Genomic DNA, 57,671 nt, shown 5'->3' with positions numbered 1-57,671 from the left:
TTCTTTGCTTGGTTCAAAAAGGAGAATGGCGGCCAAAATGATATCGATCCGATACCTTCGGATTTTCAGACTGTAGAATAATTGTACGATAAAAGACTTGTCTTGGGGCGGACAAGTCTTTTATCCGACTTTGCCTGATTTTGATTTAAACCAAATAGCCAGTGATTTGACTTGCCTATTCTATAAAAGTGAGCATTCTGTTAATAATCCTTGATTTTATTGAATTTTATGATTGCCTCTTATAAAATGGTAGTTGATTAATAAATATAGAGAGGACTACATTTCATATGTCTTTACCAATCCTTCCAACGATAAGTACAGCCTTCATTGTATTAAGTGCCATCACTGTTGCAATAGGCTGGTATCAAATTAAACAACGCAAAATCGAGACCCATAAAAAAACCATGATGGCAGCTGCGGTTTTTGCAGTAATCTTTTTCACTATATATCTTTCCCGGACGGTCTTCATCGGTAGTACGTCATTTGGCGGACCCGCTGACATTAAAATTTATTATACGATTTTTTTGATTTTCCATATAACGCTTGCAACAACTGGAGCTGTTTTGGGGATCATCATGCTTACCACTGGGTTTAAAGGTAAATTCGCCATTCATAAAAAAATTGGGCCTGCGACAAGCATCATTTGGTTTTTCACTGGGATTACTGGAGTAGCTGTTTACATCCTGCTTTATGTCATTTATCATGGCGGCGAAACAACATCTTTAATAAAGGCGATCCTAGGATTTTAAAATAACGAAAAAAGCCTGGTGCAAAATAAGCATCAGGCTTTTGTAATGGATATAAAAAAGAGAGAGCATCACACACTAACGGCTTTTACAGGCCGTTGAATTGTGTAAGTTCTTCTTTGATTTGAGCGAGGATTTTTTCACTTTGTTTAACTAGTGATGCAGGGAAATCCTCTCCTTCACCATATTCAACTCCGTGTGGATAATAATGTTTTCCTAATAGAGGAACCATTAGTTTGATGACGGCCCTGTGAGCGCCTACATCGCCCTCTGTAGCATAGCCAAGTATTCTCAGGTAAAACGTGCCTTCTTTTAAGTCGAACCTACGATCGTAACTGACTCTTTCGTAATCCCATTGTTCTGCACGTATTAACCCATATTGCGGCATTAGGTCATCTAATCGGTTTAAGTCGGCTGTGATGTTTTCGATTCCAAAGCTTTCAAATTTCACGAGTAGTACCTCCTATGTTTACTATTGAGAATTAAAATGACATACCGGGAAAATATTATGTACATGAATATATTAAAAATCTCCAAGTATGTTTATAATATACCATTTTATCCTATATTTTATAATAGTACGAAATGGTGGAAGTTGCAATGAACTCAACCATGGTATTTTAATCATTCGCAAAAGTTCCATTTTTTAAATAAATTTAATGAAGGGACAGTCTATCGTAAATTAGAAAATTATGATTGAACAGTGATATAATCAGGTAAGAAAGGTTTTTGCATTGGATACATAAATTAGATAGAGAGAGGGAGTGTTCCTCTGCGCGGTTTAGGTAAGGTGTTGGTGTTAATTATTATTTTTTTCGTAATAGGTATTTATCTTAATATCGGCGATGAAGATGAAGGAAACCCTCTTATTGATGGTAACAAAGGTGTTAACCCCAATGGACATATAAATGAAAAAAGCACTTCCCCTGAAAAGGAAGGGGTTACTGAAGTGACAGAAGGTCTGGCGGTAACGATCGGGAAAAATGCAAAAGAGATAGAAAAGGAATATGGTAAGCCAGATCGAATTGATATGTCCGCCTATGGATATGAATGGTGGGTTTATAAAAAGGACTATGATAATTATTTCCAATTAGCCGTTGAAAATGAAAAAGTGGTATCTGCTTATGGAATCGGTGATGAGGTTAATGTCGCTCCTTTTAAAATTGGACAATCGATTGATGCCATCTATTCCAGCTTATATGTGGAACCCACTGTTGATATTGAAGTTGGTCACAGTTCCTATCGTTTTGAATTGTCGGAGGAAGATATGAATATGAGGCCGTTGATTGATTTAGGGAATATTAATGTTCAGCTATATTTGGATAAATTCACCGGGACTGTTTCAAGCATCCGATTTTTGAATGATTCCGCTTTATTGAAACAACAGCCGTATGAGTTGACCTATCATGGTGAACTTGTGTCAGTTAAGGACCTTTCTGATGAAGACTTGGCGAAAGTGGAAGAGGGCAATGAGCAGCAAATATTCGATATTACGAATATAATGCGCAGCAGGTTTGATTTGAAGCCTTTAGAATGGGATGCGCCAACTGCAGAGGTTGCTTACCTTCATAGCCGGGAAATGACGGACGCACCTGAAGGAACCCATGTTTCTGAAACAAAGGGGGATTTGGAAAAGCGTCTCGATGCAGGCCATGTAAAATACAGGGCAGCAGGTGAAAATATAGCGGCTAATTATGTTGACGCAGCTGCAGTCATGGAAGGTTGGCTAAATAGCAAAGGGCATCGGGATGCGATGCTGAACGAGGAATTTACAGGTCTGGGCGTCGGGGTATATAAAAAGTACTACACCCAGAATTTCATAAAGAGATAAAAAAACGGATCCGATTTGGGTCCGTTTTCTTGTTCTGGATTATATTTTGAAAATGAAAAAGGTCCCTGTCTTTGTAGCGCAAGTTCCCCATCATCACGGTTGACCTTTCCCTTGATGATCGTATGCCTATGTATTAATTTGCACGGAATCGATCGCCAATAGAGGGGTTTACATAACGAACTTGGTTATCCGCAGTCACGCCAACATACCCTTTTGGAACTTTAAGGGTACTCATCCCCAAATCATCAAATTGCATTTTAAAAGGAATGTTATGCACTTTTTATTTACCTTTAGCATATGGTGCAATAGGCGATGTCTAAGTGTGAGGTGAGAGTAATGGCAAAAAGAAAGCGGCCCTCCGTGGATGGATTTCGGGAGTTTGTAAAGGAACATCCTCATTTAGTGAATGAAGTGAGAAGCAAACAAGCAACATGGCAGGAACTTTTTGAAGAGTGGTATTTACTCGGAGAAGATCATCCACGCTGGCAGGCTGACGGCAGTGTGGGCGAGTCCAAAGTGAATACAGGATCCCCATCACCGCCGGTAGAAAAGGGAGACCAAAGCACTGAGTTGATTGGTTCGTTAATGAGTGCAGTTAAAAGTATGGATATGGGGCAGATTCAACAATATATTACGAATGCCAATCAGGCCATCGGTGCAATCCAAGGAGTGCTATCTGCTTTCCAAGGGAATAAATCAGGTGATACCAGTCCTCCCCCAAAAGAAAAAGAGCAGAGAGCTAACCCTTTTTTATTCAACAAAGATTAAGGAGGGTTTTTCATGCGTCAGAATATATATGAATTCATTCAAACAAACGAAGATATGCGTAATTACTTGAGGATTCAGCCTGCATGGTACAAAAGGTTAATGCGTAATCCCCATGAAGTGGATGTGTTTGAAACCGAAGCGAAATATTATTTTGAGAAGTCGATTCCACATCGGGTCTCTAAATTTTCGGAAAGCGTTCAGGTTGCCTCAATGATGCTTCATATGTTTCAAGCGATGAATGCTTCAAGTGAATGAAGAAAATAAGAGTAAATTACTCCTTTTGGCGAACAATAAAGGCAAAAGGGGGACGATGGAATGAGAAAGTTGATTTTGGCTCTCACAGTGTTGATGGCAGCGTCGGGTTGTGGAAAGAAAATACCGGAACCTGAAAATTCAGGAGTAGCCATGTCTACACATAAAGCTGCCACCACTGTATCGAGCATCCGAAACTCAGATGAGGACTTTCGGGTAAAAACTTTTGTAAAAGGCAACTCTGTCTATGTCGAGTGCTACTTGAAAAACTATGGTTTTTCTGAATCAAATCCTGAACAATTGGCAACTGTGTCCGTATTTATTGATAATCAAAAGAAAGTCGATATGAAAACGGCAGCATTTATCTTAAAGGAAGTCCCGAATGGCATGCATAAAATTAAGCTGGAAGTCTTGAATGGTTCAGGTGAAAAAACAGGGTTGCAAAAAGAGATTGAGGTACATATCACTTCCTCGATTTAATCAAACCATTAGCATCTCAAAGGGAGAAATGGTAAAATGGTTGTGGAGGTGAGCTTGTTAATGCTTGCTACTATGGAAATCATCGACATTTTACAACAGGCTGATGGATTAGCCGAAATGATCCTTCATTCTGAAATAGGGGAAGAATACCTTCTTAGTTTATATAAATTACAAAGCGACAAAGAGGCACAGCGGAAAATTTCCAAGTTTACTTCGCTAAAGGATCTATTTGAAGATGTTCAAAGGTTCGGTAAATATCATCCGGATTATAAACGCATCAATTTAGAAACCAGGCAAGCTAAACGAGACATGGATATGCATCCTGCCGTAGTAAGGTTTAAGCGGGCGGAGACCGAATTACAATCCGTTCTTGATGAAATAAGCGGGAGAATTGGCCGAGCCGTTTCTGAACAGGTCAAAACCCCAGCGGGGAATCCATTTTTTGTTTCAACAGGTGGATGTTCAACGGGAAGCTGCGGAACCGGCGGAAGTTGTGGATGCTCTGCTTAAAGTAATGGCAAGAATCGTGAACATTCAGGCCGGTATATAAGAACATGCAGCCATCGAAATTCGACATTGCTACGGAGTTCGGTGGCTGTATCATGTAAGGAACCTTCGTCGAGACAGTGGGTCAACCGGATACGTTACAAAGCGATTAACTGCGATATAAGATACAATCCGGACAAAGGTTGCCACAGCAAAACATCTTTTGCTGCGGCACATAAAAACGATGCCGGAATACATATAAATGTTCTTCCTGCCGTACGAAAATGGTTTCACAATGAAGCTGCTTGCCACGCATTGAAAGGCTTGCAGCTTTTTTTATTAAGAAAGAAAGCTTACTATTACCATTTTGTGCCTGATGATAATGGATATATATAAATGGTATACCTGTGAACTTTTTTATCGAAGCTTGGGTAATTTCATCATTATCTAATAGATGATCAATAAATTGACTCCAAATTTGGTTTAAATCCATCGTTGTTTGGCTCCCTTCACAGTGTGTATATTCGTAATAGTGAGATAATTTTGTTTATAATCTTTTTTTCTTGGTTGAAAGTAAAGATTCTGCTATGCTACACTTAGTTAAAACCTTTATAAAAGGGAGTTATTGATATGCTTGGAGCGAGACAGGGAATCATCGTCTATTTACATACATTAAAACAAGCCAAAATGCTTAGGAAATTTGGGAATATCCATTATGTTTCAAAAAAGTTGAAATATGTAGTGCTATATACGAATATGGATGAAGTGGAACCACTAGTGGAAAAGCTGAATAATTATTCGTTCGTTAAAAAAGTGGACCTTTCTTACAAGCCCTTTTTGAAGGTGGAGTTCGAAAACTCCAAACCGGATAAAGCGAAAGAATATGATTATAAAATGGGAATTTGAAAAAAGCTGACTCATGCGGAGTCAGCCTTTTTCAATTCAGGGCATCAACATCAACCCAATGGGGGCAAATATCTATTCATTCGCAAAATGCCGATTAAGTGTTGGTAGTACAACTCGATTTCTGCAAAGAGCACCGAAGGTTTCACGTCGATTTCAATAATTGGTCTATCCAGTTCCTCCGCCAAGTTCTCAAAAAGCTCATAGCGTTTGTTTTTGGTGGCATGAGGGTTCGGTATACCTTCACGGCAAATGTAAAGTGGCTGGAATTTCCCAGGATCCGTGGGCTGCATGACGATAACCAATGATGTTACCTTTTTATCATCAATAGTAGTATGCATGGCCAAAAGCCTTGCAACTCGATGTTTCTGATTGCGGCCTACTTCCAGCAACTCATATATATCGGAATATCCTTGTCCAATTTCAATAAAACGTTGAATCAATTAAACCTCTCCTAACTAACTTATTATTCATTACTTTATCATTATCCCTCATAAAAGAGAAGGACAACTTCTTTGACGAACCATGACAAAGAAAATTAGATATCAGAGGTTTATCAAAAAAAAAAGCCCTGCAAAAATATGCAGGGTCCTTCTATGTCTAACTAAGGACCAGAAGGCAAAGGGAGAGGAGAAACCGGAGGAAGAACTTATGGGGAAACGTAAGCCTTCTCCGCGGTTGGCAACAACACCTAAAAAGGAATGTTGTTATTCACATTATTGCCAAAAACCACTTTATTATTCAATATGTAAAAGATTTATAAAAAGAATGGATATCTTCCTTTCGTGGTCCGAAATGATAAGTCGATTTTCATCTTGGAAGTGAAGCCAAATCGGTTTAAATATTGGCTAGCTTTTTCTAATATGTTAGGATAGGAAAGTAACAGAAATTTGTCATAAAATGTGGTGAGGATAATGAGGGTCGTTTCCGGAATTTGTAAAGGAAGACCACTTAAGGCTGTACCGGGTACAGGAACCCGGCCGACTACTGATAAAGTCAAGGAATCCATTTTCAACATGATTGGTCCTTATTTCGAAGGAGGGCTGGTCCTCGACTTGTTTGCCGGGAGCGGTGGACTGGGAATTGAAGCGTTAAGCAGAGGCATGGATAAAGCCATATTTGTCGACCGGGATTTTAAAGCAAATCAAACGGTTAAGGCCAATTTGGAGCTATGCAAGTTTTCAGACCGTGCAGAAGTTTATAAAAATGATTCAGAGCGTGCACTGAAGGCTTTGGTGAAAAGGGAAATGACTTTTGAATTGATTTTTCTTGATCCACCTTATAAGAAACAAAAGCTTGTCGAGATTCTTGAAGAAATACATAAATACCGATTGCTGAATGATATGGGATACATTGTTTGTGAGCATGGCCATGATGTTACATTGCCAGAAAAAGTTGGTGACTTTACCGTTAAGAGAAAAGAAGTTTATGGCGTCATTGCCGTTACGATTTATCAATGGGGAAACGTACACGAACAGGGGGAACTATGAATGTCCAAAATAGCGATTTGTCCGGGGAGTTTTGATCCAATAACATTTGGTCATCTTGATATCATTCAAAGGGGAGCGAATGTTTTTGATGAGGTATATGTGGTCATCGTGAACAATTCAGCGAAAAATTCACTTTTTACTGTGGAGGAGAGACTGGAATTGATTACTGAAGCGACTGCCCATATGCCGAATGTTAAAGTGGATTTCTATCAGGGATTGACGGTCGACTATGCTGAAAGCGTTTCCGCGAATGCCATCATCAGGGGATTGAGGGCGACTTCCGACTTTGAATATGAAATGCAGGGAACTTCGATGAACCGATTCCTTAACAATAAAATAGAGTCATTCTTTATCATGACGAAAAATCAATATTCTTTCTTGAGTTCCAGTATCGTGAAAGAGGTTGCGAAGTATGGCGGGGATATCTCCGAACTAGTGCCAAGCGTCGTCGAGAAGGCTCTGGCCAAAAAATACGAGGAACTGAAAGGATAGAAAAAAGAGCATTGCAAACGCGCAATGCTCTTTTTTCGGTTTACGAAAGGCCTTTGAATAGCCTTTTGGTAAATATGATGATGTATAGGATCAAAAACACGAGTGTCAGAACGGGTCCGAAATCAAGCATGTTCTGATATAGCGAATTCGCGTGTTCACCTGAACCGCTGACTGGGAATGCATTTATCGGGCTGCCGCTGTACATATTGCCTTTATAGAATGGTTCCCAAAGTAAGACGGTAATAATGGATGCCAGAAGGCCATGTGCTATCCTTGCCAGAAAAAAGGGAGTGAAACGAATGTCTGTTGCGGCAATGATGCTGGCAACTTGCGCTTGAATGCTGAAACCGTTGAAAGCTAAGATGAAACTTGTCATCACAGTTTGCTGAAAGAGTGTCGCATCTTCGACCGTACTGGTTAATTTTGAACCAAGAGTCATTTCAAACATGCCTGATATGAAGGGAAGGCTTAAGGAATCGGGGAAATTGAAAATATGTAAAATTCCTCTGACCCCCGATGCCAGCAATCCGGTAATGTTCATATGAAATAAAAGCTTGTTCACCACCGAAAAGAGAATGATGAATCCCCCGATCATTAATAGGGTTTGAATGGATGAGAGTACCGCATCTCCAAGTAAACTGCCAAATGGTCTTGTTTCTTTTATTCTGGTTCGATGCATTTGGCTAAAGGCTTGTCTTATGGAGGGGAGCTTGGCCATTACATTTGTATGGGATTTTTCTTCTTTCCAACGGTAAAAACGCATGATGATGCCTACACAAAAATTTCCTAGGTAGTGGGAAAGTGCAAGGATGATCCCTAAATGAGGATTGTGGAAAAAACCAACGGCAACCGCAACGAACAGGAACAATGGATTGGATGAATTAGTAAAACAAACGAGTCGCTCAGCTTCGATGCGGGTCAATTGTTCTTCCTGACGAAGCCTTACAGTGAATTTCGCTCCAGCTGGAAACCCTGATGCAAGTCCCATCGCCCAAACGAAACCGCCCACTCCTGGTACACGGAATAAGGGACGCATAAATGGTTCGAGCATGACGCCAATGAACCTGACAACACCAAAACTTATTAATAACTCCGAGAGAATCAAGAAAGGTAGAAGCGAAGGAAAAACAATTGTCCACCAAATATTCAGTCCGCCTTTGGAAGCTTCAAAGGATTCTTGGGGGAAGATGATCAAGCCAACTGCCATCATCGTGACGGAGGTAGCTAACAGTACTGTTTTTGATTTTGATTTTAGCAAAATTCAGCCTCCTCTTGAAGGTTTCTAAATAAGGGCAGTTCGTTTCGTATATAATAAAATATGAACTTCCTTTTCTCGAAAAGTAAGCGCATGATGGAATATGGATTGTACCGACATGTATAAATGAGGATGATCCGCACAAGGGAATTTCAATGAAGACCTCACTTTATTGGCTACATAGGTTATATCCGCCATGCTTGTTTCACTGTCAATATAAATAATATGCTTCTATAAATCCGTTTAAGACCATAACTTTGAATGAGTGTTATTTCAATATTTTGAACGAGTTACAGCGGGAGGGATATCTTTGTCGAAACCAAAGGTCGGGCTTGCACTTGGGTCAGGAGGAGCTAGGGGGTTTGCACATATTGGCGTGATAAAGGTATTAAAGCAAGAAGGCATTCCGATAGATATGATTGCCGGAAGCAGCATGGGGGCTATGGTTGCTGCCTTTTATGGAGCGGGTTCGGATATCGAGAGGCTGTATAAGTTGTCCCGTGCATTTAAGCGAAAGTATTATTTAGACTTCACCATACCTAAAATGGGCTTCATTTCGGGTAAACGGACAAAGGATTTAATCAGGGTATTTACATATGGAAAGAAATTTGAAGAACTTGATATTCCTGTGGCGGTGGTCGCCACTGATATAAAAACGGGGGAAAAAGTCATTTTTCAGGAAGGTCCCATCGCACCGGCTGTAAGGGCAAGCATCTCCATTCCCGGCATTTTCACTCCCGAAAAAATCGGGAACAGACTGCTTGTTGATGGAGGAGTTGTTGACAGGGTTCCTGTTTCAGTCGTGAAGGATATGGGAGCAGACATCATAATTGGTGTGGATGTAGCCCACGTGAAACAGGATATGGAGATAAACTCCATCTATGACGTCATCATGCAAAGCCTCGATATCCTGCAAATGGAGCTGGTTAAAAGCAGGGAGTTTGCTTCAGACGTCATGATACGCCCCAGGGTGGAGAAATACAGCTCGAAATCATTTACAAACGTTCAGGAAATAATTAGTATTGGAGAAGAAGCTGCAAGAGGAAAGATAGATCAAATTAAGCAGAGTATTGTTACTTGGAAGGAGTCCTTTGAAGATGAGCCGTAAAATGTATGTACGCACTTTCCTGGTGGTGGCTATACTTCTCATAGCATCAGCCCTTTATTCCCTACCTTTTTATGTATCAAAACCAGGAATGGCTAAAGAATTGGAGCCAATCATTGAGGTATCCGGAGGAGATGAAGCAAAAGGAAGCTTTATGTTAACCACTGTAAGGATGGGCCGGGCGAATGTATATTCCTACATGCTGGCGAAGTGGAGCAAATATCAGGAACTTTATCCGGAAACCTCCATTCGAAGCGAAGATGAAACAGATGAAGAATATAATATCAGGCAGCTGCACTTAATGGATGGTTCTAAAAATAATGCCATTCAGATCGCATATGAAAAAGCAGGGAAAGAAGTCGAATACGAGTACCTGGGTGTATATGTTTTGGACGTGCTAAAAGGAATGCCGGCAGCTAAAGAGCTGAAAGCGGGCGATCAAATCATTCAGGTCGATGATGTTAAATTCAAGTCTGCACAGGAATTCATGAACTATATTAACGGAAAGAAGGCTGGAGACGAAGTTAAAATAGTGTATAAGCGGGAAGAGACGGAGAAAACGGCCGTTCTTTCTTTGCAGCCTTTTAAAAATGACCCAAATAGGGTAGGAATAGGCATTTCGCTGGATGATAATCGAAAAGTGACCACAAAACCGGCGATTTCCATAGATTCAGAACAAATAGGCGGTCCTTCTGCTGGTTTAATGTTTTCATTGGAAATTTATAATCAATTAACAAAGGGCGATCTTACAAATGGATATGACATAGCGGGGACAGGAACGATGTCCGACGATGGGACAGTCGGTCCAATTGGCGGAATTCAACAGAAAATAGTTGCAGCCGATAAGTCAGGAGCCGAAATATTCTTTGCCCCGAATGAAAACGGAGCAGCAGGTTCGAATTATGAAGATGCACTTATTGCAGCAAAGGATATCGACACGGACATGAAGATTGTGCCGGTGGACAATTTTGATGATGCAATAGACTATTTAACGAAGCTAAAAGGAAAAGAAAAATGAAAAAAAGCGCAGGCAGTCATCTACTGTTTGCGCTTTTTTTGATGATTAATTTTACTCTTAAGGAAGGACGGGCCAAGCTTAAACCATTCTTCATTTGAAAATGATGGGAGATTCATATTCCCGTTTCATCAATGCAGCTTGATATGGTTCCGGCAAGCCCAATGCATACACCTGTGCCGCTCGCAAGTCCGTATCGATGTCCTGTTTCTGATAGGACGAAAGTTTAGAGATGAGCGGGAGGGATAAGCCTTTTTTTACAGTGCGAAGATAATCTTGTCCCCGGCCATTCATGCCAAGAAGTCTGATATAGGCTGGTCGGTCATTGTGAATCACCTGTTCCTTTAATGTATGAGTCAATATATGGACACACATCCGTTGTAGTCGTGTCCATGTGTAGCGTTTTGTCTTCAGGGCTGCCATGAAGACAGAAAAGCTCGAAGATTGTTTGGCCATCTCCTTTATCCGGTGTTCAATGCCTTCCTCAATTTCGTATATCCTTGCCAATTCGGTTAAAGAGGAAGAAAGGATTCGGTATTTCAACATGGGCCAATACATTTCCCAGTCATGCAAGGCATGGTAGTGCGTTAAATATTGCTCAAGACCATCCATCGTCGGTTGAGGAATATAACTGGAAACAGAATTTAACTCCTGGTGTTCATGGATGGCTTTACGTATCCCCGTTGCACTGGCAATAGGGTCTTTGGACAACTTTGTTTCATGGTATCCGGCAGCGACCCTTTGAATCGTATAAGGGCGAATGGAATAGCCGTTTGAAAGTGCAGCACTTACATATTCCTTTCCAAGAATATTATTTGGCTTCGTCAAATCCAATCCGGCATCACCATTGATAATCAATCGATAAGCCTGGGCAGCACTGGCCGGATAACTATTACCGGCATCCATAGCCGATTTAATTGCGGCATCGAATGCAGCGGAATTATCCAATAGAATTCTGTGGGCGGTGATGAATGGTTCAATTCTGCCATCCTCGCTTCCAAAACAAAAGGAGTCACAGCCAAGGGATTCCAAAAGAGAAATAGAACCTTTTGCAAATATTTCCGCCTTCTGTGTCGCGAAAGCATAGGGCAGCTCAATGACAAGATCTATGCCGCCGTTCAAGGCCATTTCAGCACGTGTCCACTTGCTGACGATAGCGGGCTCGCCACGCTGTAAGAAGGGTCCGCTCATAATAGCGACCACAACATCTGCCCCTGTTTTTTCTCTACTTTCTCTTGCATGTAAAACATGTCCATTGTGAAAAGGGTTATATTCGACTACTAAACCGCAAGCTTTCATTCGTTCACCTCAGAGAAAAACTTTGTATTTTATCAACTTAGTGCTAAAATAGTATTTCAAGTAAAATTACTATAAGCAATCGTCCGGATTCTTTGTTTGAAATGATTCTTAAACTTAGACAATCAGTTAGGATGACTACATTATAGTGTAAAGAAAAAATATTGACAAACTTATAATTGAAAGCTATAATTATTTTTGTTGCCTTGAGGTGATTTCATTTGAAATGGACGATTAGTCAACTTCAAAAAATTCGGGACAAAGATTTACGGTTTGATGAACTGGTGGATGTCTTGGACATTAGAGAAAGAGACCCGCAAATTCGCGATGTTTCTCCGATCAGAGTAGCAGGAAGAGCTGATATGAGCTCGACCGAGATTACTTTTCACTTGCATCTTTCAGGTGAATTAACATTACCTTGCTCCCGTACACTGGTAGACGTTAAATATCCGATTGATATTGATACAAAGGAAACCTTTCTTTTAAAGGCAGATGGCGCTGATTTCTACGGAGATGATGTCACTGTTGTGGAAGGTGAAGTTGTAGACCTAATACCGGTAATTAAAGAAAATTTATTGCTAGAAATTCCGATGCAGGTTTTTTGTGAGGATGTCGATTCGAACGAAGCTGCTCCTCAATCCGGAAAAGACTGGGCTGTTATTTCTGAAGAGGAAAATGAGCATAAGGTTGATCCGAGATTTGCAAAGCTTGCCGACTTTTTTGACAACAATAAAGAATCTTGATTGGAACGAAAAATCGTTAATCCGATTTTTCCAGCTTTTTTATATTTTTTAAGGAGGTGGGAATAATGGCTGTACCTTTTAGAAGAACGTCGAAAACTGTAAAAAGAAAACGTCGTACACACTTCAAGCTTCAAGTACCTGGTATGGTAGAATGCCCGAGCTGTGGTGGAATGACTCTTTCACATCACGTTTGTAAAGAATGTGGAACATATAAAGGAAAAGAAGTTGTCGCAAAATAATTTCTTGACCTACTTGAGAGCTTTGCTTTCTTGATGCAACACGCTAATCAAAGCGCAGGGATTTTTCTCTGTGCTTTTTTTATAAATATATTTGGCGGAATATTTTGAATCATCTATGTTTGCCGATGATTTTGGAGAAGGTGTTTACATGGATCAGGTGATTGAAGTTGAAAAGGATAAACGCGGTTTCATGAAGCTCCTATTTAATAGACCGGAGAAAAGGAATGCCGTGAATTATCAATTGATGGACGAACTTGAGTCGATATTGTCAGAAGCTGCATACGATGATGAAGTTAAGTTGCTAGTCCTGACAGGGGCGGGATCTGAGGCATTCTGTTCAGGTGGGGATCTAAGGGAATTTCAGGATTTGCAAACAGAAGAAGAGGCCTTTGCTATGTTATCGAAAATGGGTGAAATTCTGTATAAACTAGCAGTTTTCCCAAAACCAACAATAGCGCTCATCAATGGAAGTGCTTTCGGCGGTGGATGCGAAATAGCGACAGCTTGTGATTTCAGATTAGCAAAGAGCGAAGTCAAGCTAGGGTTTGTGCAAGGTACACTGGGAATAACGACAGGCTGGGGCGGAGCTTCACTTTTACTTGAAAAAATACCAGAGCAAAAGGCGCTAAAGCTATTATTGGATGCAAAAATACATAAAGCTGAGGAAGCAAAGGAATTTGGTTTCGTAGATGAGATAGTCAAAGAAGGTACGGATGGATGGGAAAGGTTCGCAGAAGATTTTCTTCGCCATGAGACAGGGGTATTGATGGCCTATAAACGATTGCTGGTCCATAAATGGCAGGGCAGCGGGCTTAAAGGAAGAATGGATGCGGAAATCCGGGAATGTTCTAAACTGTGGGCGAGTGATGAGCATCATGCTGCAGTCGATCGTTTTTTAAATAAGAAAAAATAAATATTACACGCTCTATATATCTTCTATCTTTCCTAGCATGTGCATATTATGAATTAAAACTTGCTGGGAGGTAGAGAGATGACGATTGCGAGACAAGATGCATGGACTCATGATGAGGATCTGTTGTTGGCTGAAGTGGTACTGAGGCATATACGAGATGGCAGTACACAATTAAAGGCGTTTGAAGAAGTGGGGAAACAGTTATCAAGGACATCTGCTGCTTGTGGGTTCCGTTGGAATTCATTTGTAAGGAAGCAATATAAGTCTGGGATAGAGCTGGCGAAAAAACAAAGGAAAGAACAGGTAGTCAATAATCCTGAAATGGAAAGGGATTCGGTTGCAGTGGCGGAGAATGTCACGATTGAAGAAAAAACGCCCGAGCATGAAGATAAAGAATCTATTACCCTTCAGGAAGTTATATTATATTTAACTAAAATGGATGAATTCTTTCAGCTTGATAATAAGGAAAAAGAACGGATTTCTGAGCGGTCCCTATTTCTTGAACGGGAAAATGCCCGGTTATTGGAAGAGAATGTATTGCTTAAAGAAAACCTGAAAGCTGTTGAGGAAGATTACCGTGCGTTAATGCAGATTATGGAGCGCGCAAGAAAACTTAGTGTACAAGAGGACGAAAAGACTAATCCGAAGGTGAGTTTCCAAATGGATAAGAATGGTAATCTGGAAAGGGTCAATAAATAAAAAATGCGGGTGGGAAAATCCGCCCGCATTTTCTTGATGCTTCCTTATTCTTGTGTATCTAATTCTTTATTATCTTGTATGTCAAATGGGCTCCAAATCAGCGGGTTTTCTCCGAGGTCCCTGTCCAAATCATAGGAAACAGCAGAAAAACCCATCTTTTTCCAGAAGTCTTGTGAATGAACTCTTGGATTGGTTTTGATAGGCGTGTTCAGGCTTTTGGCGAATTCGACCAAAGCTCTTCCATAACCTTTTTTCTGATAGTTAGGCAGGACTTCAAGTTTCCAAAGAACAAGGAAGTCCCTAGACTTGTCAAAATACTGGTCGAATTTAGCACTTCTTTTATACAGGCTCATGCGGGCTACAAGTTTGTCGCCATAAAAGATTCCGTAAAAAGGTGATTGGCTGTCATTTTCGATGATGTTACCCTCTAAATCATCTAGCATTGACAGTTCCTGTATCCCGTATTCTTTGAATTTTTTGAATTCCTCAAGCGTTTTAAAATTTACAAGTAATCGTTCCACCTTGTATTCCATAAAAAAGCTCCCCCTTAATTCTGATAAACCTCTTCGATAGTACCCTTTGAAAGTCATCCCACTGATCTTTACGATGTGGAATTCCAGCTTAAGTCAAATCTAGCATGACATCATCGACTTATCCTAGCTGTCTAAATGCTTATAGCCTTTTATCCCCCGCCCTTTTCCCTTCAATTTCTCGCGGGTTGAGTTTGGAGTTATCTTTTGTTCCTAAAAGTATTCAAAATGGCTAAGCTTTTCGTATCTAATATACCATTAAATTAACGCTTAAAGAAGAAAATATATCTTCAATGGCGTATTAAAAGTTCTTTCCATTGGTATTTTATGACGAGCCTTGTTAATGGAAGTTCATTTCATTCAATCAGATGTGCTGCGTTTTCCAACGATGGGAAAATTGATGCAGGATAAAAAAGATAATGTGATAAAATAGTGAATATATTTCAATAAGTAAGGAAGGGTATTATGAGAATTGGAATCATTGGGGGAGGGGCCATAGGGCTGCTGTTTGCGTCTTATTTAAGTGGAAAACATAGTGTGACACTCTATACTCATACTGCGGATCAGGCGTCCATCATCCAACGTGATGGAATCCGTCTAATTGCGGATGGTGAAAGCAGGCTGCTGACAGGCATCATTTCCAAGGGCCTGGATGATGGGATATCGGATGTGGATTTTCTAATATTGGCCGTCAAGCAATATCACCTGCCGCAAATACTGCCTAGGATAAAAGGTATTAAGGTTCCATTGCTATTCTTGCAGAATGGCTATGGGCATATTTCTTATTTAAAGCAGCTTCAATCCCCGACCATATATGTGGGGGTAGTGGAGCATGGGGCATTGAAACATGACGGGAATACCGTGGAGCATACAGGGCACGGCATTACAAGGATCGCTTCCTTTAAAGGGGAACTTGAGCAACTATCGTTAGTAAATGAAAGGATCGATCATTTTCCTTTTGCGAAGAGTGAGGATTTTCACTCGATGCTGATTGATAAGCTTGTCGTTAATGCAGTGATAAACCCGTTAACGGCGATACTTGATGTGGAAAATGGCGGTTTAATCACTAACTCCTTTTACTACCAATTATTTCAAGATCTTTTTGAAGAAATCTCCGGTATTTTGGAAATTCAAAATAAGGATGAGTCATTTGAACATGTGAAATCCGTTTGTATGGCAACTGCAGAAAATCGATCGTCAATGCTAAAAGATATAGAAAATGGCCGTAAAACGGAAATTGATGCTATTTTGGGTCATATCCTCTCGGAGGCCAAGAGTAAAGGGAAAAGTGATTGCCTGACATCTTCTCTATATATGATGGTCAAAGGAAAAGCGTCTCAGGGGGGATGAGGATGTGCCGTACGTAGTTTCAAGCCTTGCCGCGATATTTATTACCTTGCCTTTCGTAGGGTATTTACTTTTTTTTATAAGTGCCAAACAATTCACTGGAAACCATAGGCGCTCCGTTCAATTTGCAATGGACATGAGTACGCTGCTGTTCATATTGTCCGTCCATTATTTGATCATTACGATTTGGGATAAGCAAATTCTTTGGGTGATCATGCTAATCATGATCATCAACGCATTCGTGGTGGTCCTTGTCCATTACAAGGTAAAAGAAGAAATCATTTTCCATAAGGTATTAAAGGGTTTTTGGAGAGTGAACTTCGCCTTCTTTTTTGTGGCTTACCTTCTATTATTTTCCATCGGAATAATTACAAGTATTACGAAGATATTGACTACATAACATAGAACATCACATCAATTTTCTGCTGCTGGGCAACTTCTTTTGTTTTCTTAAACTGGAATGTTATACTCTAAAAAGAATTGTAGTTGCAGAGAAAGGGAGAACAGAAATGGAGATGAAAGATCTCGCGTTACCATCTTTAAACCGTTTTGCATCGGACTATTTACAAAACCGTCTTGAAACGGAGGATTATTTTCACTATGACTTGTCTAAGCCTGACATTTATCTCAATAGATATAATGAATTGATGAACCGCTCCTTTTTACGTGATGAATTGTCGGATTACATACAACAATACATGTCTCGTTTTTCAATCAGTGAGGCAGTTAAGGGGAATATTGAAAGGTTGCGCAGGGATGATTCCGTGGTGGTGATTGGAGGACAGCAGGCTGGGTTATTATCAGGGCCGCTGTATACCATTCATAAAGTGATTTCGATCATTAAGCTTGCGGAAGAACAGGAAAAAGAACTGGGGCAGCCAGTCATTCCAGTTTTTTGGATTGCTGGAGAAGATCATGATTTGGCTGAAGTCAATCATGTTTATGTTATGAAAAACGGTAAACCCGATAAAAAAACCTATCCTTCTTATCAGCCGTATAAAACAATGGTTTCTGATGTAGAGCTGGAAACGGATAAGGCTGAGAAGTGGCTTGAGGAAATCATTGAAACTTATGGAGAAACGGCCTTTACGAATAAACTCATGATTGATATGAAGGAAACCATTAAGCAATCGAATACTTTCGTTGATTTCTTCGCCAGACTGATTCATGAATGGTTCAAAGAATATGGCCTATTACTAGTCGATGCCGGAGATCCGGAATTAAGGCGAATTGAGAAGGCGTACTTTGGATCGATGGTCAATGAAAGTGGACGAATTGCTGAAGTGGTCGAGGAACAGCAATCATTCATGCATGCGAAAGGGTATGCAAAAATGATTGAAATGGATAATCGGGCAGCTAATTTATTTTATTATGATCCAGAAAAAAAAGATCGATGTTTACTCGAACGTGTAGAAGGCGGTTTCAGCGGAAAAAACGGTGAGGTATCATTCACCGGGGAGGAACTCTTGCAGATAGCCAAGAATCATCCAGAACGATTAAGCAACAATGTCATTACACGCCCGCTCATGCAGGAAATGCTTTTCCCTGTATTAGCTTTCGTTTCTGGACCAGGGGAAATAGCTTATTGGGCAGAATTAAAAAAGGCATTTGAGTTGTTTTCCATGAAGATGCCGCCAATCATTCCTAGGTTAAACATCACGCTGGTAGAGCGCAGTATCCATAGCGACCTTGAAGAAATGGAACTCAGTTTGGAAACTGTTCTGACTGAAGGAACCGCTAATGCTGTAAAAAGTTACCTTGATTCGGTGAAAGATGAGACGATTGACACCCTGTTCGGGACTCTGAAATCACAGCTTGAAGAGAACCATGAAAAGCTATTTGCCCACGCTGTCTCTTTAGATAGAGGACTTGAGCCGATGTTGAACAAAAACATTGAATTCATTCAAAAGCAATTGAATTTCATGTATGGCAAAATCGGTGACCGGACAAAGGAACGGCATTCGGTCACATTGAAAAAATATGCACGGATCGCAAATTCACTTTACCCTCTTGGATCACCCCAGGAGAGGATTTGGAATGTGCTTTATTACTTGAATCAATACGGGCCAGAGTTCGTACGGGATATGATGAAACTGGAATACCGGTTCAATAATCAGCATAAATTGATTTTCATTTAGAAAAACCATCCGTTTTGGGGAAAAGTGGCGGACACATCATTTTGAATAGGGTTGCCACAAACCAATCCTGACGGAGGGATTAAAAAGTGTAAAAAAGACAGGCGCTAAAGCCTGTCTTTTTTTCTGCTTCATGGGCACTTGTCAGGTAGTGCTTCGACAGTAATGGTGGGACTGCGTCTTAGTCTGAGTCCGTTCGAGGGAATTGCACGTTTCTGTGAATAATTTGGCTAAATAAACTTAAGTAGAAAAGAAGGGAATTTTTACTTGGAAGGAGAAAGTAAAAACAAGTGGAGAAAGGTGGGGGAATGTGGTACATTGAGATTAGAATGTGGGGGTAGTGGGTATGTTCATGGGAGAGTACCATCATAACATCGATATAAAGGGCCGTTTGATAGTCCCAGTGAAATTCAGGGAAAATCTCGGGGAGCAATTTGTCCTTACCCGCGGACTTGATCAATGTTTATTTGGTTACCCTATGGAAGAGTGGAAGCTGCTTGAAGAAAAGCTGAAAGCCCTGCCTTTAACAAAAAAAGATGCCCGAGCCTTTACCCGTTTTTTCTTTTCTGCAGCTACAGAATGCGAAATTGATAAACAAGGGCGAATTAATATCCCCACGCCGCTTACTTCATATGGCCAATTGGAAAAAGAATGTGTAATTCTTGGTGTTACCAATCGTATTGAGATTTGGAGCAAATCCCTTTGGGAAAACTATTTTTCAGCTTCTGAGGATTCTTTCGCTGAGATAGCAGAAAATATGATTGGCTTTGATATTTAAGGCTGCCCCCAGAAATAGGGTCACTCAATAACCGATTGGAAGGATGTCTAGCATGTTTCAACATACAACAGTGTTATTAAAAGAGACGGTTGATGGATTGAACATCAAACCTGATGGAATTTATGTGGATTGTACTTTAGGAGGAGCCGGTCACAGCGAATACTTACTTTCACAGCTCTCTGACAAGGGTAGGCTTTATGCTTTTGATCAGGATGAAACGGCGATTCGGAATGCTAAGGAAAAATTGGAAAGCTATGGCGAACGTATTGTTCTTGTTCCTAATAATTTTAAATACTTAAAAGAAGAGTTGAATGCCCGGGGAATCGAGAAAGTGGACGGGATCCTTTATGATTTAGGTGTGTCATCCCCACAATTGGATACACCAGAGCGTGGTTTCAGCTATAACCATGATGCACCTTTGGATATGAGGATGGACCAAAGTGCTGCCATTTCTGCCTATGATGTCGTGAATACTTGGTCATTCCATGATTTGCTGAGAATTTTCTTCCAATATGGCGAAGAAAAGTTTTCGAAACAAATTGCCAGGAAAATTGAAGCGGCACGTGAAATAAAACCGATTGAAACGACGTTCGAGCTTGTGGAGTTAATTAAGGATGGGATACCGGCCCCGGCAAGACGTAAAGGCGGACACCCTGCGAAACGAGTGTTCCAAGCAATAAGAATCGCTGTGAATGACGAACTTGGTGTCTTTGAAGATTCCTTGGAGCAAGCCATATCGCTTTTGGATAAAGCAGGAAGAATATCTGTCATTACATTCCATTCACTAGAAGATAGAATTTGCAAAACGGTATTTAAAAAAGCCAGTAGCATGCCGGACCTTCCTCCTGGACTTCCAGTTATCCCGGATGAATTCAAACCAACTATGAAAATAATTACGAGAAAGCCGATTTTGCCTTCAGAAGAAGAATTGGAAGGGAATAATCGTTCCCGGTCGGCTAAGCTAAGAATCGCCGAAAAGCAATAATCACAGAAAAAAATCAGTAGAGGGGGAACATGAATGAGTTCCATAGCCAAAAAAATACAAGAACAGCAATATGAAGACCAGCAGCAGCAACAGGCGCATCAAACAGTGGTCATCCGTAAAGCGAAGATATCCATTGGTGAAGTTTTCTTACTATGTGCCCTTGCTATCATGGTTACCTTTATGGGAGTGAAAATAGTCTCCAATCAAGCGGCCATCTATGAAACGAATAAAGAAATCCAGATAGTGGAAACGTCGATTGAAGAACAGGGTAAAGTGAATGATGATTTGAAAGTGCAGGTTGCTGAACTTAGTACATACGAAAGAATTTGGAAAAAAGCTGCAGCGCTAGGGTTCAAGTTAAATGAGAATAATGTGAAGGGTGTGCAGTGATAATGCAGAAACAAAAAAATATGAAGCATGGGGCAGCCGGATTATTCTTCTTATTCGGCCTGCTCTTTTTTGTGTTAGTCTGCCGCTTTTTGTATATTCAGGTAACAGGTACAGCAGGTGGAGAGGTACTGGCTTCAAAAATCGACAAGAAATATGAAAAAAAACAGGTCATAGAAGCAAAAAGGGGAAGCATACTCGATACTAAAGGTGAAGTCATCGCCGAGGATACTTCCTCCTATATCTTAAGGGCGGTACTCAGTGAAAAGGAGCCGGAGCATGTCAAGGATCCGGAGATGACCGCGAATAAGCTTGCTAAGTATATCGACATGGATGAACAGGACATCTATGAAAGACTTACGAAAAAAAAGGCATACCAGGTGGAGTTTGGCAGTGCCGGCAAGGATTTGACCCAGGTCGTCAAGCAGAAAATAGAAAAATTGGAACTGCCGGGAATTACATTCGGAAGAACCAATAAACGTTTTTATCCTAATGGAATTTTCGCTTCCCATCTGATTGGCTATGTAGAAAAGGATGAAGAAACGGGAGAAATGGCTGGTAAGTTCGGCATCGAAAGGTACCTCAATAAAGAATTGCAGGAAACGGATGGGAAGCTGACATATGACAGTGACTCATGGGGCTTCCTCTTACCTGATAAGAAGGAAAAGGTTGTTGCTCCGGATAATGGCAATGATGTCATGCTTACCATCGACAAGAAAATACAAACGTTCCTGGAAGATTCGATGAGCAAAGTGCAGGAAAAATACGATCCTGAACAAATCATAGCGATTGTCTCCAATCCGAAAACGGGGGAGATCGTGGCGATGGGGCAAAGGCCTACCTTCCATCCGGCAACGAAAGTCGGGCTTACGGATACTTGGCGTAACCTGGCTATTGAAGAAACCTTCGAACCGGGATCAACCATGAAAACATTCACCCTTGCCGCGGCTGTTGAGGAAGGGGTCTTTAATCCGAATGAAACCTTTGTCGCTGGAACCTACAAAGCCGGATCGGGGCAAATCGGAGATCATAGCGGAATCGAAAGAGGGAAGAGCATGACCTTTCTTGAAGGGGTTCAACGTTCCTCCAACGTCGCTTTTGCTACTCTTGCAATGGATAAGATAGGAGCGGATACTTTCCGTGAGTATTTGACTAAGTTTGGATTTGATGAAAAAACGGGAATTGACCTGCCGAACGAGATAACCGGTAAAATTCAATACAAGTATAAGCTTGAAAAAGTTACTACTTCCTTTGGACAGGGTTCGACCGTTACACCGATTCAACAAATCCAAGCTGCATCCGCAATAGCCAATGACGGAAAAATGATGCGGCCGTACGTGATAAAAAGCATTTCAGATCAAGATACCGGAAAAATTTTGAAAACGACAAAGCCGAAAGTGACAGGGCAACCTATTTCGGAAGAAACTGCAAAACAAGTACGTGATTATTTGGAAACGGTAATTTCCGCGAAAAAAGGAACAGGGAAAAAATATGCCATTGATGGATATGAAGTAGCGGGGAAAACCGGTACTGCACAAATTGCTGGTCCGACAGGTAGATATTTAGAAGGCAAAAATAACTACGTATTCTCCTTTTTAGGCATGGCTCCAAAAGATGATCCGCAGTTGGTCATGTATGTGGCTGTCAAGCAGCCGAAGTTAGGTGTATCTTATGTTGGGGCTGATCCATTGTCAGAGATATTTAATCCTGTCATGCAAAATAGCCTGCAGTATCTAAACATAAAGCCTTCGGAAGTTAAAAAACAAAAAGCAAATAAAATCGTTGACTATGCGAATCAAACCGAGAGTTCAGCTGTCAAAGAACTGAAGGAACTTGGCTATGATGTCAGTACGATCGGAAGTGGGCGTAAGGTGCTCGATCAATCCCCAAAAGCGGGGAGCACACTCTTGCAGGGTGAAAAGATAATCCTGAGGACGGAAGGCGAAATGAAAGTTCCTGACATGAAGGGATGGTCCCTGCGCGATGTTATGAAATTGGCTAAGGTTGCAAAACTGGATCTAAAAACTGAAGGTACTGGATATGTGAGTAAACAAAGTCTTGAGGCCGGGAAAAAAGTAAAGGAAGGAGAGACATTCAATATTGAATTATCCCAGCCTGAAGGGGCTGGTGAAGATATACCGACAAAAGAGAAAACAGAGTGAAGATAAAGAGGGGATCCAAATGGATCCCCTCTTTAATTCTTTCAATGTTTGTAGTCTAGCATCGAGTAGACAAGCATATATTGAAGCATGTATGAAATGGAGGTGCCTGTTTTTGCGTGTTTCGAATGTTACTGTCCGAAAACGGCTGGCAATCGCATTGGCGATCGGTATCGTTGTTTTTTTTATCATTGATATCCGATTGGGAATTGTACAGTTTTATCTAGGGGATAAGTTGACGGGGCTGGCTAAAGATTCCTGGAGCAGGAATATTCCTTTTGAAGCCAAACGAGGAGAAATTCTGGATCGGAATGGTGTTGAGCTGGCAACGAATATATCTGCGCCAACAGTCTATGTCATCCCAAGACAGATTGAGAATCCTGGGGAGACGGCGGAACAGCTTGCTTCAATATTGGATATGACAAAGGAAAAGGCTTATCAATGGTTAACGAAACAGGCGATGAGCGTCAGAATTCCGGAAGGCAGAAAGATATCTCATGAAAAGGCGAAGGAAATTAAAGCATTAGGGATAAAGGGTGTTTATATCGCTGAAGATTCAAAGCGCCATTACCCATTTGGTGAATACCTTTCGCATGTTCTTGGCTTTACAGGCTCTGACAATCAAGGGTTGATGGGTATTGAATTGTCATATGATAAGGAACTAAGCGGGGAAAAAGGATTCGTTAAATTTTACTCCGATGCTAAAGGGAAAAGACTTGAAAATATGGCTGATGACTATAAGCCCCCTGTTGATGGTGATAACTTGAAGCTAACCATCGATAGCAAAATCCAGACAATTGTGGAGAGGGAGCTCGATAATGCGGAGGCGACATATGATCCCGATGGATTAATTGCCATTGCAATGGATCCGAATACAGGGGAAATATTGGCAATGTCAAGCAGGCCAACCTTCGACCCGGCCAATTTTCAAAATGTACCTTCAGAAGTGTATAATCGTAATTTACCAGTTTGGAGTATATATGAACCAGGTTCGACTTTTAAGATCATCACGCTTGCTGCGGCGCTTGAGGAAGGGAAGGTCGACTTACAAAAGGAACATTTTTATGATTCCGGACATGTGGAAGTGTCAGGGTCTACACTGCATTGCTGGAAAAGCGGAGGACATGGGGACCAAACTTTTCTTGAAGTCGTCGAGAACTCATGTAACCCTGGTTTTGTAGAATTAGGGAACCGGCTTGGTAAAGACAAGCTGTTTAAATATATAAATGATTTCGGGTTTGGGCAAAAGACGGGGATTGATTTAACCGGAGAAGGAAAAGGAATCATGTTCAACATGGATCAAGTGGGTCCGGTTGAGCAGGCAACGACAGCGTTTGGACAAGGTGTAGCCGTAACGCCCATTCAGCAGGTGACAGCGGTATCGGCGGCTGTGAATGGCGGAACTTTGTATACACCTTATATCGCGAAGGAACTTGTGAATCCAAAAAATGGGGAAGTGCTGATGCGAAAGACCCCACAGGCGAAGAAAAAAGTGATTTCAGAAGCAACCTCTAAGAAAGTCCGTGAAGCACTTGAATCCGTTGTCGCCCAAGGCAGCGGTAAAGGAGCATTCGTGGAGTCGTACCGAGTCGGCGGGAAAACGGGTACAGCCCAAAAAGCTGAAAATGGCAGATACCTTGAAAATAATTATATTCTCTCATTCATTGGGGTCGCTCCAGCGGATGATCCGCAAATCGTCGTTTATATAGCGGTGGATAATCCGAAAGGAACGGTACAGTTCGGCGGGGTCGTTGCCGCACCGATCGTTGGGAATATCATGGAGGATTCACTTAGGGCCATGGGCGTCAAGCCAAGGAAAAACCAGATTGAGAAGGAAACGCTCTGGACGGATCCGGTCATGGTCGAGGTACCTGACGTTGTGGGTCTCAGCAAAAAAGAGTTGCAAACCCAGCTGATCGACCTTAAGCTGGATATTGCCGGCAATGGGGATAAAGTCATAAATCAAGCCCCGGATCCAGGTGTTAAAGTAAAACAAGGCTCCACAATAAGAATTTATCTTGGCGAAAATACAGAATAAGTATAATATAATATATGAATAGTTAAAGCGGCTGAAGAATCATCAGCCGCTTTGTTTACGGAGTCGGGATAACCCCGTATAATTGAAATTGGTTTCTCGACAAGCCAAGGCTAATCACATATAATGAATCCTCAAATTAAGTTGAGAGGGATGGAAAAATGAAGCTTCACAAATTACTATCTTATTTACACTCCTTATTTACGTATGAAGGAGAAAATCCTGAAATCACCTCCATTGAAAATGATAACCGTAAAGTCATAGACGGAAGTTTATTTGTTTGTATAAAAGGTTATACAGTCGATGGTCATGATTTTGCCCAACTTGCTGTAGAACATGGAGCTGCAGCAGTCATTGCCGAAAGGCCGCTTGACCTCGATGTTCCCGTGATCGTAGTCAGGGATTCGAGCAGGGCGATGGCGGTGCTTGCCGATGCATTCTATGGCCATCCGACTCAAAAGATGCGCTTGATCGGAATTACAGGTACGAATGGAAAGACGACGACCAGTCACTTATTGGAAAAGATTTTCGAGGATCGACAAGAAAAAACAGGCTTGATTGGCACAATGTATACAAAAATTGCCGATACGGTATATGAAACTAAGAATACGACGCCAGATAGCGTTACGCTGCAGAAGGCTTTTCATGAAATGGCTGAAGCATCCGTTACCACTGCCATTATGGAAGTTTCATCACATGCACTTGAGCTTGGACGCGTCCATGGCTGTGATTATGATATTGCCGTCTTTACGAATCTCACACAGGATCATTTGGATTTTCATAAAACCATGGACAGATACAGACAGGCAAAATCCTTATTTTTCTCACAGCTAGGCAATGCTTACATAGAAAATCGTCCTAAATATGCTGTGCTTAATGCTGATGATGAGGCAACAGCTGATTTCATTAAAGCGACTGCTGCTACAGTCATAACATACGGCATAGACAAAGAAGCAGATATCAGGGCCAAGGATATACAAATTGATGCAAATGGCACATCGTTCACCTTGACAGCAGGTAAAGAAGAGCGTTACATTCAGCTGAAGCTAATTGGTAAATTCAGTGTTTATAATGTGCTCTCTGCAATTTCTGCTGCTTTGTGCGCCGGTAACGATCTAGATGAGACAATTAGATCCATCGAGGATATAAAAGGTGTTGCAGGCCGTTTTGAGCTCATTACAGCGAATCAGGACTTCCCTGTCATTGTTGACTATGCCCATACTCCGGACAGTTTAGAAAATGTTCTAAAGACTGTTGGTGAGTTTGCTAGAAAGAAAATTTTCGTGATAGTGGGCTGCGGCGGGGACCGAGACAAGACAAAGCGTCCCATCATGGCCGAAATTGCATGCAGCTTGGCGACTGACCCGATCTTCACTTCGGATAATCCGCGCAGTGAAGATGCTGCCCAGATCCTCCGGGATATGGAAGCTGGTGTAGCAGGCAAAGAATATACGGTTATTGAAGACCGCAGGCAGGCGATAGCTTACGCTGTTTCCAAGGCTGAAGAGGGCGACGTTATATTAATAGCCGGAAAAGGTCATGAAACCTATCAATTGGTCGGTGACGAAGTGCTTCACTTCGATGACCGTGAAGAAGCGGAAAAGGCGATTCAAAGTCGTTTGGGTTCAGTTTGAACAAAGCTGAAATTGCATGCAACAAATAAGAAAAGACATCAAGCAGAATTTTATATTTGAATTGTGTTAGGAATGAGGGAGTAAGGAATGTTGGAACAAGTGATTTTTTATACGATTTTGGTGGCGTTTTTAGTAACCGTTCTTCTTTCGCCGATTTTCATCCCGTTTTTAAGAAGATTGAAATTCGGGCAAAGTATTAGGGAAGAAGGCCCGCAATCGCATCTGAAGAAAACTGGAACACCCACCATGGGCGGTTTGGTCATTTTATTATCTGTCACCATTGCTACACTAGTCATGACTTTGAAATTTTCGGCACCTTCAACCGAAACGTATTTATTATTATTCGTTACTTTAGGTTTTGGTTTATTAGGTTTCCTGGATGATTTCATCAAAGTGGTCATGAAGCGAAACCTAGGATTGACTTCCAAGCAAAAACTGCTCGGACAAATTGTGATTTCTGTCATCTTTTACTTCGTCTTTAAGCAGACAGACCGTTTTAATCCTGAATTGACGATTCCAGGTACTGACTTTGCTTTTGATTTTGGCTGGTTTTATCTGTTTATCGTTATTTTCTGGCTGGTAGGTTTTTCGAATGCCGTCAATTTGACTGATGGACTTGATGGACTTGTCTCAGGAACATCAGCCATTGCCTTTGGTGCTTTTGCCATTTTGGCCTGGAGTCAGTCACAATATGATGTCGCTATTTTTTCTGTGGCGGTTGTCGGTGCAGTACTCGGGTTCTTGGTATTCAATGCACATCCAGCAAAGGTTTTCATGGGGGATACGGGTTCCTTGGCCCTTGGGGGAGCGATCGCAACCATCGCCTTGTTAACGAAGCTTGAAATCCTCCTGGTAATCATTGGCGGAGTCTTCGTGATTGAGACGCTCTCGGTCATCCTGCAGGTAGGATCTTTTAAAACGACTGGTAAACGTATTTTTAAAATGAGTCCGCTTCACCACCATTATGAGCTTTCCGGCTGGTCGGAATGGCGCGTCGTCGTGACTTTCTGGACAGTGGGGCTGCTGTGTGCGGTACTCGGAATCTATTTAGAGGTGTGGATATAATTGAAAGAGACTGCAAAGTATTCAGAGAAAAAGATATTAGTATTGGGTTTGGCAAAAAGCGGAGTGATTGCAGCTTCGCTTCTACATAAATTAGGTGCTTTCGTGACGGTTAATGACATGAAGCCATTATCGGAGAATCCTGAGGCTCAAGGACTTCTTGAACAGGGAATCAAAGTCATCTGCGGCAGTCATCCGATCGAGCTTCTTGATGAGGGTTTTGAGCTGATCGTGAAAAACCCGGGAATCCCCTATCGGAACCCTATTGTAAAAGGGGCATTGGAAAAAGGGATCCCTGTTATCACGGAAGTTGAACTGGCCTATCAGATAAGTGAAGCACCTTTCATAGGGATCACTGGTACAAATGGGAAAACGACCACGACAACATTGATATACGAAATGTTGAAGACGGGTGAAAAATCCCCGCTGGTTGCCGGTAATATCGGGACAGTGGCTTCTGGTGTTGCTGAAAATGCAAAACCCGATGACTCGATCGTCATTGAATTATCATCGTTTCAGTTAATGGGAATAGACGAATTTCGTCCTGAAATCTCTATCGTGACAAATTTGTATGATGCACATTTGGATTATCACAGTTCCAAACAGGAATACGTCGAAGCAAAAGCTGCCATTACGAAAAATCAAATAGCCTCAGATTTCATGATTTATAATGCAGATCAAGATCTAGTTTTGTCCATGGCGAAAAAGACCAAGGCTGAACTTGTTCCTTTTTCAGCTGAAGTGAAGCATGAGAATGGAGCCTATGTGGAAGATGGTGCCGTCAGTTTCCGAGGAGAAAAAATCATTGAAGTATCAGAGATAGCCCTTCCTGGAAAGCATAATTTGGAAAATGTGCTCGCTGCCATCTCAGCGGCCAAACTGAAGGGTGTAGTTAACGAAGCCATTCAGACTGTACTGAAAACATTTTATGGTGTGGAGCACCGTCTGCAGTTTGTAGCGACGATCGATAACCGTAAATTTTATAATGATTCGAAAGCGACGAACATTCTTGCAGCATCCAAAGCGCTAACTTCCTTTACGGAACCTGTCATCTTATTGGCGGGAGGTTTGGATCGCGGAAATGAATTTGATGAGTTGAAACCGGCGATGAAAAATGTCAAAGCCGTGATAACTTTTGGTGAAACGGCAGAAAAAATTGAACGGGTAGCCAAAGAATTAGGAATAGCGAATATAAAACGTGTCGATAATGTAGAAAAGGCCGTGCCGTCTGCATTTGAATTATCAGATGAAGGCGACTGCATTCTTCTCTCCCCGGCTTGTGCAAGCTGGGATCAATATAAAACTTTTGAGCAAAGAGGAGACATGTTTATGGAGGCCGTGCATAAACTTAAGTAAGAGCTTTCGCAGAGAGAAGTGAATTTGCTTCTACGTTGACACCAGGGAAAAAAGCGATAATGAGCCGTTATCGCTTTTTTTTTGGCTAAAGTGCTGACAAGCAATCAGCATTGATGTTTATATTCGCAGGCTCGAAAAACTTCCTAGAGGTGGATGTCCGTGCCATTAAAAAAATCGAATCCCGATCTCATTCTCATTATCGTCACCTTAAGTCTTTTGACTGTTGGATTAATCATGGTTTACAGCGCGAGTGCCATTTGGGCAACATATAAATTTGATGATTCGTTTTATTTTGCTAAAAGGCAGTTGCTGTTTGCCTGCGTTGGTGTCATAGCCATGTTTTTCATCATGAATGTGGATTACTGGACGTGGCGGACATGGGCCAAGATCCTTATCATCATTTGTTTCATTATGTTACTGGCTGTGCTTGTACCAGGTATAGGGATGGCGAGAAATGGTTCGAGGAGCTGGATTGGTGTAGGTGCCTTTTCGGTGCAGCCCTCTGAGTTCATGAAGCTGGCGATGATCGCTTTTTTAGCTAAGTTTTTATCAGAACGGCAAAAGCTGATCACCTCCTTTAAAAAAGGGATGCTTCCATCCTTGGGTTTAGTGTTTTTGGCATTTGGATTGATCATGTTACAGCCGGACCTTGGAACGGGAACGGTGATGGTTGGAACGTGCATCGTTATGATTTTTATATCCGGGGCAAAAATCAGTCATTTTGTCGGCTTGGGGCTAATCGGGGCAGCAGGTTTTATCGGTCTGATTTTGTCAGCGCCCTACCGGATAAAAAGGATCACGTCTTTTCTGGATCCTTGGGAAGACCCTTTGGGCAGTGGATTTCAAATGATTCAATCGTTTTATGCAATCGGACCCGGGGGATTGTTCGGATTGGGACTCGGGCAAAGCCGCCAAAAGTTTTTCTATTTACCAGAACCGCAGACTGATTTCATCTTTGCCATACTTTCCGAAGAGCTTGGCTTCATCGGGGGTTCTCTTGTCATTTTACTATTTGCGCTTATGCTTTGGCGGGGCATTCGGATCGCACTTGGTGCTCCTGATTTATATGGGAGCCTTGTAGCGGTGGGAATCATTGCAATGGTCGCCATTCAAGTGATGATCAATATAGGTGTGGTAACGGGTTTGATGCCAGTAACGGGTATCACCTTGCCCCTCTTAAGTTATGGCGGTTCATCACTGACGCTCATGTTGATGGCGATTGGGGTGCTCCTGAATATTAGCCGTTATTCAAGGTTCTGAAAATAAGTGAAATATATGGTTTTGCAAAAGGGAAGTTCTGTTAAACGCAGGGCTTCCTTTTTTTACGTTGAAAACCCTTGCAGGAAAACGATTTTGGAGGGTGCCTTGCCGAAATTTAGAAATAAATGAAATGCCGCTTAAATATTACCATGTATGAATGTTGAGGAAACCACAATAAATATTGGCAATACGTCTTTGTTTAGACTATAGTATAAGAGGGTTAGGCCGTACTGGGGCTTGCTTCTGTTCATTTTTCTGCTAAAAAGGCGTTATTAAACTTGTAATATAAGTGACCTCATGGAAGAGGAAATGAAAATTATAACCTGGAATTTTTGGAACAACAAGGAGGTTTATCATGGATAATGTGATAAAGCAATTAACTGAAATGAAAATCGGCAAAGTTCTTGAACAGGAACCGCTTGCAAATCATACAACTATGAAAATTGGGGGGCCGGCTGATTTATTCATCGTGCCTTCATCCATTGAGAATATAGAAAAAACAATGAAGGTCATCCAAGAAAATGGGATTCCATGGACGGTGATCGGCAGGGGCTCTAACCTACTTGTCAGTGATGGCGGAATTGAAGGTGCCGTGCTTAAATTGGGTAAAGGACTTGATCATCTCGAGATAAATGGGCCGGAGATAAAAGCAGGAGCTGGGGTATCACTTGTCAGCCTGTCCGTACAAATCAGTAAAAAAGGATATGCAGGATTGGAATTTGCCAGTGGGATTCCTGGTTCCGTCGGCGGAGCAGTCTATATGAACGCTGGTGCACACGGTTCCGATATGAGTGAAATTCTCAAGGAGGCACATGTTCTTTTTGAAGATGGAACCCTAGCTTGGCTTTCGAAAGAAGAAATGGAGTTTTCTTATCGAACTTCTCTGCTTCAGAAGAAAAGACCTGGTATCGTACTGGAAGCAATTTTTCAATTGACAGAGGGTGATAAAATCGAAATCGTTGAAAGAATGCAGAATAACAAGAATTATCGTAAAGATACCCAGCCGTATAATCTTCCATGTGCCGGGAGCATATTTAGGAATCCACTTCCACACCATGCTGGTAAATTGGTCGAGAATGCAAGCCTGAAGGGACATTCTATTGGCGGAGCTCAGATTTCACCGATGCACGGGAACTTTATCGTTAACACAGGTAATGGAAGTGCAGCGGATGTTCAAGCGTTGATACAGCATGTGAAGGATACTGTGTATGATAAATTTGAAGTTGAAATGGAAACAGAAGTGGAAATTATCGGCAGAAAATAATAGGATTCATTATATCCAAATATTGTGATATAATGTGTTACCTTTTAAAGTTAGTTAATAATAAAATATAGAGTTTGTCTTGATTTCGCACCGTCAAGAACCATCCATTTTTTCAGGAAGAGGTGAAGGGGATGGAAAAGGGGAAAATCGTTTCCATTGAGGACCGCATCCCGAAATTAAAACAATTAAGAAAAAGCAAAGCAAACAGGCGGCTTGTTCTTCTGCTTTCCCTTTTCTTCATTCTGGTTGCTTGTGTGCTATATTTCTTATCTCCATTAAGCTATGTGAAATCCGTGCAGGTAGAGGGGAATCGTTATATTACTTCCAAACAGATCATTAAATTGAGTAAGGTGAAGAAGGATCGAAGCATCTGGAAGGTTGATACAGGGGAAGCTGCAGCCAATATCAAAAAAAATCAAGAAATAAAAAGCGTTAAGGTGACACCGATATTTCCTAATTCCATTAAAATTACGGTTTCGGAACATAATAGGATGGCATATCTGTCCAATAATGGGAAGTTTGCACCCATTTTGGAAAACGGGTCCGTTTTAGAGGAGTTGGCAACAGGCGAAATTCCAGTATTTGCCCCTGTTTTAATTGGTTTCAAAGAGGGTAAAGCATTAAAGTTGCTTTTAGAAGAGCTAGACAAGCTTCCTGTCGAGATTCAGAATGCCATTTCAGAAATTCATTACGCTCCGACCAAAACTGATGTCAACCATATCGTCATGTATATGAACGATGGGTTTGAAGTAAGTGCGACAAGCCGGACTTTATACGAGAAAATGATTCACTATCCATCAATTGTCAGCCAGTTGGATCCAAATGTAAAGGGAGTCATCGATCTGGAAGTGGGTTCTTATTTTAAGGCATATGAAGACGCTGATCAAAAGGAAGACACTAATGAGGAAAATTAATGGCAAGCGGGTGGTTTTACCCCTGGTTTGCGTGGTGCTCGGATTCATGATTGCCTTCTCTTACAATCTGACCAAAGAAAGTGAAGGTGCAGCGAAGGACAAAGCCTGGGATCAGGAATATGAGCTCAGGCAGAAGCTGATCGAACAAGAGAAGCAGAACCGGGAACTTCAGAAGGAACTCCTTCAGAAGCAGGAAAATGTATCCCAAATAGAAAAAGACTTAGCGCAGGAAAAGCAGCTTTTTTTCAATTTGGCAAAGGATACGGAAAAATACCGTATGTTTCTCGGGAAAGTGAAAGTGAAAGGCTCAGGCCTGCAGGTGACGCTTGAAGATGGTACGGATATGGATTCAGAAGCCAATGTTAATAATTACCTCGTCCATGAACAGCATGTCTTCAAGGTCGTCAATGAACTATACATATCAGGTGCAGAGGCTGTTGCGGTTAACGGTCAAAGGTTAAATCATGATTCATACATAATCTGTAATGGGCCTGTGATTACAGTCGATGGCCATCAGCATCCTGCTCCCTTCATCATATCTGCGATTGGGGACCCGGATGTCCTGGGTGCTTCACTGGACTTACCCGGTGGCATCAAGGAACAGCTGGTTAATGAGAATATTATCTTTACAGTGGAAAAACAAAAGAATATCATTTTTGACCCAATTATTGGAGGGTGATCAGACCGCCGGATTCGATGAAAGATTGGTGAGAAACTGGAAATGAAAAAAAAGCTTTCTTTTAGTTTGATTACGTTGATTGCTGGCTTCATGCTCGCTATTCAATTCAATTTGGTGAATCAGCCTGTCGTTTCCGATACAAGGGATATGTGGGAGCTAAAAAATGATTTATTGAAAGAACAGCAGACCCAGGCGGATTTAATAGAGGGTATAGGAAAGCTTGAGGGAAAAATAGCATCCTATGAAACAAAGAAAAATGAGAGTAAAGAAGAAGTATTGCGTGACACCCTGACCGAATTAAAGACAGATGCAGGTTTGACCGAAATTAAAGGTAATGGGGTCATCGTATCTATACAGCCTATCAAAGCAGATATCCTTCTTGGTGAGAAGGTCGAGTATATTTCACCTGTTTTGATCATTCGGCTCATCAATGAAATGTATAGGTATGGCGCTGACGAAATTTCCATTTCAGGACAAAGGTATATATCAACATCGGTTATTCGTGATATTAATGGGCAGCCGAAAATGGACGGGTATCCTCTTGTTCATTACCCGGTCGAAATACAGGCAATAACCGTTAATCCAAAGAAACTGAAGCAACGCATTGAAGGTTCCGAACTTATGGATGATTTCTTTATAGATAATTTTGAAGTGCAGATCAATGTGCCTTCCGGTGAGTTGACATTGCCGGCCTACCAAAATGCTATTAATGTGGAACATATGGAACCCATTATGGATGGGGGTGAATCGTAATGTGGCTTCCAGTTTTTGGACTATTGATTGGAATCACCCTTGGTTTTTTGGTGGATTTTGATATTCCCCATGAATATTCAAATTATCTTTCCATTGCCGTGCTTGCTGCTTTTGATACCTTATTTGGGGGCATACGGGCTCATTTGCAAAATCTTTATGATGAAGTTGTATTTGTAACAGGATTCTTCTTTAATATTGTTTTAGCCGCAGGTTTGGCTTTTCTAGGTGTACATCTTGGTGTAGACTTATATTTAGCCGCAATCTTTGTGTTCGGTGTAAGGCTCTTTCAAAATATCGCCCTGATTAGAAGGATCCTAATTGAAAAATGGTCCATTTCCCGGAAAAAGCAGAAAAAAAATCTATAATTTTAAAGGGAATTAAGTTATAAATGACGAATAGTTTATGGCAGTATCTAGTTTATTAAGTATATCAGTCTCGTTGAGAAGCGAACAATAAGCACCATAAAGTGGGAAATCTACGAGTTTTGTTCGGGAAATCCAAAATGAACCGCTTATCAATGAAATTCTCGAGTTGTTGTAATCAGTTCTGTTATTCTATAATGTATAAGTCTTCGATATAAAAATGTTATTCTACTAATACATGTATAAAACTGAAGGAGGTGCCATGGAATGAACAGCAACGAAATATACGTAAGTCTTGACATCGGTACATCCAGTGTAAAAGTTATCATTGGGGAAATGGTCAATGACACATTAAATATAATCGGCGTAGGAAATATTAAATCAGAAGGGCTCAAAAAGGGTTCGATCGTCGGTATAGATGAAACCGTCCAATCCATTCAAAAGGCTATAGAGCAAGCAGAACGGATGATAGGGATGGAGATAAAGAAGGTAATCGTCGGCATAAGCGGAAATCACGTGACGCTTCAGCCGTGTCATGGGGTAGTAGCGGTATCCAGTGATAATAAAGAGATTACCGAGCATGACGTTTTCCGTGTTAGGGAAGCAGCGGAGTTAATAACGATACCATCCGACAGGGAAATCATCGACGTGGTGCCGATTCACTACAAAGTTGATGAACTTGATGAAATCAGTGATCCAAGGGGCATGATAGGTGTCCGGTTGGAAATGAGAGGGATTTTAATCACAGGTCTTCGGACAATTTTACATAACACACTGCGCTGTGTGGAAAGGGCAGGGTTAGAAATAACCGATATCGCCCTTCAGCCGCTAGCCGCAGGTTCTCTTGTTTTATCCAAGGATGAAAAAGAACTTGGTGTGGCGCTTGTCGATATTGGCGGTGGTTCCACGACTCTGGCAATTTTCGAACAAGGGTATTTACAATATACGTCTGTGATACCTATAGGCGGGGAAACACTTACGAAGGACCTTTCCATCGTTCTAAGGACAACGATGGAGGAAGCTGAGAAAATAAAAGTAAAGCATGGACATGCCTTTTATGATGACGCGTCTGAAGATGAAGTATTCCAAATACCGATCATCGGCAGCGATCAGCAGCAGACCTGCAACCAGTTAATGCTTTCGGATATCATCGAAGCGCGGGTGACCGAAATATTCGAGTTGATTCAAGATGATTTGAAGAGACTTGGCTTCCAGGATATACCGGGTGGTTTCGTGTTGACCGGTGGCGTCGTCAAGATGCCGGGAGTCCTGGAGCTAGCTCAATATGTGTTCCAAAACCGGGTAAGGACAGCTGAACCGAATTACATCGGTGTCAGGGAACCCCAATACACGACAGCTGTTGGTTTGATTAAACACGCATGCAAGAAAGAGAGAATGCAAAAAAACACCGCTAATAAAACTCCTGTAGCAGCTGGACAAGCTCAAGAAGATAACGACCAGCGTAGCCAGAAGGTTTCTCAGAAAAACAAAGAGAACACGGCTAAAAAACAAGGTGAAAAAGGTGAATCTAAGTTCAAAAAAATCCTGGGTTACTTTTTTGAATAACAATCATTAAGAATCGGGAATTTCGTCAAAATAGGAGGATTGTCATGTTGGAGTTTGATTCTAATCTAGAACAATTAGCAACGATAAAAGTAATAGGTGTTGGCGGCGGCGGAAACAATGCGGTAAACAGAATGATCGAGCATGGTGTACAGGGTGTTGAGTTTATTTCTGTCAATACTGACGCACAGGCTCTTAATCTATCAAAAGCAGAAATCAAAATGCAAATCGGTGGGAAGCTTACACGCGGTTTGGGAGCAGGTGCCAATCCCGAAGTAGGAAAAAAAGCTGCTGAAGAAAGCAAAGAGCAGATTGAAGAAGCGCTTAAAGGTGCCGATATGGTTTTCGTAACGGCTGGAATGGGCGGCGGTACGGGAACAGGGGCCGCTCCTGTCATAGCGGGCATTGCTAAAGATCTAGGGGCTCTTACAGTGGGTGTAGTTACACGTCCATTTACTTTCGAAGGCCGAAAACGTGCAACACAGGCACAAGGTGGCATTTCATCCATGAAGGAATCGGTTGACACACTGATCGTCATTCCGAACGACCGCCTCCTTGAAATCGTCGATAAAAGCACGCCGATGCTTGAAGCATTCCGTGAAGCCGATAATGTACTTCGCCAAGGTGTACAAGGGATTTCAGATTTAATTGCTGTCCCAGGTCTTATTAACTTGGACTTTGCCGATGTGAAGACAATCATGTCCAACAAAGGTTCCGCACTTATGGGAATCGGGATTTCCTCAGGGGAAAACCGTGCGGCGGAAGCGGCGAAAAAAGCCATTTCCAGTCCGTTGCTTGAAACATCGATTGATGGTGCCCAAGGCGTACTGATGAATATTACAGGTGGCACGAACCTAAGTCTTTTTGAAGTCCAGGAAGCGGCCGATATCGTGGCTACTGCATCCGATCAAGACGTGAACATGATTTTTGGTTCGGTTATCAATGAAAACCTTAAAGATGAAATCGTCGTTACGGTAATTGCAACAGGCTTTAACGAGGTTGAAGCTTCAATACGGCCTACTGGACGTCCAACACTTGGACAACAGCAGCAATCAAGACCTCAGACACAACAAACGCCACAGTCAAACGTGAAGCGTGAAGTGAAGAGAGAAGAAGTCAATGAACAGCCTGCACGTAATGCCAATCAAGGTGATGAGGCCTTGGATATTCCAACCTTCCTCCGTAACCGTAATAGACGCCGTTAATATCGACGTCATATGCCGTTCCCATTTGGGGACGGTTTTTTGTCGTTAATAAAATGAATTCTTAAAAGAAATTGTGTCAATTGACCTTATAATAATGGGGCGTTTCTCGAGCTTTATCACTCGGACCGAAGTGATAAATGAAATCTGCAATATTGGATCCAGGATCTTGTCTGAATGTCCTGTGAGCTAGAAGACGGAATTGTGCTGGATGGAGTGCCTTGGCAGAAGGGAGTCCACATCATTTGCTCACTTTCATTCATTAATGTAAAAAGATGAGAGATCAATAAATTATTAAACTTTTATAACATAAATCGACAGAAGTAAAAGGGAGCAGGATAGTCTCTAAGACAGTATTGAAAATATCAATGGCTGTTTTTCTACAAAAAGGGTAAAAATGACTGAAAAACTCTTAAGTTTTCAGTACAAAAAGTGACACACTTTCTAAGGGCAGGTACGCTATACTTTTTGCTAGTGGAAGGTTTGTTAATAAAAGGAGGGGAGGGTGTTTGACTTTATATTTAGATGTGATCTGGTTGTTGAATTGGTTATTTGACTGCCTCCTTTTATATTGGACCGCAATCATTCTTAAACGAAGGGTAGCTCTATGGCGGGTATGCATCGGCGGGTTGATTGGTTCCTTCATTATCGTATTGGCATTCACTCCTTTTTATGCAATTGCCGACCGAGTGTACATGAAGATTTTAGTATCCCTTGTCATGGTGCTGGCAACCTTTGGGTTTAATAGGTTGAAACTTTTCATGAAATCGGTGGCCACTTTATATTTCGTGACGTTTTTATCGGGAGGAATCCTTCTGGGACTTCACTACTTATTTGAATTCCAAATCGTGTCCAAGGACCCTGGTCAATATGCAGGAATCAACCGTTTTGGCGACCCTGTCAGCTGGATATTCGTAATGATCGGGTTCCCGCTCGCATGGCAATTTTCCAAGCGAACACTTGAAGGGATGGAGATGACCAAGCTTACACATGAACAAATGGTTTCGGTCTCGGTTAAAATTGCTGACTTTGAAGGAAAATTTCATGGATTGGTGGATAGCGGCAATCAACTATATGATCCGATTACACGTTCCCCAGTAATGATCATCTCTCTTTCAGGAGGGGAAGCAGGAATTCCGGACGATATGCTAGAGCTCTTTAAAAACCCAGATAACCTGATTAGTCAGGAAATGCAGCCCGAATATTCATGGACAGGAAGAATGCGTGTCATCCCTTATAAAGTCGTGGGTCATGAACATCAGCTGTTAACCGCAATCAAACCGGATTACATTAAGATCGTTCAAGGAGAAAAAGAATTTCATGTCAAGCAAGGTCTCGTTTCGTTTACCTTTCAGCAACTCTCTCCCGACAATAGCTATCAATCTATCGTTCACCCGAAAATGTTAACCGGGATACCGGTGCAAAATGCCTCCTGAACCATCAATTCACTCTATAATTTGACCCATAATCCGTTTATTAGAAGGGAGAATTATTTTGAAGAAATTCATTCTTCGGCTCACTTATTTTTGGTACAAACTATTGTTCAAGCTCGGATTGAAAACGGACGAAATATTTTATATAGGAGGGAGTGAGGCACTGCCGCCGCCCCTTTCGAAGGAAGAAGAGGCAATACTGATCAATAAATTACCGAATGGCGATGAAGCTGCACGCTCGATCTTGATTGAACGTAATTTAAGGCTGGTGGTTTATATTGCCAGGAAATTCGAAAATACTGGCATCAATATTGAGGATTTAATCAGCATTGGAACCATAGGTTTGATCAAAGCTGTGAATACATTCAATCCTGAGAAGAAAATAAAACTGGCTACATATGCTTCGAGATGCATCGAGAATGAAATATTAATGTATTTACGCAGAAATAACAAAATCCGTTCTGAAGTTTCTTTTGATGAACCTCTGAATATTGATTGGGATGGAAATGAACTTCTGTTATCCGATGTACTTGGAACGGACGATGACATTATCACGAAAGACCTTGAGGCAAACGTTGACCGTAAGCTGCTGACAAAAGCACTTACACAGTTATCCGAACGTGAAAAACAGATAATGGAACTCCGTTTTGGGCTTGCAGGCGGAGAAGAAAAAACCCAAAAGGACGTTGCTGACATGCTGGGGATTTCCCAATCTTACATTTCACGTTTGGAAAAAAGGATTATTAAGAGGCTTCGTAAAGAATTTAATAAAATGGTGTAAAAAAATAAAGTGCTTAAATGTCAATCAAATCAATACTTTGGTAGCTATATTGAAAAATAATGGCGATTTTCTGTTCTAGCCGTGTGCATATTTTTTCCTCCCGCGGAAATACTGTTTTTTGTACAGCGCTCCTGTGAGGAGGGAATAATTTTGTCTCGTAATAAGGTTGAAATCTGCGGTGTGGATACATCAAAATTACCGGTTTTAAAGAATGAAGAAATGAGAAAACTCTTTAAAGAACTGCAAGGTGGCGATATTTCAGCAAGAGAGAAACTGGTAAACGGGAATCTTCGACTCGTTCTAAGCGTCATTCAACGCTTCAACAATCGGGGAGAGTATGTAGATGATCTATTTCAGGTAGGCTGTATAGGGTTGATGAAGTCGATAGATAACTTTGACCTAGGTCAAAATGTTAAGTTTTCAACGTATGCTGTTCCGATGATTATTGGAGAAATCAGAAGATATCTTCGTGACAATAATCCGATTCGGGTATCCCGTTCTTTAAGAGACATCGCTTACAAAGCTTTGCAGGTAAAAGAAAAGCTCATAAGTCAGACCCTTCGTGAGCCGACAGCTGAAGAAATCGCCAAGGTGTTGGAAGTACCTCATGAAGAAATTGTTTTTGCACTAGATGCTATACAAGATCCAGTTTCACTTTTTGAACCGATTTATAATGATGGCGGGGATCCGATTTATGTACTCGACCAACTGAGTGATGAAAAAAATAAAGATAGTACCTGGATTGATGAAATAGCTATAAATGAAGGCATGAGACGGTTGAATGACCGGGAAAAAATGATCCTTCGCAAACGGTTTTTCCAAGGGAAGACGCAAATGGAGGTAGCCGAGGAAATCGGCATTTCACAAGCACAGGTCTCCCGATTGGAAAAAGCGGCAATCAAACAAATGAATAAAAATATCCAACAGTAGAAGCTGAGCATGAGAAAAAGTTAGCTGAAGCGGGTAGGGCAAAAATGTCAATACCCGCTTAACGGCTACTTATCCATAGCGGCTTTTTTATTTTGTTGAAAATCCCTTCCGGAAGGGATCGTGATCGAATGGACGTTTATTTATCGTATTCTTCATCCTTGAGCTCATTATGTCATATACATAGGAATAGGACCTTCATCTATGATGAAATTTTGAGGAGCTGAGTGATGTGACCAGGATTTCCGAATTTCAAATTAAGGATATCGTCAATATAGCGGATGGTAAGAAATTAGGTAATATGTCAGATCTTGAAATCAATACGGCCACGGGGAAAATAGAGGCCATCATCGTTTCAAATGGAACCAGATTAATGGGTTTTTTTGGCAGAGAACAGGATATTGTGATCCCATGGCGTAAAATAAAAAAAATCGGTGCAGATGTCATACTTGTTGAGCATCAGACTGTTTTTCAAGCGGAAGTGAAAGATGAACGGTTTTAAAGGTGCGTGGCGCAAATATATGATACACTAGACTAAAAATAAAGAGGTTTATAGCATGAAAGAGCCATTTGTTTTAATAAAAGACCAATATATGCTCATTGACAGCTGGAGACAAAAAAATCTCCAGCTCGTAGCGGGCTTCACCACAAAAAATGGGGGAGTCAGTACAGGTGATTTTCAAACATTGAATACCGGTTTTCATGTCGGGGATAATCTTGAAGATGTCCAGGGAAACCGCAGGATTATAGCTGATAAGCTGATGTTTCCGCTTAATGAATGGATAGGTGCCGAGCAGACACATGAAACGAAAATCCATAAAGTTACCAGTCGCGATGGCGGGATAGGTGCTACAGATTATGATTCAGCCTTTAAAGCGACTGATGGATTCTATACGAAGGACCCAGATGTACTATTGACCCTTTGCTATGCAGACTGCGTGCCCTTATACTTTCTTGCTCCGGCACATGGTATGATTGGGGTGGCACATGCTGGCTGGAAGGGTACGGTTAATGGAATTGCACGAAAAATGGTTGAGGCATGGCTGAGTGAGGGTATAAAAGCAAGTGAGATATTTGCTGTTATTGGACCGTCGATTTGTTCGAAATGCTATGTAGTTGATGATTATGTGATGGATTTAGCGCATAATTTGCTGGTAGATATTGACGAAAAGCCCTATAATTTAATCAGTGAAGGACAATATCAGTTAGACCTTAAGCAACTTAATGCATTGATTCTTCAAAAATCAGGAATTCCAAAAAGTCAGATCGAAGTTACATCATACTGTACAAGCTGTGATCATGAATTGTTTTTTTCACATCGCCGTGATAAAGGGAAGACAGGCAGATTGATGAGTTTTATCGGTTGGAAGGAGGATTTAGAGTAACAGTGAAAGTAGTGGACAATTTAAAAAACATCGAAGAAAAGATAAATAGAGCATGTGAAAATAGTGGAAGGGACCGTGAAGCGATAAAGTTGATCGCAGTGACGAAATATGTTTCGGTCGAGAGAGCGAATGAAGCATTGGAAGCGGGAATACTTGATTTGGGTGAAAACCGTGACGAAGGGCTTTTGACTAAATATGAAGTGCTGAAGGACAAGCCCAACTGGCATTATATCGGTTCCATGCAAACACGCAAAGTAAAGAATGTCATCGATAAAATTTCGTATATCCATTCATTGGATCGCATTTCTTTGGCAGAAGAAATTCAAAAACGTGCAAATGAACCGATAAACTGTTTAGTGCAGGTGAATGTTTCTGGTGAGGAATCAAAACATGGCCTAAGTCCTGAGGAGACGATGGATTTCATCAAAGGGGTATCTAAGTTTGATAAGGTGAATGTTGCAGGATTGATGACGATGGCTCCACTTACCGATGATGAACAGGTTTTGCGGGAATGCTTCCGAAAACTGAAAGGCATCCAGGTTGAAATACAAAATTTAGAGTTGGAGCATGCCCCCTGTACTGAGTTGTCCATGGGGATGTCCAATGATTTCATGATTGCCATTGAGGAAGGCGCTACAATGATCAGGATTGGTACAGCACTTGTAGGCGAATAATTTTAAGGAGGTACCCTATAGATGTCGTTCGTATCAAAATTTAAATCTTATTTCGCGCTGGATGATGAGTATGAGTATAAGGATGAAGAGATGGAAGAAGAGGAGGCTGAACCAAAAGCCGTGAAATCAGCTAAACAGCATCAGTCCGCTTCTGCAGGGAATCATGCCAATCAGAATATCGTAAGTTTGCAAAGCGTACAGAAATCTTCTAAAGTAGTATTATTGGAGCCTCGTGCTTATGCAGAAGCCCAGGAGGTAGCTGACCATTTGAAAAACAGGCGCGCTGTAGTCGTGAACCTTCAAAGAATCCAGCATGACCAAGGAAAGCGAATCATTGATTTTCTAAGTGGGACTGTTTATGCAATCAGCGGGGATATCCAAAAAATCGGAACAGATATATTCTTATGTACCCCGGACAACGTCGATGTTTCCGGTAATATTACCGGCTTCGCCGCCGAAGAGGAGTACGAAGAAGCGAGGTGGTAATGGTTAATGGGTTTAGTGCTTCAGGGTTTATATTATTTAATTGAAATTTATTCAATGGCATTAATCGGTTACATATTGATGTCATGGTTCCCCAATGCAAGGGAGACATCGATTGGTCAATTTCTGGAAAAGATTTGCGAACCGTATTTAGAACCGTTCAGAAAGTTCATTCCGCCACTTGGCATGATCGATCTTTCACCTCTTGTGGCTTTGCTGGTACTTAATTTTGCCAGCGGTTATGGAATCTATTACTTACAGACTTTAATAGGATGATCAACAACTAACATGACATGATCTTACTACACAGTCGGAAGATTCTCCGCTGTGTAGTAGCAACGCAGAATGAGTTTAATCAATTCCTTATGATCTCCATTAATTTGATAACTAAGGAGCATTTATTCAATCATGAGTATTTATCAGCATTTCAGGCCGGAGGAAAAAGATTTTATTGACCAGGCTGTGAATTGGATCGATCAGGTTAAAAATTCCTACGCTCCGAAACTATCTGATTTTCTTGATCCGCGTCAGCAGGAAATCCTTACTTCTTTATTGGGCAATGATCCGGATGCGAAACTGCAATTCAATGGCGGGTGCGATTTCGTAGAGCGAAAACGCGTGCTCATTTACCCTGATTATTACTCTCCTGAACCATCGGATTTCAATATCTCCTTATACGATATCTCCTATCCAAAAAAGTTTGTTACGCTTGAACATAGGCAAATACTTGGAACCTTGATGTCACTAGGGGTAAAACGTGAAAAATTTGGTGATATAATAGTGACGGAGGAGCATACTCAATTTATTGCTGCCGAGGAGATGGATTCATATCTCACAGGGAATCTGGAGAAAGTAGGTAATGCCTCTGTTTCCATCAGACGGCTTCCAATCGAGGAAATCGTCCAAGTTAAAGAAAAATGGGAAGAGCAAGTAACCACCGTCAGTTCTCTTAGGCTTGACAGTGTGCTTTCGTCCGTCCTGAATATGTCCCGTCAAAAAACGCAGGCCTTGATAACGTCAGGTAAAGTAAAGGTGAATTTCAAGCAAACGGAAAACGTCTCGGAAGAATGCCGTGAAGGTGATACACTTTCCATCAGAGGTTTTGGCAGATGTAAAATAGCTTCAATCGATGGGAAAACCAAGAAGGATAAGTGGAGAATCTCGTTAGGCAGACAAAAATAATTCAATAAAAAGCAGGATTTATAAATTTATTGTCGAATATAGAGTTTTAACATACTAGAGTAGAAACCGTTCTGGAGGTGCCGTAATGCCCTTAACCCCGATAGATATACATAACAAGGAATTTAACAAAGTATTTCGTGGGTATGATGAAGATGAAGTAAATGAATTTCTCGACCAGGTCATTAAAGATTATGAACTGATTTTGAGGGAGAAGAAAGAACTTGAAGATAAACTGAACGAGACTTTTGATCGTTTGGGACATTTTACGACAATTGAGGGTACACTTAACAAGTCGATTATTGTCGCTCAGGAAGCAGCCGAAGAATTAAGGCGCAATGCCCAAAAAGAAGCGAAACTGATCATAAAGGAAGCAGAGAAAAACGCGGACAGGATCGTCAATGAGTCACTCGTGAAAGCAAGGAAAATAGCGATGGATATTGAGGATTTGAAAAAGCAATCCAAAGTATTCCGGACGCGTTTCAAAATGCTTGTCGGTGCACAGCTTGATTTGCTGGACAATGACGATTGGGATCATCTTCTGGATTATGAAGTGGATGCGACTGAAATAGAATTAAATGAGAGAGTGGAAGAGGAAATTTAAACGATTCCTTGACTTTGAACACTTTTTTCGCATATAATTTTTTAACAATACTATTCATTATGAAATTAGACGATGACAGGGAAAGTAAATTCTTCACACACTTATTTTTAGCGAACCGGGGATGGTGAAAGCCCGGAATAAGCGAAGATATTGAAGATCACCCTTGAGTTCTGAGTTGAACCTGCTTTTGCAGTTAGTAAATGAAGCGTTTCATTCACGTTACGAATGCTCGAGAGGATGGATTCACTTTGTGAATCTTTCTAGCCAGGGTGGTACCGCGGGAAGCTAAGCTTTCTCGTCCCTTTTTTAGGGATGAGAGGGCTTTTTATTTTGGCCGGATATCAAGTCATCGGTTCGAATGAATTTATGTAAAGACGGATGGAGGATTTTATGATGGAATACAAAGATACCTTATTGATGCCTAAAACTGAATTTCCAATGCGGGGGAATTTGCCGAAACGTGAACCGGAAATCCAAGAAAAATGGAATGAAATGAACATCTATAAAAAAGTGCAAGAACAAACGGAAGGACGTCCTTTATTCATTTTGCATGATGGACCTCCGTATGCCAACGGCGATATCCATATGGGCCATGCAATGAACAAGGTTTTAAAGGATTTCATTGTCCGATTTAAATCAATGAGCGGTTTTCAAGCACCGTATGTACCTGGCTGGGATACGCATGGGCTTCCGATCGAAACGGCATTGACAAAAAAAGGCGTGAAACGGAAAGAAATGAGCGTTGCCGAATTTAGAAAGCTTTGTGAAGAGTATGCTTATGGTCAGATTAACAATCAACGTGAGCAGTTTAAAAGAATAGGGGTCCGTGGTGATTGGGATAATCCTTATATCACATTAAAGCCTGAATATGAAGCCCAGCAAATCAAGGTATTCGGTGAAATGGCGAAAAAAGGCTATATTTATAAAGGGAAAAAACCTGTTTACTGGTCCCCGTCTAGTGAATCAGCTCTTGCCGAAGCAGAAATTGAATATCAAGACAAACGTTCTGCGTCCATCTATGTTGCTTTTGAAGTCACAGATGGCAAAGGTGTAATCGAAGAGGGCGTCAAGATCATCATCTGGACAACAACTCCATGGACGATTCCGGCTAATCTTGGTATTTCATTGCACCCGCAATTAAATTACGTAGTGGTGGCTGTCGACAATGAAAAGTTCTTACTTGCTGAGGCACTGCTTGAGTCGGTTACGGAAACATTAGGATGGGAAAACCCGTCTATCCTGAAAACAGTTAAAGGAAGCGAGTTGGACCGTGCTGTTGCCAAACATCCTCTTTATGACCGCGAATCTTTAGTGATGTTAGGTGAGCACGTAACGACTGAAGCTGGAACGGGTTGTGTTCATACTGCGCCTGGCCATGGTGAAGATGACTTTATCATTGGGCAAAAATACGGCTTGGACGTACTTTGTCCTGTAGATGAAAAAGGAGTCATGACGGAAGAGGCAGGGGAATTTGCCGGATTATTTTATGATCAAGCGAATAAACCTATTACCGAAAAATTAACTGAAGCAGGCGCGTTATTGAACTTGACGTTCATTACGCACTCTTACCCACATGACTGGAGGACGAAGAAGCCAACGATCTTCCGTGCAACAGCACAATGGTTCGCGTCAATCAAAGACTTCCGCAGTGAACTTCTGGAAGCGATTGAAGAAACCAAATGGGTACCTGCTTGGGGCGAAACGCGCCTATTCAATATGGTCCGTGACCGCGGGGATTGGTGCATTTCCCGCCAACGCGCTTGGGGAGTGCCAATTCCTGTGTTTTATGCAGAAAATGGCGAGCCAATCATTACGGATGAAACAATCAACCATATTTCAAATCTATTCCGTGAACACGGATCAAACATCTGGTTTGAGCGTGAAGCGAAAGATCTTCTGCCTGAAGGCTATACACATGAAGGCAGCCCGAATGGTATCTTCACGAAAGAAACGGATATCATGGACGTATGGTTCGATTCCGGTTCTTCCCATCAAGCGGTACTTGAAGAAAGAGACGACTTGCAACGGCCTGCTGACCTTTATTTAGAAGGGTCCGATCAATATCGCGGCTGGTTTAACTCATCGCTTTCAACAAGTGTTGCAGTTACAGGCAAAGCACCATATAAAGGTGTACTTAGCCACGGTTTCGCATTGGATGGCGAAGGCCGTAAAATGAGTAAGTCGATTGGGAACGTTGTACTGCCATCCAAGGTCATGAACCAACTTGGTGCAGATATCTTACGCCTTTGGGTAGCTTCGGTGGATTACCAATCGGATGTCAGGGTTTCCGATCCTATTTTAAAACAAGTTTCGGAAGTTTACCGTAAAATCCGTAATACATTCCGCTTCCTGTTAGGGAACTTGGATGGATTCAATCCAAAAACCGATAAAGTGGCAGTCCAAGAATTGCCTGAAGTCGATCGATACATGCTCGTTAAATTGAATAAACTGATCAAACAGTCGAAGCTAAGTTATGAAAATTATGAGTTTGCGACAATTTATAATATGGTCAATAATTTCTGTACACAGGATTTAAGTTCGTTCTACCTTGATTATGCAAAAGACATTCTTTATTGTGAAGCTCCAAATGGTAAAGAGCGTTTGGCCATTCAAACGGTCCTTTACGAATCATTGGTCAGCTTAACCAAATTGGTGTCACCGATCCTCTCTCATACAGCTGATGAAGTATGGGCGTTCATTCCGGGTGTAACGGAAGAAAGTGTACAGTTGACATTGATGCCTGAAGAAATTTCCGTTGATGATGCTGAAGTCATTGAAGAAAAATGGACGGCGTTCATGGGTGTCCGTGATAATGTTCTAAAAGCATTAGAAGAAGCCCGTAACCAGAAGGTCATCGGAAAATCACTGAATGCTAAAGTGATGGTATATGTTAATGAAGAAACGAAGAATCTGCTTGATGGCATCAAGGAAAGCTTTGAACAGCTATTCATCGTATCCGAATTCGAAATCGCTGGCGATGTGGCAAGTGCCCCAGCAGAAGCGGTTAAACTTGAGGATATAGCGATCCTTGTTACAAAAGCAGAAGGTGAAACGTGTGAACGTTGCTGGAATGTTTCGAAGGAAGTAGGTCAAGTGGAAGAACATCCAACACTTTGCCCGCGTTGTGCTACAGTCGTGAAAGAGCATTACGTGAATCAATAATTCCTACAAAAAAAGCCGGTCCCTTTATAAAGGGCCGGCTTTTTGCGGGAATTAAAGCTAAAACCCCAATAGGGAATTTTACCTTTATCGAATCTTCCCGATATTCTTCAGGTACAGTTAGCAGACTTCTGCTTTTCGGATTAGTCATTATTTCTAGTTTATGCTACAATTCAAAAGTGAAGATTTGATTAGTTTGGGGGAAAAAATGTGTTTTATTATTTGATTGCCCTTTTGGTCATAGCTCTCGATCAGCTGACAAAATGGATGATTGTGAAAAAAATGGAGTACGGAGAAAGCATTGAAATTATTGAAAACCTTCTATATATCACCTCGCATCGTAATCGTGGGGCAGCATGGGGAATTCTACAAGGTCAAATGTGGTTTTTCTACATCATCACCATCGCTGTCATTGTTGGACTTGTCTATTATATTCAGAAAATGGCGAAGGAAAGCATTTTGCTTGGAGTTGCACTTGCTCTCATGCTAGGCGGTGCGATTGGTAATTTCATCGATCGTGTTGCTCGTCAGGAAGTAGTGGATTTCGTTCATACCTATATTTTCAGCTACAGTTTCCCGGTATTTAATGTTGCTGATGCTGCGCTTTCAATTGGTGTCGGATTGCTCGTGATTCATATGTTTTTAGAAGAAAAAAACGCTAAGGAGAAAGATAATGGATAAAAGGTTATACAGCATCGATGAAACACTAAAAGGAGTTAGGATTGATAAGGCTCTTTCCACTTTGAATGAGGAATGGTCACGTACTCAGGTCCAGCAATGGATTAAGGATGATCATGTTTTGGTAAATGGCACGGCAATAAAGACGAATTACAAATCTATTCCTGGCGATACAATCGAAGTGACGATTCCTGACCTTGAGGAATTGGATGCGGTAGCAGAGGAAATGGATTTGGATATCTATTATGAAGATAAAGATGTACTCGTTGTTAATAAACCGAGCGGCATGGTCGTCCATCCGGCACCGGGACATGTATCTGGCACGCTTGTAAATGGATTGATGGCTCACTGCAAGGATCTTTCTGGAATTAACGGAGTCATGCGGCCTGGAATCGTCCATCGGATCGACAAAGATACATCAGGTTTATTGATGGTTGCTAAAAATGATATGGCACATGAGAAACTGGTACAGCAGCTTGTTGACAAAACGGTTACCCGTAAGTATCAAGCTGTAGTTCATGGTGTGATCCCTCATGACTTCGGAACGATCGATGCACCGATCGGCCGCGATAAAAAAGATCGCCAAAGCATGACTGTCACAGATTCGAATTCCAAAAATGCTGTCACGCATTTCCGTGTCATCGAACGCTTCAAAGCTTTCACTTTGGTGGAATGCCAGCTTGAAACAGGAAGAACACATCAAATCCGTGTTCACATGAAATACATTGGCTTCCCACTGGCGGGAGATCCGAAATATGGTCCGAAAAAGACACTGAAATTAGATGGACAAGCGTTGCACGCGGGTCTTCTAGGTTTCATTCATCCGCGTACAAATGAATATATGGAATTCGAAGCTCCGATTCCGGAAGAGTTTGAAAATCTAATTAATCAATTACGTAGAAGTAAAGATTGACAAATTCGTTTTTCTGATATATTATAATAACAACTTAATAAGAACCTTTAACACAGTTCAGAGAGACTGAGAAGGAAACGGATACGCTAAGTGGGATAACCATGCCCATGGCGATAAAATCCTCATGCCTTCTTGGCATGAGGATTTTTTGTTGAAATTGACCTATCAGAAAAAAGGAATCGGGGTGGCCGACGTGTTGAATGAGAAAGCCATAGTACTTGATGAGCAGGCCATTAGCAGAGCCTTGACGAGAATTGCCCATGAAATTATTGAGAAAAATAAGGGTATTGAGAATTGCGTCTTAATCGGGATACGTACTCGCGGGATTTTCCTCGCTGACCGACTTGCAAAGCGCATCAATCAAATAGAAGGCAAGGAAATAGAACTTGGTGAACTGGATATTACACTTTATCGTGATGACCTTTCGAAAAAGACCAATGATGGGGAACCCATCGTAAAAGGCTCAGACATTCCGGTCAATATCACTGACAAGAAAGTGATTTTAGTGGATGATGTTCTTTTCACAGGCAGAACCGTTAGAGCGGCAATGGATGCTCTGGTGGATTTGGGAAGACCTTCGCAGATCCAGCTCGCCGTATTAGTGGATAGGGGACATAGGGAATTGCCGATTCGCGCGGATTTTGTCGGCAAAAACGTTCCGACTTCTCAATCTGAAAAAATTACAGTTGCTTTGACAGAAGTAGATGAAGTAGATCAAGTTACTATATTAGAAAACTAAACAACATGAAAATTTCATATTACCCTTTTAAAGACAGTCCAGAGAGGCTGGCAAAGGGGAGTCAATCGGGAGAGCTGTGCCTACGCATAGGCATTCGCCTTCTGAGAAACCCTCTTTGTATATTGCAAAGAGGGTTTTTGCAGTTTTGATGGAATTTTCATGAGGGGGATACGGAAATGGAAGAAACTAAAAGGGACATCGTACTGGATGTCGAGGACGTGCCAAAGGCTGGCCAGTGGATTACGTTAAGTATCCAGCATTTGTTCGCCATGTTCGGTGCAACGGTGCTGGTGCCATTCTTGGTAGGATTGAGCCCGGCGGTAGCACTGGTTTCAAGCGGATTGGGCACATTTTCATACTTATTGATAACCAAAGGTAAGATACCTGCTTATCTCGGTTCATCTTTCGCTTTCATTTCGCCAATCATCGCAGCAAAGGCTCTAGGAGGTCCGGAAGCGGCCATGATCGGCTGTTTTGCAGCAGGGTTCATATATGGAATAGTAGCTTTGATTATCCAAAAAGTCGGATTGCGCTGGTTGATGAATATACTTCCTCCGGTTGTGGTGGGTCCGGTGATTATCGTAATCGGATTAAGCCTTGCCGGAACGGCCGTGGACATGGCCATGTATGATCCACAAGATAAATACAGCGTCACATATATAGTGATAGCGCTGATCACTTTAGCGGTAACCATCATCTGCAACGTGTTCTTTAAGGGATTCATTAACTTGATCCCCATTTTAATGGGAATCATAGTCGGCTACGGCTGTTCGGCTGTTGCAGGTATAATAGATTATGAACCGATCAAGTCAGCACAATGGTGGGAAATGCCTGAATTCATGTTTCCATATGTAACCTATACACCGTCCTTCTCATGGGAAGTCATTGCCATCATGGTACCGGTCGCCATCGTAACTTTATCAGAACATATCGGACACCAGATGGTACTGAGCAAAGTAGTCGGAAGGAATTTTTTGGAAAATCCCGGTTTGCATCGCTCGATTTTAGGAGATGGAGCAGGAATCATGATTGGTTCCTTAATCGGTGGGCCGCCGCTGACTTCATATGGCGAGAATATCGGGGTCCTGACCATGACAAAGGCGTACAGTGTGTATATCATCGGTGGGGCAGCATTGACTGCGATCATCTTTGGCTTTAACGGTAAGATTTCAGCAGTCATCAGCTCGATACCTACAGCTGTGATGGGCGGTATTTCCATCTTGCTCTTCGGTATCATCGCATCAAGTGGATTGAGGATGCTGATTGATAATAAGGTCGATTTTGACAAGAAAAGGAACCTGATGATAGCTTCAGTCATCCTGGTGTTAGGAATCGGAGGAGCGTTCGTACAACTATCGGAAACGGTATCGCTTTCCGGAATGGCACTTTCAGCCATCGTCGGAATCCTTCTTAACTTGATTCTTCCGGACCGTGAAAAAATATCCGGAGATATATTTGAAAAATAAGATACTGCATCAAAACAATAAATCACCTTTTAAAAGAAGTCCAGAGAGGCTTAAAAGGGTGTTGCTGTAAAGAGAATGAGAACGGGATAAAGTGTAAACCATCCGTGTCCTCACACTCTTTATGACCTACACCCTGTCCTTAATGGCGGGGTATTTTTTATGCCCCGCATCACAAATGTGAAAGGAGCAGGATCGATGAAAAAACTATTGACCATGAATGAATTGACTTTAACTGATATTGAAAGAATTTTACATGAGGCAGAGTGTTTTGCCAACGGATCTAGTTGGAATCCAAAGCAGCAGACCACAGTTGCCAATCTCTTCTTTGAACCAAGTACACGTACAAAATCAAGCTTTGAAATGGCTGAAAGAAAATTGGGGCTTGAGGTCATTCCTTTTGATGCGGGTACATCATCCGTGTTAAAAGGTGAAACCTTATATGACACTGTTAAAACGTTAGAAGCAATAGGTGTAAATGCCTTGATCATCCGTCATGAACAGGATAATTATTTTGACGAATTGAATGAGAAGATCGGGATTCCAATAATCAATGCAGGGGATGGCTGCGGAAATCATCCAACCCAATCATTACTGGACTTATTGACGATAAAACAAGAGTTTAAAAGTTTCAAAGGTCTGAAGATTGCCATAATCGGTGATGTGAGGCATAGTCGGGTTGCGAAATCGAATGCAGAAGCATTAACTCGTTTAGGAGCGAATGTCGTATTTTCGGGTCCGCCTGAATGGTTTGACAGAACAAACAGTTTAGGAAGGTATGAAGACATCGACCATGCGGTAGCTACCTCGGATGTGGTCATGCTGCTCAGAATACAGCATGAAAGGCATATTGAAAAATATGATCAGGAAAATGGAGATTATCTGGAAAGTTTCGGCCTGACCAAACAACGTGAAAAAAATATGAAACTGGATGCGATCATCATGCATCCTGCACCAATAAACCGCGGTGTTGAAATAGACAGTGATTTAGTCGAATGCAGCCGCTCAAGAATTTTTAAACAAATGGAAAATGGCGTGTTCATTAGAATGGCCGTATTAAAAAATGTGCTTGAACAATCCGAAGGGGGAAACATTCATGAAAACAATAATCAAAAATGGAGTATTGCTAGATAATCAAAACTCATTCAAAAAAGCGGACATTGAAATGGAAGGCAAGGTCATCACAAAAATCGGCGAGAACTTGGCAACGGAAAATTGTAAAGTAGTTGACGCTGAAGGGTTACTTATTACATCAGGATTCGTTGACCTGCATGTCCATTTACGCGAACCGGGCGGTGAACATAAAGAAACAATCGCAAGTGGAACGCTTGCAGCGGCAAGAGGCGGTTTCACTACGGTAGCGGCGATGCCTAATACAAGACCAGTTCCCGATACAGTGGAAAACCTTGAAGCACTAAACAGGAAAATTGAAGAAACGGCTCATGTCAGGGTACTCCCATATGCATCCATTACGATTAGGGAAGCAGGCAAGGAGTTGACCGACTTTTCTTCATTAAAACAAACGGGTGCTTTCGCCTTTACGGACGATGGCGTGGGAATTCAAGAAGCAGGGATGATGCTGGAAGCGATGAAACGGGCAGCCGCTCAAGATATGGCCATAGTTGCTCATTGTGAAGACAATAGCTTAATCAATAAAGGCTCCGTCCATGAAGGAAGATTCTCAAAAGAACAGGGAATCAATGGAATTCCGTCCGTATGTGAAGCTGTACATATTGCCCGGGATATCCTCCTTGCTGAAGCGGCGGATTGCCATTATCACGTTTGCCATATATCCACGAAGGAATCGGTAAGGACGGTAAGGGATGCCAAACGCGCCGGTATCCGCGTCACAGCCGAAGTTACACCGCATCACTTATTATTGTGTGAAGATGATATACCGGGACTTGATACGAATTATAAAATGAACCCGCCATTAAGGGGCCGTGAAGATCGGGATGCATTGATAGAAGGACTGCTTGACGGAACCATCGATTTTATAGCAACAGACCATGCCCCGCATGCGGCAGAGGAAAAAGCGCAGGGAATGCAGCTGGCTCCTTTCGGAATAGTAGGATTGGAAACGGCCTTCCCGCTGCTTTACACCGAATTGGTTAAAAAGGGCGTCATTACATTAAAGCAATTGATCGATTTCATGACAATCAAACCATCTGAAAGTTTCTCCCTTCCTTATGGAGAGCTAAAGGAAGGTGCTATCGCGGATATCGTGCTCATCGATTTGGAAACAGAAAAAGGAATTAATGCAGAAGAGTTTGCTTCAAAAGGAAAAAATACACCTTTTAATGAAAAGAAATGTTATGGCTGGCCAGTCATGACGATTGCGGAAGGAAAAATAGCTTGGGAAAAAGGACGTGTTCAAGGATGAAAAGACAGCTAATTTTAGAAGACGGGACAGTATTCCTTGGGGAAGCATTCGGAGGGGACGTAGAAAAAATAGGTGAAGTCGTTTTTAACACAGGAATGACGGGGTACCAGGAGATTCTATCCGATCCATCCTATTGCGGTCAAATCGTTACACTTACGTATCCATTAATCGGGAACTACGGGATAAACCGGGATGACTTTGAATCCATCAATCCAGCAATATCAGGATTCGTCGTTAAGGAAACAGCAGAACTTCCTTCCAACTGGCGAAACCAATTATCACTTGATGAATATCTGAAAATGAAGAACATACCTGGAATAAGCGGAATCGATACGAGAAAGCTGACTAGAATCATCAGGAAATCAGGTTCACTTAAAGGGGCGCTCTGCAATATCAATAAAGATGCAAAAGAAGTCGTTTCCCAGTTGAAAGCAACGGTGATTCCTTCTAATCAAGTGAAACAGGTTTCAACAAAAGCACCTTATTCCAGTCCGGGCAGAGGTCCGCGGGTAGTTCTTGTAGATTATGGCATGAAGCATGGGATTTTACGTGAATTGACGAAGCGCGGCTGTGATGTCGTGGTTGTGCCTTATAACGTCACGGCCGAAGAAGTGATGCAATATCATCCGGATGGCGTGATGCTTTCAAACGGTCCTGGAGATCCGAAAAGTGTTCATGAGACGCTTGAAATGATCCGTACAATCCAACAGCAAGTGCCATTATTCGGAATCTGTTTAGGGCATCAATTATTCGCACTTGCAAACGGGGCGGATACGGAAAAATTAAAATTCGGCCATCGAGGTTCTAATCATCCGGTTAGGGACCTTCGTACCGGAAAGGTATCCATCACATCTCAAAATCATGGATATACAGTAGAAGAGCTTTCCATTGAAAATACAGAACTTATTGTGACACATACAGCATTGAATGATGATACGATTGAAGGTCTGCGCCATAAAAAGTATCCGGCTTTCACCGTACAATATCACCCGGAAGCATCACCAGGGCCGGAAGATGCCAACTACTTATTCAATGAATTCTTACAAATGATTGAAGCTGCAACCAACAAGGGGGAAAAAACATGCCAAAACGCACTGATATAAAAAGCATCCTAGTAATTGGTTCCGGTCCGATCATCATCGGACAGGCCGCCGAGTTCGATTATGCAGGAACCCAAGCGTGTATAGCCTTAAAAGAAGAAGGTTATCGTGTGATCCTGATTAACTCTAACCCTGCTACAATCATGACAGACAGCGAAATGGCTGACGCGGTTTATATCGAACCGATCACATTGGAATTTGTCAGCAAAATCATTCGTAAAGAGCGCCCGGATGCACTTTTACCTACCTTGGGCGGACAGACTGGCTTGAACATGGCAGTCGAGCTTGCCGAATCAGGAATCCTGGAAGAATGCAATGTACAGATTCTTGGGACCAAACTTTCAGCTATCCAACAAGCGGAAGACCGTGACCTTTTCCGTACGCTAATGAACGATCTAGGGGAACCAGTACCTGATAGCGACATTATTCATAACTTGGAAGAGGCTTATACATTCGTTGAACGAATCGGCTACCCGGTCATTGTTCGTCCTGCCTTCACGCTTGGCGGAACAGGCGGTGGGATTTGTGATAACGAAGAGCAGCTGATCGAGATTGTTGAGGGTGGCCTGAAAAGCAGCCCGGTACACCAATGTCTGCTTGAGAAGAGCATTGCCGGTTTCAAGGAAGTGGAATATGAAGTGATGCGTGATTCAAATGATAATGCGATAGTCGTTTGTAATATGGAAAACTTCGATCCTGTCGGTGTCCATACAGGCGATTCAATTGTTGCCGCACCAAGCCAAACATTAAGTGACAGAGAGTACCAAATGCTTCGAAATACGTCTTTGAAGATTATCCGTGCCTTGAAGATTGAAGGTGGATGTAATGTTCAGCTGGCGCTAGATCCAAATAGCTATCAATATTATGTCATTGAAGTGAATCCGAGGGTCAGCCGTTCGTCGGCACTTGCTTCAAAAGCAACAGGATATCCAATTGCAAAGCTTGCAGCAAAGATAGCCGTTGGTTTGACGCTCGATGAAATGATGAACCCTGTCACTGGCAAAACCTATGCCAGCTTCGAACCGGCACTGGACTATGTGGTTACGAAAATTCCGCGCTGGCCTTTCGATAAGTTCGAAAGCGCCAACCGTAGACTCGGTACCCAAATGAAGGCGACCGGAGAAGTCATGGCAATCGGCCGTACATTCGAGGAATCAATCTTAAAGGCTGTCCGTTCCCTTGAAGCGGGTTTATACCATCTTAATTTGAATGACGAGTTTGAAGATGGAAAAATAGAGAAACGGATCAGGAAAGCGGGAGATGAACGGTTATTCTATATCGGTGAAGCGTTAAGAAGGGGAATAACGATCGAAACAATACACGAATGGAGCCAGATCGATTTATTCTTCTTGCATAAGCTGAAAAAGATAATCGACTTTGAAAAGCAGCTTAAAGGTCATTCTTTTGATTGTGAAGTATTGCAAAAGGCTAAAGAACTAGGGTTTTCTGACAAAACGATTGCAGAAATATGGGGAGTTCCCGAAATTGATGTCTATGAGTACCGGAAACAGCAAGGAATCATCCCTGTTTACAAAATGGTTGATACATGTGCTGCGGAATTCGAATCGGAAACACCGTATTTTTATGGGACATACGAAGATGAGAATGAATCCATCGTTACTGACAAGAAAAGTGTCATTGTTCTGGGATCAGGCCCAATTAGGATCGGGCAAGGAGTAGAGTTTGATTATGCGACCGTACATTCGGTATGGGCCATTAAAGAAGCGGGATATGAAGCGATCATCATCAACAACAATCCCGAAACAGTTTCGACGGATTTCAGTATCTCCGACAAACTTTATTTCGAACCATTGACAATTGAAGATGTCATGCATGTCATCGATTTGGAAAAACCGGAAGGGGTCATCGTCCAGTTTGGTGGACAGACAGCAATCAACCTTGCAGATGGTCTTGTTGAAAGAGGAGTGAAGATCCTTGGTACTTCACTTGAAGACCTGGATAGGGCGGAGAATCGCAATAAATTCGAAAGAGCACTTAAGGATTTAGGCATTCCGCAGCCAAAGGGTAAAACCGCAACATCGGTTGATGAAGCGATCGTCATTGCTGAAGATATTGGTTATCCGGTTTTAGTAAGGCCATCGTATGTTCTCGGAGGAAGAGCGATGGAAATCGTCTATAAACAAGAAGAATTGCTGCATTACATGAAAAATGCCGTGAAAATAAATCCGGATCATCCTGTCCTGATAGACCGCTACTTAACGGGTAAGGAAATCGAAGTCGATGGTATTTCCGATGGCGAAACGGTCGTTATCCCTGGAATCATGGAGCATATCGAACGTGCAGGCGTCCATTCAGGTGATTCGATTGCAGTCTATCCGCCTCAAAATTTAACGGAAAAACAAAAAGAAGTAATCATCGATTATACAACCAGATTGGCAAAAGGTTTAAATATAATTGGTCTCTTGAACATTCAATATGTCATCAGCAATGAAGAAGTGTATGTGATTGAAGTAAATCCACGTTCAAGCCGAACGGTTCCATTCTTAAGTAAAATTACGAACGTGCCGATGGCTAACTTAGCCACGAAGGTCATCTTGGGCCACACACTTGAAAGCCAAGGTTATAAATCGGGGTTAGTGCCAGAACAAACTGGGGTCTATGTGAAAGTGCCGGTCTTCTCTTTTGCGAAAT

Annotated in this window: 61 protein-coding genes (2 of these 61 running past the window's edge); 54 read left to right on the top strand and 7 right to left on the bottom strand. The window is 41.8% G+C overall.

The genetic code is table 11. The annotated features are described in order from the left end of the window. Together ctaG and J7J00_RS10520 are read left to right on the top strand one after the other, a co-directional pair. Positions 1–81, top strand: partial view of a cytochrome c oxidase assembly factor CtaG gene (gene ctaG, locus J7J00_RS10525; RefSeq protein ID WP_214790436.1) — the end only. It extends 822 nt beyond the left edge of the window; the window shows 81 of its 903 coding nt (coding positions 823–903); the start codon falls outside the window, past its left edge; its stop codon occupies positions 79–81. A 206-nt stretch (positions 82–287) separates the two neighbouring features. Next, the gene (locus J7J00_RS10520; RefSeq protein WP_179891037.1) at positions 288–749 is read left to right on the top strand and encodes a DUF420 domain-containing protein; all 462 of its coding nucleotides are present in this window, start codon (positions 288–290) and stop codon (positions 747–749) included. 85 nt (positions 750–834) lie between these two features. Here the strand turns inward: J7J00_RS10520 and J7J00_RS10515 are convergent, their stop codons facing one another. Next, positions 835–1,197, bottom strand: a complete 363-nt coding sequence (locus tag J7J00_RS10515; protein ID WP_214790434.1) for a YugN family protein — start codon at positions 1,195–1,197, stop codon at positions 835–837. Positions 1,198–1,542: 345 nt separating this feature from the next. Here J7J00_RS10515 and J7J00_RS10510 point away from each other — a divergent pair, with 345 nt between their 5' ends. Continuing rightward, entirely contained in the window at positions 1,543–2,577 is a 1,035-nt protein-coding gene (locus J7J00_RS10510; RefSeq protein ID WP_309487156.1) for a CAP domain-containing protein, read from the top strand. A 133-nt stretch (positions 2,578–2,710) separates the two neighbouring features. On the opposite strand, the gene J7J00_RS27990 is transcribed toward J7J00_RS10510, so the two are convergent. Next, a complete protein-coding gene (locus J7J00_RS27990; RefSeq protein WP_286201278.1) occupies positions 2,711–2,833 on the bottom strand; it encodes a hypothetical protein in 123 nt (40 codons plus the stop codon). Positions 2,834–2,913: 80 nt separating this feature from the next. Here J7J00_RS27990 and J7J00_RS10505 point away from each other — a divergent pair, with 80 nt between their 5' ends. From J7J00_RS10505 to J7J00_RS10490, 4 genes are read left to right on the top strand one after another with little or no spacing between them, the layout of a single operon-like run. Further along, the gene (locus J7J00_RS10505) at positions 2,914–3,345 is read left to right on the top strand and encodes a YlbD family protein (protein ID WP_286201277.1); all 432 of its coding nucleotides are present in this window, start codon (positions 2,914–2,916) and stop codon (positions 3,343–3,345) included. A gap of 12 nt (positions 3,346–3,357) precedes the next feature. Then, positions 3,358–3,600, top strand: a complete 243-nt coding sequence (locus tag J7J00_RS10500) for a YlbE-like family protein (protein WP_214790430.1) — start codon at positions 3,358–3,360, stop codon at positions 3,598–3,600. 60 nt (positions 3,601–3,660) lie between these two features. Next, positions 3,661–4,077: a hypothetical protein gene (locus J7J00_RS10495; protein ID WP_214790429.1), complete on the top strand. Its 417-nt coding sequence runs from the start codon at positions 3,661–3,663 to the stop codon at positions 4,075–4,077. 60 nt (positions 4,078–4,137) lie between these two features. Next, positions 4,138–4,587, top strand: a complete 450-nt coding sequence (locus tag J7J00_RS10490) for a YlbF/YmcA family competence regulator (RefSeq protein ID WP_214790782.1) — start codon at positions 4,138–4,140, stop codon at positions 4,585–4,587. A gap of 145 nt (positions 4,588–4,732) precedes the next feature. Here J7J00_RS10490 and J7J00_RS10485 read toward each other — a convergent pair whose 3' ends face one another. Next, the gene (locus J7J00_RS10485; RefSeq protein WP_214790428.1) at positions 4,733–5,056 is read right to left on the bottom strand and encodes a hypothetical protein; all 324 of its coding nucleotides are present in this window, start codon (positions 5,054–5,056) and stop codon (positions 4,733–4,735) included. A gap of 137 nt (positions 5,057–5,193) precedes the next feature. On the opposite strand from J7J00_RS10485, the gene J7J00_RS10480 reads away from it, so the two are divergent. Further along, entirely contained in the window at positions 5,194–5,469 is a 276-nt protein-coding gene (locus J7J00_RS10480; RefSeq protein ID WP_048684554.1) for a YlbG family protein, read from the top strand. 50 nt (positions 5,470–5,519) lie between these two features. Here the strand turns inward: J7J00_RS10480 and J7J00_RS10475 are convergent, their stop codons facing one another. Then, positions 5,520–5,909, bottom strand: a complete 390-nt coding sequence (locus tag J7J00_RS10475; protein WP_192203947.1) for a DUF7147 family protein — start codon at positions 5,907–5,909, stop codon at positions 5,520–5,522. 471 nt (positions 5,910–6,380) lie between these two features. Here J7J00_RS10475 and rsmD point away from each other — a divergent pair, with 471 nt between their 5' ends. Both rsmD and coaD read left to right on the top strand, forming a co-directional pair. Continuing rightward, positions 6,381–6,956 (top strand): 16S rRNA (guanine(966)-N(2))-methyltransferase RsmD, encoded by a 576-nt coding sequence (gene rsmD, locus J7J00_RS10470; protein WP_034313946.1) that lies wholly within the window; start codon positions 6,381–6,383, stop codon positions 6,954–6,956. Next, positions 6,957–7,448, top strand: a complete 492-nt coding sequence (coaD, locus tag J7J00_RS10465; protein WP_098371098.1) for a pantetheine-phosphate adenylyltransferase — start codon at positions 6,957–6,959, stop codon at positions 7,446–7,448. It begins immediately after the preceding gene. A gap of 40 nt (positions 7,449–7,488) precedes the next feature. Here the strand turns inward: coaD and ylbJ are convergent, their stop codons facing one another. Continuing rightward, on the bottom strand, positions 7,489–8,706 hold the full coding sequence (gene ylbJ / locus J7J00_RS10460; protein WP_214790427.1) for a sporulation integral membrane protein YlbJ: 1,218 nt from the start codon (positions 8,704–8,706) through the stop codon (positions 7,489–7,491). A gap of 307 nt (positions 8,707–9,013) precedes the next feature. Here ylbJ and J7J00_RS10455 point away from each other — a divergent pair, with 307 nt between their 5' ends. After that, positions 9,014–9,811: a patatin-like phospholipase family protein gene (locus J7J00_RS10455; protein ID WP_098371096.1), complete on the top strand. Its 798-nt coding sequence runs from the start codon at positions 9,014–9,016 to the stop codon at positions 9,809–9,811. Beyond that, the gene (locus tag J7J00_RS10450; protein ID WP_098371095.1) at positions 9,801–10,826 is read left to right on the top strand and encodes a SepM family pheromone-processing serine protease; all 1,026 of its coding nucleotides are present in this window, start codon (positions 9,801–9,803) and stop codon (positions 10,824–10,826) included. The genes J7J00_RS10455 and J7J00_RS10450 overlap by 11 nt, the downstream gene beginning before the upstream one ends. A gap of 90 nt (positions 10,827–10,916) precedes the next feature. Here the strand turns inward: J7J00_RS10450 and J7J00_RS10445 are convergent, their stop codons facing one another. After that, the gene (locus J7J00_RS10445; RefSeq protein WP_214790426.1) at positions 10,917–12,122 is read right to left on the bottom strand and encodes a nucleotidyltransferase; all 1,206 of its coding nucleotides are present in this window, start codon (positions 12,120–12,122) and stop codon (positions 10,917–10,919) included. Between the two features lie 218 nt (positions 12,123–12,340). On the opposite strand from J7J00_RS10445, the gene J7J00_RS10440 reads away from it, so the two are divergent. From J7J00_RS10440 to J7J00_RS10425, 4 genes are all read left to right on the top strand, one after another. Next, entirely contained in the window at positions 12,341–12,862 is a 522-nt protein-coding gene (locus tag J7J00_RS10440; protein WP_214790425.1) for a YceD family protein, read from the top strand. A gap of 65 nt (positions 12,863–12,927) precedes the next feature. Beyond that, complete coding sequence (gene rpmF, locus J7J00_RS10435; RefSeq protein WP_034313929.1) at positions 12,928–13,101, top strand: 50S ribosomal protein L32; 174 nt, start codon at positions 12,928–12,930, stop codon at positions 13,099–13,101. Between the two features lie 148 nt (positions 13,102–13,249). After that, positions 13,250–14,014 (top strand): enoyl-CoA hydratase/isomerase family protein, encoded by a 765-nt coding sequence (locus J7J00_RS10430; protein WP_214790424.1) that lies wholly within the window; start codon positions 13,250–13,252, stop codon positions 14,012–14,014. A gap of 78 nt (positions 14,015–14,092) precedes the next feature. Next, entirely contained in the window at positions 14,093–14,713 is a 621-nt protein-coding gene (locus tag J7J00_RS10425) for an RsfA family transcriptional regulator (RefSeq protein ID WP_214790423.1), read from the top strand. A 44-nt stretch (positions 14,714–14,757) separates the two neighbouring features. Here the strand turns inward: J7J00_RS10425 and J7J00_RS10420 are convergent, their stop codons facing one another. Next, entirely contained in the window at positions 14,758–15,246 is a 489-nt protein-coding gene (locus tag J7J00_RS10420) for an N-acetyltransferase (RefSeq protein WP_214790420.1), read from the bottom strand. A 462-nt stretch (positions 15,247–15,708) separates the two neighbouring features. Here J7J00_RS10420 and J7J00_RS10415 point away from each other — a divergent pair, with 462 nt between their 5' ends. From J7J00_RS10415 to carB, 38 genes are all read left to right on the top strand, one after another. After that, positions 15,709–16,593, top strand: a complete 885-nt coding sequence (locus J7J00_RS10415) for a 2-dehydropantoate 2-reductase (RefSeq protein ID WP_214790418.1) — start codon at positions 15,709–15,711, stop codon at positions 16,591–16,593. Positions 16,594–16,597: 4 nt separating this feature from the next. Then, on the top strand, positions 16,598–16,990 hold the full coding sequence (locus J7J00_RS10410) for a DUF3397 domain-containing protein (protein ID WP_098371089.1): 393 nt from the start codon (positions 16,598–16,600) through the stop codon (positions 16,988–16,990). Positions 16,991–17,099: 109 nt separating this feature from the next. After that, a complete protein-coding gene (bshC, locus tag J7J00_RS10405; RefSeq protein ID WP_214790416.1) occupies positions 17,100–18,728 on the top strand; it encodes a bacillithiol biosynthesis cysteine-adding enzyme BshC in 1,629 nt (542 codons plus the stop codon). Between the two features lie 343 nt (positions 18,729–19,071). Further along, complete coding sequence (gene mraZ / locus J7J00_RS10400) at positions 19,072–19,503, top strand: division/cell wall cluster transcriptional repressor MraZ (protein ID WP_034313914.1); 432 nt, start codon at positions 19,072–19,074, stop codon at positions 19,501–19,503. A gap of 52 nt (positions 19,504–19,555) precedes the next feature. Continuing rightward, on the top strand, positions 19,556–20,488 hold the full coding sequence (gene rsmH, locus J7J00_RS10395) for a 16S rRNA (cytosine(1402)-N(4))-methyltransferase RsmH (RefSeq protein WP_214790414.1): 933 nt from the start codon (positions 19,556–19,558) through the stop codon (positions 20,486–20,488). Positions 20,489–20,521: 33 nt separating this feature from the next. After that, entirely contained in the window at positions 20,522–20,878 is a 357-nt protein-coding gene (ftsL, locus tag J7J00_RS10390) for a cell division protein FtsL (RefSeq protein ID WP_214790412.1), read from the top strand. 2 nt (positions 20,879–20,880) lie between these two features. Next, positions 20,881–23,037, top strand: coding sequence for a penicillin-binding protein (locus J7J00_RS10385; protein WP_286201276.1), 2,157 nt, complete (start codon positions 20,881–20,883; stop codon positions 23,035–23,037). Between the two features lie 112 nt (positions 23,038–23,149). Beyond that, the gene (locus J7J00_RS10380; RefSeq protein ID WP_214790410.1) at positions 23,150–25,072 is read left to right on the top strand and encodes a stage V sporulation protein D; all 1,923 of its coding nucleotides are present in this window, start codon (positions 23,150–23,152) and stop codon (positions 25,070–25,072) included. A 158-nt stretch (positions 25,073–25,230) separates the two neighbouring features. After that, positions 25,231–26,703 carry a UDP-N-acetylmuramoyl-L-alanyl-D-glutamate--2,6-diaminopimelate ligase gene (locus J7J00_RS10375; RefSeq protein WP_214790408.1) on the top strand — a complete coding sequence of 491 codons (1,473 nt, stop codon included), beginning with the start codon at positions 25,231–25,233 and terminating at the stop codon, positions 26,701–26,703. Between the two features lie 87 nt (positions 26,704–26,790). Further along, on the top strand, positions 26,791–27,768 hold the full coding sequence (gene mraY / locus J7J00_RS10370; RefSeq protein WP_034313901.1) for a phospho-N-acetylmuramoyl-pentapeptide-transferase: 978 nt from the start codon (positions 26,791–26,793) through the stop codon (positions 27,766–27,768). Beyond that, the gene (murD, locus tag J7J00_RS10365) at positions 27,769–29,121 is read left to right on the top strand and encodes a UDP-N-acetylmuramoyl-L-alanine--D-glutamate ligase (RefSeq protein WP_214790406.1); all 1,353 of its coding nucleotides are present in this window, start codon (positions 27,769–27,771) and stop codon (positions 29,119–29,121) included. Positions 29,122–29,280: 159 nt separating this feature from the next. Then, positions 29,281–30,381 (top strand): stage V sporulation protein E, encoded by a 1,101-nt coding sequence (spoVE, locus tag J7J00_RS10360; protein WP_214790404.1) that lies wholly within the window; start codon positions 29,281–29,283, stop codon positions 30,379–30,381. Between the two features lie 355 nt (positions 30,382–30,736). After that, positions 30,737–31,645 carry a UDP-N-acetylmuramate dehydrogenase gene (murB, locus tag J7J00_RS10355; RefSeq protein WP_214790402.1) on the top strand — a complete coding sequence of 303 codons (909 nt, stop codon included), beginning with the start codon at positions 30,737–30,739 and terminating at the stop codon, positions 31,643–31,645. A gap of 131 nt (positions 31,646–31,776) precedes the next feature. Continuing rightward, the gene (locus J7J00_RS10350) at positions 31,777–32,559 is read left to right on the top strand and encodes a cell division protein FtsQ/DivIB (RefSeq protein WP_214790400.1); all 783 of its coding nucleotides are present in this window, start codon (positions 31,777–31,779) and stop codon (positions 32,557–32,559) included. Further along, positions 32,546–33,238 (top strand): DUF881 domain-containing protein, encoded by a 693-nt coding sequence (locus J7J00_RS10345; protein ID WP_214790398.1) that lies wholly within the window; start codon positions 32,546–32,548, stop codon positions 33,236–33,238. Before J7J00_RS10350 ends, J7J00_RS10345 begins: the two co-directional genes overlap by 14 nt. Before the next feature lie 42 nt (positions 33,239–33,280). Continuing rightward, entirely contained in the window at positions 33,281–33,991 is a 711-nt protein-coding gene (locus tag J7J00_RS10340; RefSeq protein WP_214790396.1) for a DUF881 domain-containing protein, read from the top strand. Beyond that, positions 33,991–34,356, top strand: coding sequence for a small basic family protein (locus J7J00_RS10335; RefSeq protein WP_098371078.1), 366 nt, complete (start codon positions 33,991–33,993; stop codon positions 34,354–34,356). Before J7J00_RS10340 ends, J7J00_RS10335 begins: the two co-directional genes overlap by 1 nt. A gap of 264 nt (positions 34,357–34,620) precedes the next feature. Further along, positions 34,621–35,919 carry a cell division protein FtsA gene (gene ftsA, locus J7J00_RS10330; RefSeq protein WP_214790394.1) on the top strand — a complete coding sequence of 433 codons (1,299 nt, stop codon included), beginning with the start codon at positions 34,621–34,623 and terminating at the stop codon, positions 35,917–35,919. A 44-nt stretch (positions 35,920–35,963) separates the two neighbouring features. After that, entirely contained in the window at positions 35,964–37,121 is a 1,158-nt protein-coding gene (gene ftsZ / locus J7J00_RS10325) for a cell division protein FtsZ (protein WP_034313879.1), read from the top strand. A gap of 506 nt (positions 37,122–37,627) precedes the next feature. Then, positions 37,628–38,554, top strand: coding sequence for a sigma-E processing peptidase SpoIIGA (gene spoIIGA / locus J7J00_RS10320; protein ID WP_214790391.1), 927 nt, complete (start codon positions 37,628–37,630; stop codon positions 38,552–38,554). 58 nt (positions 38,555–38,612) lie between these two features. Further along, positions 38,613–39,332, top strand: a complete 720-nt coding sequence (gene sigE / locus J7J00_RS10315) for an RNA polymerase sporulation sigma factor SigE (protein WP_034313874.1) — start codon at positions 38,613–38,615, stop codon at positions 39,330–39,332. Positions 39,333–39,482: 150 nt separating this feature from the next. Next, positions 39,483–40,262 carry an RNA polymerase sporulation sigma factor SigG gene (gene sigG / locus J7J00_RS10310; RefSeq protein WP_214790389.1) on the top strand — a complete coding sequence of 260 codons (780 nt, stop codon included), beginning with the start codon at positions 39,483–39,485 and terminating at the stop codon, positions 40,260–40,262. A gap of 229 nt (positions 40,263–40,491) precedes the next feature. Next, positions 40,492–40,761: a YlmC/YmxH family sporulation protein gene (locus J7J00_RS10305; protein WP_076366653.1), complete on the top strand. Its 270-nt coding sequence runs from the start codon at positions 40,492–40,494 to the stop codon at positions 40,759–40,761. A 55-nt stretch (positions 40,762–40,816) separates the two neighbouring features. Continuing rightward, positions 40,817–41,644 (top strand): peptidoglycan editing factor PgeF, encoded by an 828-nt coding sequence (gene pgeF / locus J7J00_RS10300; RefSeq protein ID WP_214790387.1) that lies wholly within the window; start codon positions 40,817–40,819, stop codon positions 41,642–41,644. A gap of 2 nt (positions 41,645–41,646) precedes the next feature. Next, on the top strand, positions 41,647–42,318 hold the full coding sequence (locus tag J7J00_RS10295) for a YggS family pyridoxal phosphate-dependent enzyme (RefSeq protein WP_214790385.1): 672 nt from the start codon (positions 41,647–41,649) through the stop codon (positions 42,316–42,318). Between the two features lie 21 nt (positions 42,319–42,339). Then, positions 42,340–42,804, top strand: a complete 465-nt coding sequence (locus tag J7J00_RS10290) for a cell division protein SepF (RefSeq protein ID WP_214790382.1) — start codon at positions 42,340–42,342, stop codon at positions 42,802–42,804. 6 nt (positions 42,805–42,810) lie between these two features. Next, positions 42,811–43,077: a YggT family protein gene (locus J7J00_RS10285; protein ID WP_053345253.1), complete on the top strand. Its 267-nt coding sequence runs from the start codon at positions 42,811–42,813 to the stop codon at positions 43,075–43,077. A gap of 132 nt (positions 43,078–43,209) precedes the next feature. Further along, positions 43,210–43,983, top strand: a complete 774-nt coding sequence (locus tag J7J00_RS10280; RefSeq protein ID WP_214790380.1) for a YlmH family RNA-binding protein — start codon at positions 43,210–43,212, stop codon at positions 43,981–43,983. 85 nt (positions 43,984–44,068) lie between these two features. Further along, complete coding sequence (locus J7J00_RS10275) at positions 44,069–44,584, top strand: DivIVA domain-containing protein (RefSeq protein ID WP_034313857.1); 516 nt, start codon at positions 44,069–44,071, stop codon at positions 44,582–44,584. Between the two features lie 393 nt (positions 44,585–44,977). Further along, positions 44,978–47,746, top strand: a complete 2,769-nt coding sequence (gene ileS / locus J7J00_RS10270; protein WP_214790378.1) for an isoleucine--tRNA ligase — start codon at positions 44,978–44,980, stop codon at positions 47,744–47,746. Positions 47,747–47,953: 207 nt separating this feature from the next. Then, the gene (lspA, locus tag J7J00_RS10265) at positions 47,954–48,424 is read left to right on the top strand and encodes a signal peptidase II (protein WP_214790376.1); all 471 of its coding nucleotides are present in this window, start codon (positions 47,954–47,956) and stop codon (positions 48,422–48,424) included. Continuing rightward, the gene (locus tag J7J00_RS10260) at positions 48,417–49,334 is read left to right on the top strand and encodes an RluA family pseudouridine synthase (RefSeq protein ID WP_144527060.1); all 918 of its coding nucleotides are present in this window, start codon (positions 48,417–48,419) and stop codon (positions 49,332–49,334) included. Before lspA ends, J7J00_RS10260 begins: the two co-directional genes overlap by 8 nt. A 196-nt stretch (positions 49,335–49,530) precedes the next feature. Beyond that, the gene (gene pyrR / locus J7J00_RS10255; RefSeq protein ID WP_214790778.1) at positions 49,531–50,073 is read left to right on the top strand and encodes a bifunctional pyr operon transcriptional regulator/uracil phosphoribosyltransferase PyrR; all 543 of its coding nucleotides are present in this window, start codon (positions 49,531–49,533) and stop codon (positions 50,071–50,073) included. Positions 50,074–50,249: 176 nt separating this feature from the next. Further along, positions 50,250–51,539 (top strand): solute carrier family 23 protein, encoded by a 1,290-nt coding sequence (locus J7J00_RS10250; RefSeq protein WP_214790374.1) that lies wholly within the window; start codon positions 50,250–50,252, stop codon positions 51,537–51,539. Between the two features lie 195 nt (positions 51,540–51,734). After that, positions 51,735–52,670: an aspartate carbamoyltransferase catalytic subunit gene (locus tag J7J00_RS10245; protein WP_214790371.1), complete on the top strand. Its 936-nt coding sequence runs from the start codon at positions 51,735–51,737 to the stop codon at positions 52,668–52,670. Next, positions 52,633–53,919, top strand: a complete 1,287-nt coding sequence (locus J7J00_RS10240; protein ID WP_214790369.1) for a dihydroorotase — start codon at positions 52,633–52,635, stop codon at positions 53,917–53,919. The genes J7J00_RS10245 and J7J00_RS10240 overlap by 38 nt, the downstream gene beginning before the upstream one ends. Then, on the top strand, positions 53,916–55,022 hold the full coding sequence (locus tag J7J00_RS10235; RefSeq protein WP_214790367.1) for a carbamoyl phosphate synthase small subunit: 1,107 nt from the start codon (positions 53,916–53,918) through the stop codon (positions 55,020–55,022). Before J7J00_RS10240 ends, J7J00_RS10235 begins: the two co-directional genes overlap by 4 nt. Further along, positions 55,001–57,671, top strand: partial view of a carbamoyl-phosphate synthase large subunit gene (gene carB / locus J7J00_RS10230; RefSeq protein WP_214790365.1) — the 5' portion only. 536 nt of this gene lie beyond the right edge of the window; only the first 2,671 of its 3,207 coding nucleotides appear in the window; the start codon lies at positions 55,001–55,003; its stop codon lies beyond the right edge, outside the window. The genes J7J00_RS10235 and carB overlap by 22 nt, the downstream gene beginning before the upstream one ends.

It is taken from the genome of Bacillus sp. ISL-4, assembly GCF_018613275.1.
GTDB classification, from domain to species: Bacteria; Bacillota; Bacilli; order Bacillales; family DSM-1321; genus Peribacillus; species Peribacillus simplex_E.
The sequence above is the reverse complement of the archived record's forward strand: the minus strand, read 5'-3'. Positions and strand labels throughout refer to the sequence as shown.

What these genes read in the sequence shown, in the direction of transcription:
- J7J00_RS10520 (WP_179891037.1), top strand. Translation starts at nt 288, where the DNA reads ATGTCTTTACCAATCCTTCCAACGATAAGTACAGCCTTCATTGTATTA.
- J7J00_RS27990 (WP_286201278.1), bottom strand. Translation starts at nt 2,833, where the DNA reads ATGCAATTTGATGATTTGGGGATGAGTACCCTTAAAGTTCCAAAAGGG.
- J7J00_RS10505 (WP_286201277.1), top strand. Translation starts at nt 2,914, where the DNA reads ATGGCAAAAAGAAAGCGGCCCTCCGTGGATGGATTTCGGGAGTTTGTA.
- J7J00_RS10500 (WP_214790430.1), top strand. Translation starts at nt 3,358, where the DNA reads ATGCGTCAGAATATATATGAATTCATTCAAACAAACGAAGATATGCGT.
- J7J00_RS10495 (WP_214790429.1), top strand. Translation starts at nt 3,661, where the DNA reads ATGAGAAAGTTGATTTTGGCTCTCACAGTGTTGATGGCAGCGTCGGGT.
- J7J00_RS10490 (WP_214790782.1), top strand. Translation starts at nt 4,138, where the DNA reads ATGCTTGCTACTATGGAAATCATCGACATTTTACAACAGGCTGATGGA.
- J7J00_RS10485 (WP_214790428.1), bottom strand. Translation starts at nt 5,056, where the DNA reads ATGGATTTAAACCAAATTTGGAGTCAATTTATTGATCATCTATTAGAT.
- J7J00_RS10480 (WP_048684554.1), top strand. Translation starts at nt 5,194, where the DNA reads ATGCTTGGAGCGAGACAGGGAATCATCGTCTATTTACATACATTAAAA.
- rsmD (WP_034313946.1), top strand. Translation starts at nt 6,381, where the DNA reads ATGAGGGTCGTTTCCGGAATTTGTAAAGGAAGACCACTTAAGGCTGTA.
- coaD (WP_098371098.1), top strand. Translation starts at nt 6,957, where the DNA reads ATGTCCAAAATAGCGATTTGTCCGGGGAGTTTTGATCCAATAACATTT.
- J7J00_RS10450 (WP_098371095.1), top strand. Translation starts at nt 9,801, where the DNA reads ATGAGCCGTAAAATGTATGTACGCACTTTCCTGGTGGTGGCTATACTT.
- J7J00_RS10445 (WP_214790426.1), bottom strand. Translation starts at nt 12,122, where the DNA reads ATGAAAGCTTGCGGTTTAGTAGTCGAATATAACCCTTTTCACAATGGA.
- rpmF (WP_034313929.1), top strand. Translation starts at nt 12,928, where the DNA reads ATGGCTGTACCTTTTAGAAGAACGTCGAAAACTGTAAAAAGAAAACGT.
- J7J00_RS10430 (WP_214790424.1), top strand. Translation starts at nt 13,250, where the DNA reads ATGGATCAGGTGATTGAAGTTGAAAAGGATAAACGCGGTTTCATGAAG.
- J7J00_RS10425 (WP_214790423.1), top strand. Translation starts at nt 14,093, where the DNA reads ATGACGATTGCGAGACAAGATGCATGGACTCATGATGAGGATCTGTTG.
- J7J00_RS10420 (WP_214790420.1), bottom strand. Translation starts at nt 15,246, where the DNA reads ATGGAATACAAGGTGGAACGATTACTTGTAAATTTTAAAACGCTTGAG.
- J7J00_RS10415 (WP_214790418.1), top strand. Translation starts at nt 15,709, where the DNA reads ATGAGAATTGGAATCATTGGGGGAGGGGCCATAGGGCTGCTGTTTGCG.
- bshC (WP_214790416.1), top strand. Translation starts at nt 17,100, where the DNA reads ATGGAGATGAAAGATCTCGCGTTACCATCTTTAAACCGTTTTGCATCG.
- mraZ (WP_034313914.1), top strand. Translation starts at nt 19,072, where the DNA reads ATGTTCATGGGAGAGTACCATCATAACATCGATATAAAGGGCCGTTTG.
- rsmH (WP_214790414.1), top strand. Translation starts at nt 19,556, where the DNA reads ATGTTTCAACATACAACAGTGTTATTAAAAGAGACGGTTGATGGATTG.
- ftsL (WP_214790412.1), top strand. Translation starts at nt 20,522, where the DNA reads ATGAGTTCCATAGCCAAAAAAATACAAGAACAGCAATATGAAGACCAG.
- J7J00_RS10385 (WP_286201276.1), top strand. Translation starts at nt 20,881, where the DNA reads ATGCAGAAACAAAAAAATATGAAGCATGGGGCAGCCGGATTATTCTTC.
- J7J00_RS10375 (WP_214790408.1), top strand. Translation starts at nt 25,231, where the DNA reads ATGAAGCTTCACAAATTACTATCTTATTTACACTCCTTATTTACGTAT.
- mraY (WP_034313901.1), top strand. Translation starts at nt 26,791, where the DNA reads ATGTTGGAACAAGTGATTTTTTATACGATTTTGGTGGCGTTTTTAGTA.
- murB (WP_214790402.1), top strand. Translation starts at nt 30,737, where the DNA reads ATGGATAATGTGATAAAGCAATTAACTGAAATGAAAATCGGCAAAGTT.
- J7J00_RS10350 (WP_214790400.1), top strand. Translation starts at nt 31,777, where the DNA reads ATGGAAAAGGGGAAAATCGTTTCCATTGAGGACCGCATCCCGAAATTA.
- J7J00_RS10345 (WP_214790398.1), top strand. Translation starts at nt 32,546, where the DNA reads ATGAGGAAAATTAATGGCAAGCGGGTGGTTTTACCCCTGGTTTGCGTG.
- J7J00_RS10340 (WP_214790396.1), top strand. Translation starts at nt 33,281, where the DNA reads ATGAAAAAAAAGCTTTCTTTTAGTTTGATTACGTTGATTGCTGGCTTC.
- J7J00_RS10335 (WP_098371078.1), top strand. Translation starts at nt 33,991, where the DNA reads ATGTGGCTTCCAGTTTTTGGACTATTGATTGGAATCACCCTTGGTTTT.
- ftsA (WP_214790394.1), top strand. Translation starts at nt 34,621, where the DNA reads ATGAACAGCAACGAAATATACGTAAGTCTTGACATCGGTACATCCAGT.
- ftsZ (WP_034313879.1), top strand. Translation starts at nt 35,964, where the DNA reads ATGTTGGAGTTTGATTCTAATCTAGAACAATTAGCAACGATAAAAGTA.
- pgeF (WP_214790387.1), top strand. Translation starts at nt 40,817, where the DNA reads ATGAAAGAGCCATTTGTTTTAATAAAAGACCAATATATGCTCATTGAC.
- J7J00_RS10290 (WP_214790382.1), top strand. Translation starts at nt 42,340, where the DNA reads ATGTCGTTCGTATCAAAATTTAAATCTTATTTCGCGCTGGATGATGAG.
- J7J00_RS10285 (WP_053345253.1), top strand. Translation starts at nt 42,811, where the DNA reads ATGGGTTTAGTGCTTCAGGGTTTATATTATTTAATTGAAATTTATTCA.
- J7J00_RS10280 (WP_214790380.1), top strand. Translation starts at nt 43,210, where the DNA reads ATGAGTATTTATCAGCATTTCAGGCCGGAGGAAAAAGATTTTATTGAC.
- J7J00_RS10275 (WP_034313857.1), top strand. Translation starts at nt 44,069, where the DNA reads ATGCCCTTAACCCCGATAGATATACATAACAAGGAATTTAACAAAGTA.
- ileS (WP_214790378.1), top strand. Translation starts at nt 44,978, where the DNA reads ATGGAATACAAAGATACCTTATTGATGCCTAAAACTGAATTTCCAATG.
- J7J00_RS10260 (WP_144527060.1), top strand. Translation starts at nt 48,417, where the DNA reads ATGGATAAAAGGTTATACAGCATCGATGAAACACTAAAAGGAGTTAGG.
- J7J00_RS10250 (WP_214790374.1), top strand. Translation starts at nt 50,250, where the DNA reads ATGGAAGAAACTAAAAGGGACATCGTACTGGATGTCGAGGACGTGCCA.
- J7J00_RS10245 (WP_214790371.1), top strand. Translation starts at nt 51,735, where the DNA reads ATGAAAAAACTATTGACCATGAATGAATTGACTTTAACTGATATTGAA.
- J7J00_RS10240 (WP_214790369.1), top strand. Translation starts at nt 52,633, where the DNA reads ATGAAAACAATAATCAAAAATGGAGTATTGCTAGATAATCAAAACTCA.
- J7J00_RS10235 (WP_214790367.1), top strand. Translation starts at nt 53,916, where the DNA reads ATGAAAAGACAGCTAATTTTAGAAGACGGGACAGTATTCCTTGGGGAA.